Genomic DNA, 44,241 nt, shown 5'->3' with positions numbered 1-44,241 from the left:
CCGCGCGGGGGTCCGGCGGTCGTCCACTCGCCGGTGAGCGCGGTCGCCCGGTCGGTCGGGGTCGAGGTGACCGTCCAGGTGCCGGTGGCCTTGTGGCCGGTGGTCATGGAGCGGGTCCAGGGCGGCAGCGGCGGCAGACTCGGCGGCAGGTGCACCGCTCCCAGCACGGCGGTCGCGGCCAGGCCCGCGGCCGGGGTCCCAGGACCGAGCAGCAGCCCCAGCTCCCTGGCGTCAGCCGGGCGCTCGTCCGGGGTCTTGGCGAGCAGGCCGAGGACGGCCCGGTCGAGGAAATCGGGGAGTTCGGACCGGTGGCTGCGCGGCGGCTCGGGCACGGTGTCCCGGTGGCCGACGAGCACGGCCCAGGCGTCGTCGAGGTCGAACGGCGGTGCCCCGGTGGCGATTTCGTACAGCACACATCCCAGCGAGTAGAGGTCGCTGCGGTGGTCGATCTCACCGCCGCCGATCTGCTCGGGCGACATGTAGTGCGGGGTGCCCATGGCGATGCCGGTGCCGGTGAGCCGGGAGGTGAAACCGATGTCGTGGCCCAGCCGTGCGATGCCGAAGTCGCAGATCTTCACCGTGCCGTCGGTGAGCCGCATGATGTTGGCGGGCTTCAGGTCCCGGTGGACGATGCCCTGCTCATGGGTGTACGCGAGGGCGGACGCGACCTGCCGGGCGATGTCGACGACGTCGGCCACCGGCAGCGGCCGCCGCTCGTTCGCGTCGAGGAGCTGGCTGAGGTTCTGGCCGTCGAGCAGCTCCATGACCAGGTACAGGACGCCCTCGTACTCACCGAAGTCATGGACGACGGTGACCCCGCGGTGCTGGAGCGAGGCCGCGACCCGCGCCTCACGGCGGAAGCGCTCGCGCAGCACCCGGATGAAGGACTGGTCGTGCTGGGGCCCCAGCGGCTTGAGGCATTTGACGGCGACATGACGGCCCAGCGACTCGTCGAGAGCCCGCCACACCTCGCCCATGCCGCCGCGCCCGATCGGTTCGAGCAGCCGGTACCGGCCGTGGATCAGCCTGGTGTCCGCCATCTCGTGCTGTCGCCCCCGTCGCCTCGCTGCGCCCTCCCCGGCCCGTCCAGTATGGCGTCCGGTGTCCGGAGTTTGTACGGTGCCGGACGGCTGCCGGGGCCCAGCCGCGCCATGGCCCCCAGAATATGGCCAGGTGGCAGCTGCCAGCGCAGCCGGTCGGGGATGCAGCGCAGGGCGTTTCCGGTGGCGGTGAGCCGGCGGTTCACGGTCTCCGGGCCCGGCGCCGGTCTCCCGTAGAGCTCATGGGCGTACGGAGGCAGTGCGGCGTACGCGAGGGCGGCCACGTGCCGCCAGATCACCTCGCGCGCCGGAGCGAGCACGGCGGGGACGGGGGGCCTGCGCAGGAAGTCATCGACCTCGCGGGACTCCGCGGTCGCGGCGAGTTCGGGGCGTACGGAGGCGAAGTACGCGGCGAGTGCGGCCCGGTCTGCGGGCACATCGGCCGGGTCGAGCCCGACCAGCCGGGCGCTCTGCCGGTTCTCGTCGATGTAGCGGTCGGCCTGGGCGTCACTGACGGGGACGCCGGAGCGGCGCAGGACGCTCAGATACGAGTCGATCTCGGCGCAGTGCACCCAGAGCAGCAGGGCCGGCTCCCCGACGCCGTACCGCTCCCCGGTCGCGGGGTCGGTGGCGCCGAGGAAACCGTGGATCCGGCGGACACGGGCGCCCGCCTGCTCGGCGGCCCCGGTCGTGCCGTAGGTGAGGGTGCCGACGAAGCTCGCGGTGCGCAGCAGCCGTCCCCAGGCGTCCCGCCGGAAGTCCGAGTTCTGGATGACGCCGCGGACCGCGCGGGGGTGCAGCGCCTGGAGGTACAGGGCGCGGACCCCGGCGATCCACATGACCGGGTCCGCGTGTACCTGCCAGGTCACCGACCCGGGACCGAACAGCCCGGGGTCCGGGTCCGGGCCCGCCGCCCGCGCTCCGTCGCTCATGCTGCTCCGCCGTTCGTCGTCGCCCTGCACTCCCCCACGTACAGGATGCCCAGAACCGTGGCTCATCTCCAGCTGTACCTTCTGTACCTTGTTTCACGGCGCCTCTAGGCTCGCGCGAATGACATCCAACAATACGAACGAGAGCGCGATCGAGCAGTGGGACTCATCCGCCACACGCGAGGTCATGGAGGCGACGGCGAAGGACGGGGACTTCGCCAAAAAGGCACCTGGTGAACCCCACCCTGCTGCGGCTGCTGGGCGACGTCCGCGGCCGGCGGGTGCTGGACGCGGGGTGCGGGAACGGGTACTTCAGCCGCATCCTCGCCGAGCGCGGGGCGCAGGTGGTCGGAGTCGAGCCGACGCACAGCATGTCCGCCTTCGCGCGGGAGAAGGAAGCCGGGCTGAGGCAGGGAATCACCTACGTCCAGGCGGATCTGGCACATCTGCCTGACCTGGGCGGTCCCTTCGACGCGGTGGTGTGCAGCATGGTCCTGATGGCGATTCCCGACTGGAAGCCCGCCATGCGCGCCTGCGTCGACGCGGTGCGCCCGGGAGGCCGGCTGGTCTTCGCCGTGGTCCACCCGGCTTTCGAGCAGTTGTTCAGTACGTGGCGTGAGCACGGCGCGTACCGGGTGGAGCGGTACCTGGAGGAGTACGAGATCGTCAGTCCCGTCGCATCCGATTACCACCGGCCGCTCTCGGCCTACCTCAACGAACTGGCGTCCCTCGGCTGCCGCCTGCGGGAGATCGCCGAGCCGGGGCTCGACCCTGCGGTAGCTGCGGAGACCAGGCGCACCACTCCAGCAATCGACAGTTACCTCCACCTGCCGAACTTCCTGTTCTTCTCGGCGGAGGTGGCCGGTGGGTGACTGCGGGCATGGGTGCGGCCACGGCAACCGAGATATCCGTGCCGGGCATGGCTGCTTCCACTGCTGCTACGCCGACGGCGACTTGAGCGGCGCGATGATCGGCGCGCCGTCCTTGTCGGTCATGAAGTCGCGGTGGACCGGCTTCTTGTCCGTCGGCCCGGAGAGGGGTCGGGCACGCGATGCCGTCGCCGTCCCGGTCGAGTCCGTTCGGGTCGAGTGCATCCGCTCGCAACACCGCTTGCGCTTCGGCCTGGGTCTTGAACGCGTCGCAGGTGACCACGTGCCCCTTGTGCACATAGGGGGCGACGTCGAACGGATGCTTCGGAGGGCTGTTGTCACCGCACGCGGTCAGCGTGATCGCCGCGATCACGCTGACCGCCGCCGCGATGGAGGTACGACGCCCGGGTCGTAACCGGCGGTAAGGGCCCTTGTGGAGGGTGCGTGGCTGGTCCGGCATGGTCCTAGGCCGATCCTGTCCGGAAGACCGCGACGGTTCCGTTGTCCGGATCGACCGCGTACACCTTTCCTGTGGTGTTGTTCGCGGCCAAGGCGCCGAACTTGCGGCCCTTACCGAGCGGCGGTTGACTCAGCAGCGTGCCGCCGTCGGCCACCCCGAGGCCGCCCGGCGCTGCAGAGTCCTGTTGTTGCGCGACGAAGATCCTGTTGAAGTTGCTCAGCAGGGCTAGCTTGCGCCCCAGGCTCCCGTAGGCATTTGACGATTTGCAGACTGGTGCTAGCCCAGTGACCTTCGTACCGACGATTCGGTCGATGCGGCCCCCCTTACCGCCGCAGTTCGCTCCATCTCCACCGTCCAAGTAGGCGTAGACCGACCCTGCCGCCGGGTTGTAGATCACGGAGACGGGGATGTAGGGCGTCCCCCACGGGTCGTCGATCGCTGTTGAACTGTGGTCGCTCGGATTGATGGCGATCGTTGTTGCGACGCCTTGCCGCGTACCCGAGGGATCCCCGGGGTTCGGAACGCACGTCTTGGCAAGGAGGTAGACGAGGTTGCGGACGGGATCGACAGCGGTGACGGTAACAGCGGAGTTTTGGAGGAGGACCTTCCCGGCCTTGTTGCCGCAGCCCGGCTGCGCCGCGAAATCCGCTGCGATCTCGGCCTCATGGGTCTGCGACGAGATGGCGAAGAGGCCGATGTCGGCTGCATCTCCCTTGCCGAAACCCTGCTTCACGAGGTACACCGCGTGGTGCACGGAGTCAAAGGAAAAGGAGGGAGCGACGCCAAGTCCTGGAGCAGGCAGTGGGATCGCCTTCGCCGACGAGCTGCCGGCCGCGATGTAGGCAACCTCCAAGGGGGCTTGGCCGCCACCGCCGACATACACTTCGCCGTTCTCGGGAGAGACGCCCAGCCCAGTGACGGTTGTCGCGAAGCCGCTGACATGGGTCACTTGATCGGCGTTCTTCGTGTCGATGATCGCGACGCCGCCCGCACCCCCGACGTAGACCCTCCCCGTGTCGGAGTCCACCGCGATGGTGGTTGGGCTCGACACAGCGCTGGAAACATCAATCGGTCTACCGATCGCGGCGTCGGTGTTGCCGTCGATCACGGTCACGTCGTTGCTGCCTTCAGCCACGACGTACACGCGATTGTCCTTCTCATCGACAGCGAGGTCGACCGGGGTCGTGCCCGCCTTGATTGCGTCCGCTCCGACCTCCGTCGGTGCGGAAGTGTCATTCAGCGTGAACGACGACTTTTCACCTCGACCGCACTTGTTCTCCGCACCGACCATCACCATGTTGTAGACCGGATCGCCGCGGAGCAGCCCGTCATCTTTCAGATCATCGGCTGTCCCGTAGTGTCCGTGCTTCGCGCAGAAGGTCTCTTCCGCTGTACGCAGGGTGGCCGCGTCCGCGGCGACCGCGCTCTTGTGGCCCTTGTCACCGATGCCCTTGACCGAGAACACCACGATGGCGGCGAGGACGCCAAGGATGACGATGACCACGAGCAACTCGATGAGTGTGAAGCCGTCCTGGCTTCTGGCACGCAGTGAGAACCGGCACTGGTCCGATGTCATGGCAGTCGGGGTTTCCTTCGATCGATGGGGCACGTTCAGTCCGAGCACACGCGCGAGCCGTTGCCGCGTCACCGTGTTCCCCGTCGCACGGGCTGGACATCCTTCGGTCCCGGCAGATCAGGGCAGGCGATGCCCTTTCCGTCACCGTCGAGGTGGTTCGGGTCGGCCGGTGCGAAACGCAGGACGGCCTGCGCGTCCGCTTGGCTGGCGAAGTCCGAACAGTCGTAGGCGTCATTGCCGTAGCGCAGGAAGTAGCGAGCGTCGAAGGCCCGCTTCCGCTGCGGGCAGAGCGCGCTGCGCGTGTCGCCAGAACGGCACGTGAAATGCTGTGCGGCGGCAGAGACCGGTTTGGTGTCGCGCGGTTCGGGCAGTCCACGGCACGCGACGCCGCCTCCGTCATCAAGGTGGTTCGGATCGCTGGGGTTGGCCCGCAGCACCGCCTGGGCATCCGCCTGACTGGCGAAATTGATGCACTCGAAGGCGTTGCCGTGGATGGCGTACAGCTTGGCGTCGAACACCTTGCTGTGCGGGCAGAGCGCGGTGCGCTGGGTGCCCGGCGTGCACCACTCGGGGTCGGACTTCCGCGCTGAGGCGTCCGCATCCGACCCACCGCGCACCAGCACCACGACGACGAGGGCCACCGCGACCACCGCGAGGCCCAACCCACCCCACCTGGTCGTGCGCGAGCGCCAAAGTCTGCTCAACAGTGCCATTGCATGCCTCTGCCCATCGTGCCGCCAGCCCCTCCCATGCGTCCTGCGGCGAGCCGACAGCACGCGGCCGCCGGCCCGCTGCAGGCTGGATAGGTGCATTACATCCAGAGCGGGCAAGGTTGTCAATCATTGACTACTGGGGTGCCGAGTGCGCACCATCTAGGCGTGTGAGGCACCGTCATGCCGGGAAACCACGCGGATGTCCAGGAGTTCTCGGACATCTGCCCACTCCTGCCGGCAAGGTGCCCGTGCGGCAGCCGCCGCCAACCGGATCAACGTAGGAGTAGCAGATGCAACTCAGACCCAGACACCCCCGGAGTGGTCAGAACTCCGGCTTCACCGCGATGCGCCGGGTACGGAACGCGTTCGCGGTGGGTGCCCTCGCGACGGCGCTCATCACCGTCACGGCATCAACAGCGTTCGCCTCGACGGATTCGCAGGTCGGTATCGCGAACAACATGTACCCCGCGGCGAAGGACATGAAGGGTGCGATCGAGTCGGGTGGGTCGTTCACGCCATTCACGGCGAATGGCGCATCGCAGATCGGCGGGTTCTGGAACAAGCCGACGATCGATACGTCGACGATGCGGGGGATCACGTCGGGAAGCCTGCGTCAGCAGCTGAAGGGCGCCGGCCCCTACACCACGTGCGATCCGTCTACGTCGGACAACTGCGTCGATGGGCCTTTGCACATTGACGCGTTCCTGTCGGCGGACGAAACCAATGCGGACGCGGTCATCCCGACATCGGTCGGCGGGACGTGCACGGCGGGCGGGGGCGTCGAGTGCAACGGCCTGGTCTCAAGCAAGCATCCGGTGGCGATCGGGCACCTGGCGATCTACAGCTGCAGCGGCAACTGGGCGGGCGCGACTCACGGTGATGACCCGTCAAACGCCGGGACCCCGCCGCTGGCGGCCGGCGCGGACGCCGATGGCAGCGGTAACGGCAAGGCGCAGTCGCCCCGGTGCGACGCGTCGCCCGTCTCCGGCGGCGCGCCCACGACGATACCGGGGGTGGTGAGCTGGCTCGCGACGAGTGGGCACCGCATCGCCGTCGCCGACCCCGCTTCCGCGCCGTTCGGTGCAGCGTCCAAGCAGGCGCTGATCCAGAACGGGTTCACGTGGACCACCAGCGGGGCGGGCCAGAACGTGTTCACCGGAAGCGCGTGCGACAGCGCGGGTACGGCCTGCAAGGTGCGCCTGGAATCAGGGATCAGCCAGGTACGTGGCGCGGTGACTGCGAACGCCGGCGGGAACACCCAGCTGGGTCTTGTCGCGAAGTCGAATGTCATGCACGTGAGCTGGACGTCGAGTTCGCTGAACGGCACCACGGGCGATGACCCCAACACATGGACCGACGTCGATTCGAGCGCATACTCGGACTACGGGGACATCGAGCAGTACGGCGTCGCCCTGACCGGCGGCAAGTCCGGCGCAGCGGATGCCTGGACCAACCTGTTCACCACCACGTGGGACACCGACAGCACCATCCAGACGACTCTCGCCTCCTACGGCTACTAGGCAGTCCGGAGGGCTGGGCAACGGGCCGCCGTCCCCCCTGCCCAGGAGATCCACTTGCGCACGCCTCGCTCGCGCCGCCATGTCCACCGACACCGGGATCGTGAACGGCACGAGCGGCGCCGGCGCCGGTCCGACCGCTCCCGGGCACGGATTCGATCGCGTCCGGCGGTTGCTCAGGAGACGCTGATGTGCGTCGCGGGCTCGGCGATTGCGAACGCGATCACCGAGCCCGTCTCACCGGTACACGCACCACGGTGACATGGACACCGCGGCCAGGACGGTACGAAACGTGGCGTCAGCCGGTCTTGACCGCCGGCTGCGTCGAGTCGACGTCGACGGCGTCGAGAAACCGGCGCGCGGCACGGACGTGTTCCAGCCGCCAGGCATAGATCGCGCGGACGAGGTAGTCACCGGCGTGCTCCTTGGCGCGGAGCGACTCCTCGATCTCGCCGATGACGGCCCGTTGGCGCTCGACCAGGCGAGCCGGGCTACTGTCGCGACGCTGGAGCAGCAGAAGCTTGCACGTGAGCTCGGCGCGGATGTCGAACAGCTTGACCACCGGTTCGCTGAGCCACCGGCTGACCGCCATCTTCGCCGAGCGGGTGGTGGCGTAGATCATGCGCTGCGGTCCGCGATCGCTTTCCTCGGCGCCGACCGGCGTGATCAGTCCGCGCTCCACCAGCCGCGTGATCGACCGGTAGACCATGGGTCTCGAGATGTACCAGAACTCACCGATTTCCGCGCCCTCCGCGGTGAGGGCTGCGATGGCGAAGCCGTGGCTGGGGCGTTCGGCCATGAGTGCGAGCACGATCCACTCGGCGAGTGGCAGATCAGGTTGTCCCATGGTTACCAGGGTAGGCGGTCACCGGTGGTGTGTGCTGCGGCACCTATGCCGCTCATGGCGCTGTAGTCCCCGAAACACCGTCGCGGGTCCGCCCGTGGCGGCACCCGGCCCGCGACCGACGTCCGGCCCAGGGGGTTATGACCCGTGGCGGACCATTGCGGGCGGCGCACCCATCGCGTACAGGCCGCTCACGCTCTCGTACCAGTGGACGACAGGAGCGCCGACGAGGATCGCGGCGATGGCGCCGGCGGCGAGGAACACACCGAAGGGGAGGCGGGTGTGGCGGGTCGCTCGCCCCGCCACTATGAGCGCGATGCCCACCAGCAACCCGGCGACGCTGCCGGCCAGCAGTGCGAAGACGAGATGCCCCGGGCCGAGCCAGCCCAGCCCGGTGCCGAGCAACCCGGCCAGGCGCACGTCGCCGAATCCGAGCCAGGCCGGCCGCACCCAGTGCAGGGCGAGGAAAACAGCGAATGCGCCCACTCCGCATGCCGCGGTCACGCCGAGCCGATGCCACTGGCCGGTGGCCGCCGCGGCCGCGAGCAGACAGGCGGCGGTGAGCCCGAGGGTCGGGTATATCAGCCGCCGAGGGAGCAGGAACTGTTCGGCGTCGCAGGCAGCCAGGGCCAACAGCCCTGCGGTGAAGACCAGTTGGGCCGGCAGAACTTCCGACCGGCCGAAGCGCAGCGCCTCGGCGATGAACAGGGTCGCGGTGAGCGCTTCCATGAGCGGGTAACGCGCGGGGATGGGTACCGCGCAGGCACGGCAGCGCCGGCCCAGCAAGAGCCAGGACACGAGGGGGATGTTGTCCCGGGCCGCGATCCGTGTGGCACATCGCGGGCAGGCGGAGCGGGGCCGTACGACCGAGCGGCCGGCCGGCACCCGGGAGACAGCGACATTGAGGAATGACCCCACCGCGAGCCCCAACAGACCAATAATCACGACAAATATGGATGACATGCGCGCAATGGTGCCGTACCGCGCGCGCCGGTCGCGACTGGCTTCCGGCGAAGCCATCGGCCGCGGTTCGCCGGCCGGCGCGCGCGATACCACCTGGCGAACTCGGCCGACCTGGGACCGCCGGCCGACGGTGCCGGGTTCAGGACTCCGCTATTTGTAGTTGGCGCAGGCCGCCCCGCTCTTCGGCGTGACGTCGAACTGAGAGTGGTCGGCGTTCAGCGTGACGTCGTACAAGGTGGAAGCGGAAGACAGGAACCCACCCTTCTCCAGATCGTCCATGCTGCCGTATTCGTTGTTGCCATTGGCGAAGAACGCCTCTTCCGCGGTCTGGATCGTGGACTTGTCGGTCTTGCACGCCGAGCCCTGGCCCTTGTCATTGATGCCGCGGACGGAGAAGACGACGACGGCGGCCAGGATGCCGAGGATCACGATGACCACGAGAAGCTCGATCAGCGTGAAGCCGGCTTCCGCGGTCTCGTTCAGTGCACGTATTCGCTGGCGCAACTTGCCTTGCAGGTGAGTGAACATCTTTCTCCATCTACGGCGACCGGTGCGAGCAAAACCGGGTGATAGTAACAGCCTGATTAATCAGCGGCAGACTACTCAGCGAGCATGGGACTCACAAGGGGCAACTGCGCCGGTCGCCGCGAACACGACGGGGATGACAGCGTGTTGGCGTGCAGTAGTATGCCGCTGACTAATCAACGACTGACGTTCCGCCGGTGCGGATGTGCGCACGGCGCCTACCCGGCCGTTGTTCTGGACGTCTGGATGCACGAAAGGGGTGGCCCCTTGGCCAATCGTCGGCTTCTCCGGCGCCGCGCGGAGACGACAAGTCCTGCGGGCGGGGACAGCACCCTGCCCGACGGTGCGCGGGGCCCGGCGCCGTCTCCGGCCCCGGTGGACGAACCGGTCAGGGACGCGACGTCCGGCGCGGCGCAGTCGTCGCCCGCAGGGCAGAAACAGAAACGGCCGCGCCTGGGGGAACTGCTGGTGCGGCGCGGGCTGCTCACTCCGGCACAGGTGGACGAGGCGCTCCTGCAGCAGTCGACGTCGGGCAAGCGAATCGGCGCGCTGCTGGTCGAACTCGGCATGGTCGACGAGCGGTCACTGATCGAGGCACTGTCGGTTCAACTCGACTTCCCGGTAGCCGACTTGCGCCAGAGCGAACCTGATCCGGAGGCGGTCGCCCGGGTGCCGGAGGCGCTGGCCCGCTCGCTGGGCGTCGTCGCGGTGCGGCGGGCCGACGGCACACTGCTGATCGCCGCGGGCGACCCGGCTGACCCGCGTGTGCTCGACGAGATCGGACGCGCTGTCGCGCCGGATCAGGTGCAGTTGGCGATCGCGGCTCCCTCGGACATCCGGCGCTCGATCGACAGCACCTACCGGGCGCTGGCCGGCGTCAGCAGCCTGGTCAAGGCTTTCGAGGCGACCGAGACCGGCCGCCATGCCGGTTCCGGTGCCAGGGTGGTGAGCGAGGACGCACCGGTCGTGCACCTGGTCAACCTCATGCTGACCCAGGGCCTGCGCGACCGGGCCTCGGACATTCACGTCGAACCGCACGCCGACCGGGTCCGGGTCAGGTACCGCATCGACGGCGCGCTGCATGACGTGCTGAGCCTGCCGGAGAACATGGGCCCGTCCCTGGTCAGCCGGATCAAGATCATGGCCAACATGAACATCGTCGACCGGCGGCGCCCGCAGGACGGGCAGATCGCCACCGAGATCGACGGCAGGTCGGTCGACATCCGGGTCGCGACCACCCCCACCATCTGGGGCGAGAAGGCGGTACTGCGGCTGCTCGACAGCAACCGCACACTGCTGCGGCTGGCCGAGCTCGGTATGCCCGCCGCGACGTACGAACGGTTCGCGTCCCTGCTGCGCTCCCCCTACGGCATGGTCGCCTGCGGCGGACCGACCGGCAGCGGCAAGACGACCACCCTGTACGCCACGCTCGGTGAGCTGAACCAGAGCGAGCGCAACATCACCACCATCGAGGACCCGGTGGAGTACGTGGTCCCCTCGGTCAACCAGATCCAGATCAACGACCAGGCGGGCGTCTCGTTCGCGACCGGGCTGCGCTCGATCCTCCGGCAGGACCCCGACGTGATCCTGGTCGGCGAGATCCGGGACGCGGAGACGGCACGGATCGCGGTCGAGTCCGCGCTCACCGGCCACTTCGTCCTGTCGTCCATCCACGCCGCCGACGCCTGCTCCGCGCTGCACCGGTTCGTCGACATGGGCATCGAGCCGTTCCTGATCACCTCCACGGTCGCCGGTGTGGTCAGCCAGCGGCTGGTGCGGCGGATCTGCGACCAGTGCCGCGAGCCCTACCGGCCTGCCGTGGACGAACTGGCCTTCTTCGCGAAGGCCGGCGGCTCGACCGACACCGGTTTCTGGCAGGGCCGGGGCTGCAACTTCTGCTCCCGGACCGGTTACCAGGAGCGGATCGGCGTCTTCGAACTGCTCGTGATGAGCGACACGGTCAAGCGGCTGCTCGTCGAGCAGGCGCCGGTCGACAGCCTGCGCAAGGCCGCCCGCGAGCAGCACATGGACAGCCTGCTGGACGGGGGCGTCCGTCTGGTGGAGGAGGGCGTCACGACCATCGCCGAGATCATGTCCAGCGTGTACGTGGTCTAGGGCCGGCTCGATAAATCCCCCCCAACACTGACGACGCGAATCTCCGACACCCGACGCGAACCTCTGACACCGGAAACCAGGAGGGCACCGGCATGGCCACCTTCAAGTACGTCGCGGTCGGCCCGGACGGGAAGCGGGCCACCGGCGTGCTCACGGGTTCCAGTGTCGACGGCGTCACCGACAGCCTGGCCCGGCAGGGCTACGACGTGGAGTCGGTCAAGGCCGCGAACCGCAACCTGCTGCAGCTCGAACTCACCGCGGCGAAGATCGACCTGGTCGAACTGAGCAACTTCTCCCGCCAGATGGGCGCCTTCATCAAGGCCGGAGTGCCCATCCTGGACGCCCTGGAGATCATCCGCGCCGAGACCAAGGACAAGAAGCTGGGCAAGGTGCTCGTCGACGTCATGGACTCACTGCGATTCGGCGAGAGCTTCGCCGCCTCGATGGCCGTTCACACCGCGGCGCTCCCGCCGTTCTACATATCCGTCCTCCGCTCGGCCGAGGCGACCGGTGAACTCGACGTCGTGATGGCCCAGTTGGCCCGCTACATCGAGCGCGACGTCGAGGGCCGGCGCAGTATCCGCTCCGCCCTGACGTATCCGATCCTGGTGATGGGCCTCGCCGTCGCCGTCGTTCTCGTCCTCGTCATCTTCGTACTCCCCCGTTTCAAGGTGTTCTTCGAGTCGTTCCATGCCGAACTGCCGTTGCCGACCCGGATTCTGCTGGGCTTCACCGACTTCGTCGCGGCCTGGTACCTGGTCATCATCGGCGTGCTCGTCGCGCTCGTGGTGGCAGTGATCGCCGGTCTGCGGACCGAGCGGGGACGGGTACTGCGCGACCGCTTCCTGCTGGCGACGCCGGTGGTCGGCGATGTGGTCCGCTTCATGGTCATCGAACGGTTCTGCCGCATCCTGACCTCGATGATCAAGGCAGGGGTGCCCATCACGGAGGCGCTCAGCCTGGCCGGCGCGGGCGCCAACAACCTGGTGTACGAACGGTCCATCGGGACGGCACAGATGGAGATGCTCGAAGGCGGCGGTATCTCGCGGCCGATCGCCCGCACCAAGCTGTTCCCCGGGGCGGTCACCCAGATGATGCGCGTGGGGGAGGAGACCGGGACCCTCGACGACCAGCTGGAGAACGTGTCGGAGTTCTACGAGAAGGAGCTGCAGCACAAACTCAAGCGGCTGACCAGTCTGTTCGAGCCGATCGTGGTGATCATGATCGGGGCCGTCGTGGGGTTCGTGGCCGTCGCCCTCATCTCGGCGATCTACGGCGTCTACAACCAGGTCGACGTCCAATGACCGGCCCGGCACGCCGGCCGCGGCTCCGACGCGGCGAGGAGGGCGAGACCCTGGTCGAGGTTCTCGTCGCCGTGGTGCTCATGGGTATTGCCTTCGTGACCATCCTCGGGGGCATCGGCACCGCGATCATCAGCTCGGTCACACAGCACAGGGTGACCGGCGCAGACTCGGTGATCCGCAGCGCCGCCGAGAAGGTCGTCAGCGACCCGTACGTGTCCTGCGCCAGTGGTTACGAGACCCCGACGCCGCCGGCCGGGTACACCGTGACCGTCGAGATCGAGTACTGGGACGGGGTGGGCACGTTCGCCCGGACCTGCCCGGCCGTCGATACCGGAGTGCAGAAGGTGACACTCACCGTGCACGCGACCGGCCCACACCCCGTCAGAAACGCGACGCTCGAAGTGGTCAAGCGGGAGTCGATGCTGTCATGACGGCACAACAGCCCACCGCGCGCCCGGAGTCGGGGTTCACTCTGACCGAGTTGCTGGTCACGATCGTCATCGTGGGCATCATCGGGGCGCTGCTGCCCAAGGCCATCATCCTCGGTCTGCGGTTCACAGCGGGCACCGAGAAGCGGGTGGCCGCCACCAGCGCGGTGGGCACGCTCAACCGCTACTTCTACGGCGACGTGCAGAGCGCGGACAACGTCACGACCGGCCCCGCATGCGGCGTCACCGCCGTGATCGTCCACCTGAGCCGGCCCGGGACCGACGTCGTCTACACGTACGACCGGCCGACCGGCGCCCTCAACCGGGTGACGTGCACCGACGGAGGTGTCGTCACGACGTTGCTGGGCCGGTTCGACAACGCCACATCGACCCACCCGGTGGTTCTGAGCTGCGGTGCCGAGACCTCGTGCACCCCGCCCATGGAGGTAACACTGACCGTGCAGAGCGACCCCGCCGCGCCCCCGACGGCCCTCACCGCCGTCCGACGAGCGAGCGCGTCATGACCGGCCGTCCCAATCCGCTGCGCCCGCGCGACGACGAACAGGGCGCGACACTGATCCTCGCGCTGGCCTTCGTCGTCGTCTTCAGCCTGGTCACCGTGTCGGTCCTGTCCTTCGCCGGCACGGGGCTGAAAGCCGCGGGGGTGTACGTAGACCAGGGCAAGCGGGGCTACAGCGCGGACGGTGCCACACAGCTCGCGATCAAGAACTTCTCGCAGGGCAGCCCGTGCGCCGACTACACCGCGCCGCCGCTCAACGGCCGGCAGATGACCGTCCACTGCGACCCTCTCAACGCGTCTCCCGCGACCACGCGTGCGACTCAGCCGCAGGACGCGCTGCGCAGTCTGGGCCGGGCGGCGAAGGACGGCATCAACGCGACCACGCACGGCCTGCGCGTGCAGGGCAGCGTGTTCTCCCACTCGGGCATCACCACCGGCGCCGGCGCCTCGATGGTGGTGTCGGGCGATGTGTCCGCGGCCGGCGACTGCTCCAGTGCCGTGTCACAGACCCAACTGCCCCCGACTCAGGCGCCGTACGTGCACGACTGCGCCAATGACACCCCGTCGGCCCCCGCCGACGAGGTGGTGGGCGCCGACCCGGACTACACCCCGCCCGCCACGGCCGTCCCGGTCCGGCGGACGGTGCCCGCGTGCCCCGCCGCCGGTTCCTGGCTGGTGCGGTTGCGGCCCGGCTACTACGACGACGCCCGCGCTCTCACCCGCCTCACCGGTGGCGATTGCCCCGACATCGTCGTGTGGCTGCAACCGGGTACCTACTACTTCGACTTCACCTTCACCGGCGGCACCGCGGTCTGGACGGTCGACGACCCCTCGGTCAGCGTGGTCGGCGGCACGCGGGCAGGCTGGGATCCTGGGGCCGCCACACGCCCGGCCGTCCCCGACCCCGGCGGCTGCGACAGAACGCGGCCCGAAGGCGTCCAGGCCATGCTGGGCGGCGGCAGCCGTTTCCAGGTCGACCGTGGACACGTAGAACTGTGCGCCCCGGTGACCCCGGACGCGCAGCAGCTGGCGGTGTACGGGGTCAAGCCGCCGAAGGCGTCACATACCCTGAAGCCGACAGCGGTGGTCACGAACACCGGCTTCGCCAACCCGGGCCATGCTCTGACCGGCGGTGAACAGCCGACCCAGCCCGGGTGTTCGCAGCCGACGGGCACCGCGGGCTGCACGGCCGACGCTGTCCTTGACCCGGCGAAACGCCGGTCGGCCTCGATGCGGCTCACCGGCTTCACCCCGCAGGTCCCGCCCGGCTCGGTGATCACCAGCGCGAAGCTGCGCGTAAGGCACGAGGACGACGGTGACCTGACCGCTTCCGGCGCGCTGAAGGTCACCACCGCCGTCGGCACAGACACCTGCCGTACCGACGACCTGCCCCGGCACACCGCGCTCGCCACGGATCCCGCGATCGACCTGCTGGGCGCGTGCGGGCTCACCGATCCGGCGCGGCTCACCGGCCTGACAGTGGACTACGCCGCCACCCTGGACACCGACGGCACCACCGCGACGGAACGCCTGGACGGCATCTGGTTGGAGGTCGCCTACCGCACACCGACCACGTTCAAGCCGACGGCCGTGACCGCATCGACCGGGTTCACCGCTCAGGGCACCGATCCCGGCGACGCCCTGGAGATCGGCGAACAGCCGGCACCGTTGGTGGCCGGCGCCGATCTGACCGCGGCGGCCCCGTCCGCGTCGATCACCCTGGCCGGGTTCGGTCTGCCGCCCGTACCGCCGGGCTCGACGATCGACTCCGCCGTCCTGCGGGTGGCCCATCGGGAGACCGTCGACGCGGCAGCGCCCAGGATCGCCGTCATCCCCGGGGGCGGCGACGGCGGTTGCAGCACGCTGCCGCTCACCGCGCGGGCCGGCCTGGGCGACGACCGCGTCGACCTGAAGGCATGCGGCATCGCCGACCCCGCGCAGCTGACCGGCCTGACCGCGACCTATACCGCCGGGCTGAAGGCGGGCGGCACCGCGGGCGCCGATTCCCTGGACGGCATATGGCTCGAAGTCGTCTACGACCCGCCGCCGCCCCGGCCCGCGACGAGCGCGGAGTCGACGGCGTTCATCCCCGCGGCCGACGCCAGGGCGATCGACGGCGCCGACACGGCCCGCGCCGACCTCGACCCGGCCACCCGGCCGACCGCCACCATCGACCTCCGCGGTTACGACACCCCAGCGGTGGCGCCCGGTTCGGTCCTGGACGGGGCCCTGCTGCACGTCGCGCACCGCGACGATCCCGGGGCGGGCGGCGGACCGGCGCCGAAGGCCGCGGTCACCCTGACCGGACCCGGCCTGCCCCACTCCTGCACCACCTCGCAGAAGCTCGCCACGCACCAGGACGCCCTGGCCACCGACACCCTGGACCTGGTCGCCGCCTGCGGACTGACCGAACCCGACCAGCTGACCGGCCTGGTCGTGACGTACACCGCCGCCCTCGGCGCGGGCAGCACCACCGCCACCGATCAGCTCGACGGCGTCACCCTGGAACTGGCCTACCGGCCCCCGACCCCGGTACGGCCCACCAAGGCGGTGAGCACCGCGACGCCCACCGCCGCCGCGTTCCTCGACCCCAAGAACGCGCAGGCGATCGACACCGCCACCTCGGCCTCGACGCTCGCCACGGCCACCCCGTCGGCGTCGATCCGGCTCGGCGCGTTCACGATGCTGCCCCTGCCTGCGGGGGCGGTGCTCGACAGGGTCATGCTGCGCGTATCGCACCAGGACGACGACACCACCCCGCCGCGGTCCTCGCCGCCGGAGCCACCCACGGCCGCGCTGACCGTCTCCGGCACCGGTACCGCCTGCGACACGGACCACGCCTTGACCGCCCAGGAAGGGGCACTCGGTGTCGACGTGGTCGACCTCGGAGCCTGCGGGGTCACGAAGGACGACCAGTTGTCCGAGCTCGCTGTCGGCTACGCGGCGAAGTTGGGCAAGGGCAGTACCGACGCCACCGACCGGCTCGACGGTGTCGAGCTCGACCTCGTGTTCCGGGCCCCGTCCATCAGGGCCCTGTCCGGCTGCGTCACCGAGGGCAGCCGCTGCGCGGTACTGAAGTCGACCGACGACGCCGACACGGCCACCGCTCACAGCCGCCTGGTGATCAACGGCACCGTCTACGCTCCGACCGCTGCCGTCGACCTGTCGATGAGCCAGGTCAGCTCGCAGGTCGTCACCCGCGGCATCATCGCCCGCACCATCGGTCTCGGCATCAGCCCGGCCGCCGGATACCTCCGCCCGGTGATCGGAATCCCACCGGAGCCGGTGCTGTTCACGACCTATCCGGCCGTGGCCGCGAAACCGGCGTCGGTCACCGCGGTCACCGGGTTCACCACTCCGGCCCCCGGCGCGCCCGTCGACGTCACGGACGCCACCGTCCCCGGGGGTGGCCGGGCCTCCCTCACGCTCGGCGGCTACGCCCAGCCGCCACCGGCCACGACCGGACCGCTCGACCATGTCGTCCTGCAGGTGGCGCACCTCGACGACGGCGACGTGGAGTCAGTGAAGATGTCGGTGGACTTCACCGGCAGCACCTGCACCGGCGTCAACTCACTGGACGTGCCGGTCCGTTCCGGCTCGGACGACCCGGTGACCGACCAGGTCGACCTGGCACCGTGCGGCCTGACCGGAGCCGCCCAGCTGGCCGGGCTGACCGTGACCTACACCGTCACCGCCGGGAGCGGCGGCGCGACCGAGCACCTCGGCGGCACCCGGATCGATCTGCTGTCCGGCCCGCTCGTCCGGGCCGCCGTGTCCTTCGACGGCCACACCAGCACCGTCAAGCAGTGGACGGTCCTGCCATGAGCACACACGCCACCTTGGAGACCACCATGCCCGGGCCGAGTTCCGCGATCATCGACCGTCTGCTCGGTGAGCTGTGGGAGCGGGGCGGCAGCGACCTGCTGCTCACCTCCGGATCGGCGCCGTTCCTCCGCGTCGACGGCGCCCTGCGGCCGGTCGAGGGAGCCGCGCTGACCGAGCCTGAGGTCGACCGCCTGGTGACCGGGGTGCTGGGCGGGGAACTCACGGAGCGGTTCCGCCGGGAGAAGCAGGTCGATTTCGCGTTCAGCTGGGGGGAGAAGGCCAGATTGCGCGGGAACGCTTTCGTACAGCGCGGCGCGTCGGCGCTGGCACTGCGGATCATCCCCTTCGACGTGCCGTCGTCCGAGCAGCTCGGGCTCCCCCCGGTCGTCATCGGGTGGGCGGGCATGCCGCGCGGGTTCGTACTGGTCACCGGGCCGACCGGGTCGGGGAAGTCGACAAGCCTGGCGGCGCTCCTCGACTACGTCAACACGCACAGGTCCGTGCACATCCTCACCATCGAGGACCCGATCGAGTACCTGCACCGGCACAAGCGCTCGGCGGTCAACCAGCGGGAGGTCGGCACCGACACCGACTCGTTCCCCACCGCGCTGCGCTCGGCCCTGCGCGAGGATCCCGACGTCCTGCTCCTCGGCGAGATGCGCGACCCGGAGAGCATCTCCGCGGCCCTGACCATCGCCGAGACCGGGCACCTGGTGTTCGCCACCCTGCACACCAACGACTCGTCGCAGACGCTGGACCGCATCGTCGACGTGTTCCCGGCCGAGCAACAGCCACAGATCCGCCTGCAGTTGGCGCACACCCTGGTCGGCATCCTCAACCAGACGCTCATCCCCCGGATCGGCGGGGGCCGGGTGGCCGCCTTCGAGGTGCTGGTGGGCACGTCGGCGATCCGCAACCTGATCCGTGAGGGCAAGACCCGACAGATCCGCAACATGGTCTCGACCAGCCACCGTGACGGCATGCAGACCCTTGAGACCAGCATCAACGCCCTCGTCGCGGCAGGCACCATCGCCCACGAGGAGGCCGTGCTGCACACGGCCCACCCGGAGGACATCCAACGGCCCCAGGTCCCGGCCGGCCGCGCCTGACGCTCCGTGTCGCCACCTGTGCTGTCTCGTGAGGTTGGTGCCGCGAAGTCATCGAGTGTGAGCTGCTGCGGGCAGTCAACGCACCAAGGGGAGGAAGATCGTGTCGACGATCTCCTCAATGACGTGCTCGGGCACCGGGGCGAAGGTCGAGAGGATCTCGTGGCGCAGCAGGACAAAGGGGAGAGTCTTGATGCGCTCGGTGAGGATTTCCGGCTTGATCTCGCCGCGGTCGACGGCGCGGTCGAAGAGCGCGTCGAGCGCCGGCTTGCGGCCCGACGCGACGGGATCGAACAGGCTGCTGAGGTTCGTTCCGGTTTCCCGGTAGTAGCTGGCCAGGTGCGCGTACATCACGGTGACCAGCTGCACATGAGTGGTGCCGATCTCCCGCATGAGGGTGAGGACGTCCTCCCGCAGACTCCCCTTGTCGGGAACGGCGGGGCGGGACGCCGCCAGGATGTGGACGATGGTTGCCCGGATGAGCTGGTCGCGGTCCGACCAGCGCCGGTAGAGCACGGGAGGGCTGGTGCCCGCGCGCTTGCCGACGGCGTCCATGGTGAATCTGGCGTAGCCGTTGTCGACGAGCTCTTCCCAGGCCGCGTCGAGGAGCGCCTTCTCCAGTGCTGCACCGCGACGGCGCTGAGTCATCGCTCACCCTCTCTGTCGTAGATAGATTTGCCTTTCTTAAGGTACCGGCTTACCTTGAGCAGGATAAGAAAGAGCTCCCTATCCTAAGGTGTTGACAGTGAACCCTTCCCACGACGCCGGTCCCGCCCCTGCCGATACCGGCCGCGTAGACCCCGCCGTGTTGCGCATGGCCATCACCCTCATCGTCGGCGCCCTCGGTGTCGTCTTCGACACCACCATCATCAGCGTCGCCCTGAACGGCCTGGCCAAAGACTTCGACGCCCCGCTGTCAACGATTCAATGGGTCAGCACCGTCTACCTGCTGGCTGTCTTCATCACCATCCCGCTCGCCGGATGGGCCCAGTCCCGGATCGGCGGCCGGCGCCTGTGGATCGTGGCGCTGGGCGGGTTCCTGGTCGGTTCGCTCCTGAGCGCCCTGGCCTGGAGCGCTGCGAGCCTGATCGTCTTCCGTCTCGTCCAGGGCCTCGCAGGCGGCATCATGATGCCGCTGATGTACACCCTGCTCATGCAGGCCGCCAAGGGCCGCAACATCGGCAAGGTCATGGCCATCATCACCGTGCCCACGGCGCTCGGTCCGATCCTCGGCCCGGTCCTGGGAGGTCTCATCCTCCACCTGGCCAACTGGCGATGGCTGTTCTTCATCAACATCCCCTTCTGCCTCGTTGGCATGTGGCTCGCCCGGCGCAACCTGCCCGACGACCGACCCGCACCCGACAGGCCCGGCGCCCGCCTGGACATTGTCGGCCTGCTCCTGCTGTGCCCGGGTTCCGCAGCCCTCGTCTACGGCCTCTCCCAGGTCGGCGACAGCACGGCCTTCGTCAGCGCCCAGGTCCTCATCCCGCTGCTCGCCGGGCTTGCTCTGATCGGAGGCTTCATCGCCTGGGCGCTCCTCCGGGACACCGGCTCGCTGGTCGACGTACGGATGTTCCGACACCGCTCAGTGGCCTCGTCCTCCACCCTGCTCTTCCTCGGCGGCATCTCCCTGTTCGGGTCGATGATGCTGCTGCCCCTGTACTTCCAGCAGGTCCACGGCGCAAGCCCACTCGGCGCCGGACTGCTGCTCATCCCCCAGGGAGTCGGCGCCCTCGTCGCCCGCGGCCTGGCAGGCAAGTACATGGACCGCGTCGGCCCTCGCACGGTGGCCCTCGTGGCCTTCGGCTTTGTCGCCGCATCCACCGTGCCGTTCGCCTTCGTCACCGCCGATACCAGCGAAATCCTGCTCATGGCCGCGCTGTTCATCCGCGGCATCGCCTTGGGCGCTGCCATGATCGCACCCATGGGCGCCGCCTTCGTAGGGCTGAAGCATGAGGAGATCCCTGACGCCAGCATCATCACCCGCGTCGCTCAGCAGATCGGCGGCGCGGTGGGCGTCGCCATCCTCATCGTCGTCCTCCAGCAGAACATCGGCGACGCCCACACCCCCAGCGCCCTGGCCAACGGCTTCGACCACGCATTCTGGTGGTGCGTGGCCCTCACCGCCGCCGCTGTCCCTCTCTGCCTGCGCCTGCCCAGCCTCCCTGAACCGGCGGCCTCCGCCGACAGCAACACAAAGAAGATCGACAAGCCGACGGATTTCACCGCAGCGTGAGGACGGTCGTCGCACCACCCGCTGATGTCGGAAGGGCGTCGCCGATTGTGCGAGCGCGTGGACGGCGGGTGTGCGATCGCACACCCCTCGGCGGAAGCCGGGATCTCCCGCCGCTCCCTGGCCACCTGGTACGCCAGCCGCCGGAACCACTCATGAACGTCTCGCAGCAGCCCGCCTTCGACGACTTCGCGTAACCAACGTCCCGAGACAGCACAGCTAACGCCGCACCCGCGGCATCCCCAGTCCGATCCAGGAGATGATCTCCCGCTGGATCTCGTTGTTGCCGCCGCCGAAGGTGAAGATGACCGCCGAGCGGTAGCCGCGCTCCAGTTCGCCGTGGAGCACCGCGCCCGCCGAGCCCTCCTTGAGGGGTCCGGCCGAGCCGATGACCTCCATCAGCCAGGCGTACGCGTCCCGGCGGGCCTCCGAGCCGTACACCTTGACCGCTGAGGCGTCCTGCGGGGTGAGCGTGCCGTTCTGTACGGCGTTGACCATCTGCCAGTTCAGCAGCTTCATCGCGTCGAGCCTGGCGTGGGTGCGGGCGAGCCGGCCGCGTACCCAGCCGAGGTCGATGACCCGGCGGCCTCCGTCGATCTCGGTCTCCGCGGCCCACCGCTGGACGTTGTGCAGGGCCCGGATGGCCATGGTGCCGTGGGCGGCCAGGGTGACGCGCTCGTGGTTGAGCTGGTTGGTGATCAGCCGCCAGCCCTTGTTCTCGTCACCGACCCGGCGGGATGCGGGGACCCGGACGTTCTCGTAGTAGCTGGCCGTGGTGTCGTGCGAGGCCAGGGTGTTGATGAGGGTGCAGGAGTAGCCGGGGTCGTCGGTCGGCACCAGCAGCATGGTGATGCCCTTGTGCGCGGGGGCCGCCGGATCGGTGCGGACGGCGAGCCACACCCAGTCGGCGGTGTCGCCGTTGGTCGTCCAGATCTTCTGGCCGTTCACCGTGTAGTGGCCGGTGGTCTCGTCGCCGTCACGTACGGCGCGGGTCTTGAGCGCGGCGAGGTCGGTCCCGGCGTCCGGCTCGCTGTAGCCGATCGCGAAGTCGATCTCGCCCTTGAGGATCTTCGGCAGGAAGTACGACTTCTGCTCGTCGGTGCCGAACTGCATGATCGTCGGGCCGACCGTGTTGAGTGCCATCAGCGGCAGTGGCACACCCGCCTGGGCCGCCTCGTCGAAGAAGATGAACTGCTCCATCGGGGAGAGCCCGCGCCCGCCGTACTCCTTCGGCCAGCCGACACCCAGCCAGCCGTCGCCGCCCAGACGGCGGACGGTCTCCCGGTAGAAGCGCTTCTGGGCCGCCGGGTCCGCGTACCGCGCATAGGCGTTGTCCGGTACCAGGTCGGCGAAGTAGGCGCGCAGCTCGGTACGCAACTGCTGCTGTTCGGGGGTGTATTCGAGGTGCACGGCCCCTCCTCGGTGCGGCGTCGGATCGAGGGGCACAGTAGAACGTGTTTCATTCTTTTGGAATGGCCATGACCGCCCCGTCTTCGCCGCGCCTCTGCCGGGAGCCGGCTGTGCCCCGCATGGGGGCGGCTGTGCCGGGCAGCCGATGCGACAGCGGGCTTCCGCCGTTGCACCCTGGACCCAGGGTGCGGCGCGGGCCGCCCCTGACCGAGGCATCATCCGGACGAGGCAAGGAATGATTGTGAACGCGGTTCCCACCATCAGCCTGAACAACGGCGTCCAGATCCCCCAGCTGGGCTTCGGTGTGTTCCAGATCGAGCCGGCCGACACCAGGGCGGCGACGCTGGCCGCCCTGGAGACCGGATACCGGCACATCGACACGGCCGAGATGTACGGCAACGAGAAGGAGGTCGGCGAGGCGGTACGGGACTCCGGTCTTGCCCGTGAGGACGTCTTCGTCACCAGCAAGCTGAACAACGGCTTTCACGCCCATGACGACGCGCTCAAGGCATTCGACCGTACGCTCGCCGAGCTGCGCTTCGACTATCTCGACCTGTTCCTGATCCACTGGCCGCTGCCCGGTGTCGGCGACTTCGTCGAGACGTGGCGGGCCATGGAGGAGATCTACCGCTCGGGCCGCGCGAAGGCGATCGGGGTCTCCAACTTCCAGCCGCACCATGTGCGCCGGCTCCTGCAGGAGACCGAGATCGTGCCGGCCGTCAACCAGATCGAGGTCCACCCCTATCTGGCGCAGGACGAGGTCCGGGCGTTCGGCGCCGGTCACCGGATCGCGACCGAGGCGTGGTCGCCGATCGCCCAGGGCAAGGTCCTGGACGACCCGACGATCACCGGTATCGCGCGGCGGGTCGGCCGTACCCCGGCCCAGGTCACGCTGCGCTGGCACATTCAGCGCAACGACATCGTGTTCCCGAAGTCCGTCACGCGCTCGCGCGTCGAGGAGAACTTCGCGCTCTTCGACTTCGAGCTCACCGAGGCGGACATGGCCGCCATCACCGGCCTGGACCGCGGTGAGCGCACCGGCCCCGACCCGGACACCTTCAACTACGTCCCGTGACGCCGTGGACCGGCCGTGGTGCGGGGCTCCTGGGGCCACCGGCGGGCGCGGGCCGGGGACCGGGTCGTCCCGCGCCCGCCGGGCCCTCGGTGACCGCCGGTCCCGGTCTTGCCGGTCCCGCCGGTCCCGGACTTACCGGTCCCCCTGCAGCCATCAGAGCCGCCTGGCCCCCGGCAGCAGCCACGGCCGGGGGCTACGGCGCCGGGAGCTACGGCACTGGCGGCTACGGCACCGGGGTCAGGACGACCTTCCCCGAGACCGTTCCCGACTCGGCCAGCCGCAGCGCCTCGGCCGCACGGTCCAGCGGGATCCGGGCCGCGACCGGTGCGGTGAGCGACCCGTCGGCGAGCAGTTCCAGCACCTGGATCAGGTCGGTCCGGGTCCGCGCCCGGAACGCCTCCACGCTCCGCCTGCCCGCCCAGAGGTTGTAGAAGGTGGCGCGGCGGCGGTTGGGCAGCAGATTCCACAGGGCCAGCCGCCCGAACAGCAGGAGCACCGGCAGCCGGGCGGATCCCGGCGTGTCACGGGTGGCCGCGGTGCCGTACGACACGAGGGCGCCGCCCGGCGCGAGCAGCCGGAACGAGTCGACAATGCCGGCGCCGCCGACATGGTCGAAGACGGCGTCCACACCCTGCGGGGCGGCGGCCCGCAGCCGGTCGGCCAGACCGGGCGCCCGGTAGTCGACGGGCACGACACCCAGGGCGCGCAGGGCCTCGTGGTGGCGGGGCGAGGCCGTGCCGATCACCCGGACTCCGGCGAGCAGCGCCAGCTGTACGAGCGTGGATCCCACACCGCCGTTCGCGCCGTGCACCAGCACGGTCTGCCCGGCCCGCACCCGGGCGGTGCGGTGCAGCATCTGCCAGGCGGTGACGCCGTTGACGACAAGGGTCTCGGCCTCGGCCGGGTCGATGCCGTCGGGCACCGGAATCAGATCAGCGGCGGTGACCGGCAGACGGTCCGCCCAGCCCCCGGTCTTGAGCAGCGCGGCGAACCGGCCGCCCACCAGTCCGCCGTCCACGCCGGGCCCGGTCTCCACGACCGTGCCCACCACGTCGTAGCCGGGCACGAAGGGGTACGGCGGCTGGTCGTAGTACTTGCCCCGGCGCATCTGCTGCTCGGCGAACGAGACACCGGTGGCTTCCATCTCCAGCAGCACCTCACCGGGCCCGGGGACGGGCACCGGCCGGGTCCGCACTTCCAGGCCCTCCGGCTCCACGATGCCCGGCAGGACGACCTCTGTGACCGTGGCGTCCTTCGGGGAGCGGGTTTTATCGGTGTTCGTCATCGCGCCACCGCCTTCCGTTATTGCTTCAGCTTTTCGTTATAACCTCTTACTTCAGAGTGAAGCTGTTACGATCGATTGTCAAGCGCGGCATGAAAGGACCCCGTATGAGCGAAGAGAGCACGCCTCCCCGCACGCCCCCCACGCCGGTCGACCGACGCGCACGCCTGCGGGAACAGACCAGACGGGAAGCCAAGGACATCGCCCTGGAACAGCTGGCCAGGACGGGACCTGCCGGGATCTCGGTCAACGCGATCGCCAAAACGATGGGCATGACAGGTCCGGCGCTCTACCGCTACTTCGCCAGCCGCGACGAACTCCTCACGGCGCTCATCGCCGACGCGTACACCGACCTCGCCGAGGCACTGACCCGGGCCGGCAACGAGCCAGGAGGCGCCGCGGCGCCCACGGACGGGGGCACCCCGGATGACACCGCGGCCGACAGCACGGCGGGCGGTTCCGGGCAGGCCCGGGGAGCGCGGCTGCGCAGGTTCGCGTACGCCTGGCGGGCCTGGGCGAAGGAGCATCCTGACCGCTATCTGCTGATCTACGGGACCCCGGTACCGGGCTACACCGCGCCGGAGGAGACCCGCGTCATCGCGAACGGGATGCTGCGGAGCGCGGTGGCCGCCTGCGAGGAACTCGGCCCGGCGGACACGGCGGAGGAGCGGGCGCTGCGGGCCTGGACCCGGATGCACGGCCTGGTCGGCCTGGAGGTCGCGGGCCACTTCGACGGCATGGACTTCGACGTGGACCGGCTCTTCTCGGCGGAGGTGGAGAGCCTCATCCGGTGAGCAGCGACCGGTCAACTCACCTGGCAGGGAGCCCCGTTCGCAATAACGCTCCCCCGGGCCCAGTGCCCCGGGCCGGGCCCCGGCTCCTGGCGCAGGCCCTCGCTGAGCACCATCACCGCCGACGCGACCACCGCTCTCGGAGGCATCGCCCTCGCCTCGGCGGGACCCGAACGGCGCGAGCAGGCCGAACACCTGCTCGGCCTCGCCCTGGACGGGTCCCTGGACGGACTGAAAGCCACTTCATGAGCGGGCCGCCTCCGGCAGGCGGCGCGCGTCGTCAGGGCCGGGCTGCCTGCCCGCCAGGTCCGTCCGCACGTGCTCGGGTCGCGTGCCGGCGCGACCCGAGCACGGCGGCCACGAAGGACGCGACCAGCGGTCGGCGGTCCTGCTCGTTCCAGGCGAGCACCAGGCGACTGGGCGGCGCGTCGGCCACCGGGACACGGACCAGGCCGGGCGGGGCCGGTTCCACCAGCGAGCGCGGCAGCACCCCGATCATCCGGCGCACCGTGATCATCTGGAACAGCTGGACCACATCGGCGACCTCGGGGCCCGTGCCGTCGCCCCCGGGGACCCCTTTCCACCGCGGCAGCGTCTCGCCCGCCAGATCGGACATGCTCACCGTGGCGCGCCCGGCCAGCCGGTGCCCGGACGGGACGATGGCCACCCGGTCCTCGGCGAGCAGCGTCTCGTGGTCCAGGCCCTCCAGATCGTCGAACGGCGCATAGAGCAGCCCGACGTCGGCCCGGCCGTCGCGCAGGAAGTCGGTGCGGTCGGCGGCGCCGCTGAACAGGATGTCCACCCGGCGGGCGTCGGGCTGTTGGGCGTACTCGGCCAGGATCCCGGACAGCAAGCCGGCGTCGCCGCCCGGCTTGAGCACGAGCCGCAGACGGGTCTGGGTGTCGCCGGCGCGCCGCGCACTCCGGACGGCGGCGCTCACCGCGTTGAGCGCATGCCGCCCGTGTTCCCGCAACGCCGCCCCGGCGGAGGTGAGTTCGACATGGCGGCTGGAGCGGATGAACAGCTGGACGCCGAGCCTGGTCTCGATCCGCCGGATCGCCTTGGACAGCGCCGGCTGAGCGATCGAGAGCCGGGCGGCGGCCCGGCCGAAGTGCAGCTCGTCGGCGAGAGCGATGAAGTACTCCAGCTCCCGGGTCTCCAGTTCAACCATGCCTCCAGGTTATCGCTGAAGAACGAACGGGTCTTGGACGCCGGTGGCGTACGCCGTCAAGGATGGACGCATGATCAAACACACCATGATTGTTGCCTTCGACCAGCCGCTGCCCGACACCGAGCTCGACCAATACCTCGCAGACATCGAACGGGCCATGCTCGAATCCGGTCTCGTCCAGTCGTTCGCGGCCCGGCGCCATCTCCCCGTCCCGGGCGAAGAGGCCATTCCGGCGCTGATCGCGACCGCGATCGTGCAGGTCTCACTCCCCGACGCCGAAGCGCTGGCGGAGGCGTTCGCCTCGCCCGGCCTGCACGAGGTCATCGGCCGCTGGCAGTCGCGGCACCCGTACCGGGTCGCCTGGGCGAACCACGAGGCGCTGGTATGAGCGCCGGTTCCCGGAAAGCGGGGCTGGTCACCGGGGCCGGCAGCGGGATCGGCCGCGCGACGGCGCTGGAGTTCGCCCGCGGCGGCGCCGCGGTCGCCGTGCTCGACATCGACGAGCGTGCTGCGGCCGAGACCACCGAAATGATCAGACAGGCCGGCGGGGAAGCGCTGACCGCCGCCGTCGACATCGCCGACGAGGACTCCGTGCGGGCAGCCGTCGAGCGTACGGTCGCGGCGTACGGCGGTCTCGACTTCGCCGTGAACAACGCCGGTATGGCCTCGCACCACCGGCAGCTCGACCGGCTGCCCCTGGACGAGTTCGAGCGCGTGGTGCACGTCAATCTGGCCGGGACCTTCCTGTGCATGAAGTACGAGCTGCCGCTGCTCGGCGGCGGTGGCGCGATCGTCAACATCGCCTCCAACGGCGGGCTGTACGCGATCCCGCACGCCCCCGCCTATGTGGCCGCCAAACACGGGGTCGTGGGGCTCACCAAGGCCGCCGCGGTGGACTACGCGCCGGAGAACATCCGGGTCAACGCCGTCTGCCCGGGACCGACCGGCACCGCCGGGTTCGACAGAGTAGCGGCCGGGACCGACATGGTCGCGCGGCAGACGGCGATCACCCCGCTCGGCCGACTGGCCGCGCCGGAGGAGGTGGCGGCAGCGGCGGTCTGGCTCTGCTCGGACGCCGCGTCCTACGTCACCGGGATCGCGATGTCGGTCGACGGCGGGCGGCGGGCCTGAGACACGTCACACCGGGACCTCCGCAGCGCGTGAACGGGTGAACGGGTGAACGCGCCTCGGCTGAACGTGTCCGACGCGGTGACGCCCCGGGCGTGCGGTGAGGTGAAGTCGGTCCTGACCCCAGCGAAAGGAATCGGTGAGATGCACGCCAGCGAGGGAGACCGCCTTGTGGTCCACGGCCGGACCGTGGGCGCGAACGACCACGTGGTGGAGATCGTTGAGGTGCTGGGCGCCAACGGCACACCGCCTTACCGCGTGCGGGCGGAGAACGGACACGAGACGATCATGTCTCCGGGTCCGGACTCCGTCGTGGAGCACCGAAGCACCGGCGAAGAGGGCTGAGCCGGTCCTGACGCCCCCTTCGGACGGACCGTTGCAAGCCCGTCATCGGCCTGAGGCCGGTGCGGAAGAGGCGCGTCCGTGCGGCGGCCCCGGTGTGGCGGCCTTGGTACGGGGGCCTCGGTCTGGCGGCCTCGGTGTGAACACAGCAGTTTCGAGCCGCTGTTGCTCATACGGGGGTCGGCCAGGCCCCACCGGCACGACCAGGCCCGTGAGCGCCGCCCGCTCAGCTCAGGCTCCGGCCCCGGGCTCGAACTCGCACCAGACGGCCTTGCCGTCACCGCGCGGCTCGACCCCCCACCGGGCCGACACCGCGTCGATCATCATCAGGCCGCGCCCCGAGGTGGCCGCCTCACCGGGGGTACGCCGCCGCGGCCAGGCGCTGGACCTGTCCTTGACCCAGAGCCGGATCCGCCGCACGGGCTCCGGCAGCACCTCAAGTGTCAGTACGGCGCCGCCCTCCGTGTGGAGCAGCACATTCACCAGGAGCTCCCCCGCGGCAAGTTCGACGTCGTCCACCAGCTCTTCGAGCCCCCACGCCTCCAGCGCGCCGCGCAGCACGGCGCGGGCCTCGGCGAGCCCTTCCGGGTCCGCCTGGTGAATGTACTGATGGATACGGGGTGCCTGCGGGGTGCCCGGGTCGGGCGCCCGGCGCAGCACCAGCAGTGCCACGTCGTCACTGGTGCCCCAGCGCTCCCAGAGCCGGGCCGCCAGGTCGTCCGCGAGCGCCTCCGCCTCCTCGGGTCCCTGGCGCACCGCGTCGGCGAGCGCGTCCATCCCCACCCCGATGTCCGTGCCGGGCTCCTCGACCAGGCCGTCGGTGCAGAGCAGCAGGGTCTCGCCGGGCACCAGGTCGAGCCGGGTCTCGGGGTACTCCTCCTGCCCGAACTCCGTGCCCAGGCCCAGCGGGAGACCGCCGCGTACGTTCGGCCAGCCGACCCGCCCGTCGGTGTGCCGGATCAGCGGTCCCAGATGCCCGGCGCGGACCGCCCTGATCGCACCCGACGCCAGATCGACCTGGGCGTATGTGCAGGTGGCGAAGCGGTCGGTGTCCAGTTCGGCGAGGAAGCGGGAGGCGCGCGCCAGCACCGTGCCCGGGGTATGGCCCTCCCCCGCGTACGCACGCAGCGCGATCCGGAGCTGGCCCATGATGGCCGACGCGTGTGTGTCATGACCCTGAACGTCGCCGACCACGATGCCCACCCGGCCGCGCGGCAGCGCCACGACGTCGTACCAGTCGCCGCCGACCTCCCTGCCGCTCCACGCCGAGTGGTACCGCACGGCGATCTCCGCTGACGGGAATTCGGGGATGCGCCGCGGCAGCATGGCGGACTGGAGCCCGGTGGCGAACTCCCTCTCCTGGTCGAAGAGGACAGCGCGCTGCAGGGACTGGGCGACGATGCCCGCAAGCCCCAGACAGAGGTTGCGGTCCTCCGACGAGAAGCGGCTGCGGCCCCGGTAGAAGAGCGCCAGACATCCGATGGAGCGGGCCTGCGCGATCAGCGGCAGGAAGGCCGCCGCGTCGAGCCCCATCCGCTGGACGTACGGGCGCAGTCGCGGGAACTCCTCCGACAGGTCCTCCAGCGAGGTGACGAACCGCGGCTGCTGGGAAAGCACCGCGTCGGCCAGCGGCAGCGAGTCGTCCAGCCGATGGCGCCTGAGGTCGTCCAGGACATGCATCGAGTCCCCGGCGAGCGCGACCAGCTCCAGTGCGCCGCCCGCGACCAGACCGAGGACGAGCCCGTCCGCGTCGAAGCGTTCAAGGCCGTCCTCGCCGGTCAGCACCGCGGTCACATCGTCCACGGTGACCGCCCTGGACAGCGCATCGGTGGTCCCCTGGACCATGGTGGTCAGCCGCCGCCGGCCGGCCTCGGCGGGGTTGACGGTGGCGAATTCGGTGAGATCGGTCGTCGCGTTGCGGACGATTCCGATGACGCGGTACGGGACGTCCCGTTCGTCGCGCAGGATCCGGCCGCGGGTATGGGTCCACTGCCGGATCCCGTTGCGGCGGCGCAGCTGGAAGTACACCCCGTACGAGGAACGGCCGCTCCGGACGGCCTGTGTCAGCGCCACGTCGAGCCGGTGGCCCTCCTCGGGCGGGATACGGCTGCCCAGGGACTCGGGACGGCCGTCGAACTCGTCGGGGCGCAGATCGAACACCGCGAGACCGGGCTCGTCGAACTCCAGCTTCCCGCCGCGCAGGTCCCAGTCGAAACTGCCCATACGGTTGAGGGCCAGCCGCTCGCCCGGCCCGATCAGGGGTAGATCTCGTCCTGCCATACGGTCGCTCCGGAGGAGGGCTGAGGTGCCCAAAGCTTAACTTTTCGCAGGGTGCCCCGCATCAGGGCTGCTGCCGGCCCCCGCCCCGCCGCGCTACCGGCGTTCCAGCGATCCCCGGACGAAGGCCGCCTGCCCCACGTGCTGCATGTCGTCGCCGATGACGCTGATCAGCCGGACACCGAGCGTGACCGGCGGTGACCACGCCTCGTCCACCACCCGGTCGAGCGCGGCGTCGTCGAGCCCCCGGACGAAGTCCACGGTCCGCTCGTGGACCGCGTCGTAGTAGCCGGTCAGCAGAGCGGCGTCGGCCCGCACCTGGGCGACCTGCCCGGCGCTCTGGCCGTAGCCGGTCTCCGTGTCCGTGAAGGGCAGCTCGAAGCGGTCGGCCCAGCCCTGGTCCAGCCACACCTGCTCCTGGCCGGACGCGTCGGCCACGTGGTCGTCCTGCACCCGGGCCAGATGCCAGACCAGCCAGGCGATCGAGTTCGCCCCGCTGTCCAGCTGCGCGCCGAGGTCCTCGGCCGAAAGGCCGTCGACCGCCTCATGGACGGACTCCTGGACCCGGCCGAACGCGTCTGCCAGCACATCTGCGGTGTTCATCGGCTGCTCCTCGGCCGTACGAGTGGGACCGCTCCGGTCGGCCGTCTCCGGAACGGTTTGCCTGGCTGCCTGACCCGACTGCCTGACCTGCTTCCCTGTCCACCTTCGCCGGTCACCGGTCCCGGCAGAGTGTTCGACACGCGCTCCGTCGCACAAGCCCTGTCCGGGCCTCTTCACCTCCCGTTCACCGAACGGGCTGCCCGTGTCATGTCCCCTACCTCCCCGGCGACTTATGATCGCGTCGCCCCTACGTGACGGATGACGAACGGCCGGCGCACAGGGGCTGTCCACCGCCCCCGCCGGAAGGCCCGTTCCATGCTCTTCGGAAGACCACCCCGTTCCCGCAGCAGAACCCGCGCGTCGGCCGCGGCAGTGGGAGTCGTCACCGCGCTGACTGCCGCTCTGCTCGCTCCGTCGGCCGAGGCCGCGCCCCTGGTGCAGCAGCCGACCGCGTACGTCGACCCGCTGATCGGCTCGTCCAACGGCGGCAACACCTACCCCGGGGCCACCGCTCCGTACGGAATGATCGGCTGGTCCCCGACCAGCACCAATGGCGACCAGACCAACACGGCGGCCGCCAACGGCTACGACTACAACACGACCCGCATGCGGGGGCTGAGCCTCACCCATGTCAATGGCGCCGGATGCGCCCCTGGTGCTGCGGGCGACGTACCGATCATGCCGTTCGTCGGCGATGTCACGTCGTCACCGTCCGCCGACACCAAGGACGCGGTCTACGCCGCCGGCTTCAAGCACGAGAACGAGAGCGCCACCCCGGGCCGCTACCGGGTGGGCCTCGACTCCGGCGCATCGGCGGATCTCGCCGTCAGCCCGCGGGCCGGAGTGGCCGACTTCGCCTTCCCGGCCGGGAAGCCCGCCAGTCTGCTCTTCCGCGTCTCCAACTCGCTCAACGGCAGCGAGGACGCCCACGTCGACATCGACACCGCCCACCACAAGGTGACCGGCTGGGTACTCACCGGCGCCTTCTGCGGCCGCCGCGCCAACGGAGGCACCAACAACCGCAAGAGCTACTACAAGCTGTACTTCAGCGCCTCCTTCGACCGGGCCTTCTCCTCGCACGGGACCTGGAAGGACGGGACGCTCTCCCCGGGCTCCGTCTCCGGCTCGGGCGGCGAGGGCTACGCGACCGGAGCGGACCGCGCGGGACGTGGTTCGGGCGGCTATGTCGGCTTCGACACCTCGTCCGACAACGATGTCAGAATGCGTCTGGGGATCTCGTACGTCAGTCTCGGCGGCGCGGAGACCAATCTGCGCCAGGAGATCGCGCCCCGGGCGAGCGTCGCCGATGTCGCACGCGGCACCAGCCGGTCCTGGGACCGCGAGCTGCGAGCGGTACGGATCGGCGGCGGCAGCACCGCCCAGCGCACCACCTTCTACACCGCGCTCTACCACTCGCTGATGGAGCCGAACCTGATCAGCGACACCGACGGCCGTTACCCCGGCATGGACGGGGTCCCGCACCGGATCGAGCGGGGGCAGCGGGCGCAGTACAGCAACTTCTCCGGCTGGGACCAGTACCGCGCGCAGATACAGCTGCTGGCCGCCCTGAAGCCGGAGGTGGCAGGTGACTTCGCGCAGTCGCTGTACAACTTCTCCCGCCAGAACGACGGTGTGTGGGACCGCTGGGTGCACATCAGCGGCGCCACCCATGTGATGACCGGTGACCCCACGGCGGCGACACTGGCGACCTTCTACGCCATGGGCGTGCGGAACTTCGACTACCGGGGCGCCTTCGACTCCCTGGTGCGCCAGGCCACCGTGCCCCGGCCTGACGACCTGTCGGACGCCGGGTGCCCCGGTCAGTGCACGGGCCAGCGCCCCAACCTCGCCCAGTACCTGGTCTCGCACTACGCGCCGCAGGACGTCTGCCACTGCTGGGGCGGCGCCGCCGAGACCCTGGAGGACGCGGTCGCCGACTCGGCCCTGGCGAAGTGGGCGAAGCTGCTCGGCCGGACCGACGAGGCGGCCGAGTTCACCGCACGCGGTGCCTGGTGGCGCAATGTCTTCAACCCGCAGGCCACCGAGGGCGCCGGCTACATCCAGGCACGGAACGCGGACGGGTCCTGGGTGACGCCGTTCGACCCGGGCAGCGACCTCGGCTTCGCCCAGGGCACCAGTGCGACCTACAGCTGGATGGTGCCGCAGGACGTCCAGGGGCTGGCCGCCGCGATGGGCGGGCGTACGGCAGCGGCCGGCCGGCTCGACGGCTTCTTCCACACCGCGGACGGCGCCTGGTCGGTCAAGGGCGGCGACGCCCTGCGCTACGACCCGACCAACGAGCCGGGCATCCACGCCCCGTGGCTCTACAACGCGCTCGGGCAGCCCTGGAAGACACAGGCCACCGTCCGGCAGATCCTGAACACCGTGTACGGCACGGGACCTTCCGGACTGCCGGGCAACGACGACCTGGGCACCATGTCCGCCTGGTACGTGTTCTCCGCGCTCGGCCTGTATCCGCAGACACCGGGCAGCGCGTCGATGCTGGTCGGCGCACCGCTGTTCCCGAAGGCGGTCGTGAGCCGCGCGGGCCGCGGCGACATCACCCTCAGCGCCCCGGCGGCGGACGCGTCGCATCCGTACATCAGCGGGCTTTCCGTCAACGGCCGCAGCAGTGACCGCTCCTGGACCGACGCCCGGCTGATCACCTCGGGCGGCAGCCTGGCCTACCGGCTGTCGGACCGGCCCGACACGACCTGGGCGACCGCACCCGGCGGCCTTCCGCACTGACCACCGGGCGGGCCGTCAGAACCCGGGGGCCGAGGCCGCGGCAGCCTCGGCCCCCGGTCACCGGTGTTCTGCGCGCCCGCCGGCCGCCGGGGAGTGCGCCTCGCCGGCCGCCGGGGGGGGCCGCGCCACCGGACCAAGTCCAACGGGTCAGGCCGGCCTGCCCAGCGACCAGCCGGACACATCGGCGAGCCGGCCGCGCCACAGCGGAAGCGTCACCGTGTTCACCGCACCGGCCACCAGCGTCGCGTCGCGCAGATGGATCCAGCGGGGCAGCTGGTGCGCGTCCTCGTCGCCGTGGAGTTCACTGAGCGCCTGGTCGACGGTCTCGGGGAACCCGGCCACCACATCGGCGCCGGACCCGCCCAGCTCCCGCAGACTCTTCGACCAGTCGGCCTTCCACGCCTCGTGGGCGATGAGGTCGCCGTACAGCACACCGCCCGGAACGTTCAGCGTGACCGGCAGGCTCGCCCGCAGCTGCTCGCCGAGCAGCCGGACGAGCAACTGGAGCTGCAGATCAGGGACGGGCTCCGTGACGGTCGGTACGGGGTCGCGCTGCTCCGGGGAGCTGTTCATCCACATGTCCTCTCGTGAAGCGGCCGGGCCGCCGCGGGTGGGTCTTCGCCACCACACGGATGGTGCCATCCGGGGGCCGCGCCGCCGCCCAGCGGGGCCACCCGCACCACTGCCACCTGCCCCGCCGGCGGCGGTCCAGCGCCTGCCCGGCGGAAATTCCGCTCAGCTCTCCCCGTCGCCCTCGTCCACCGCGCTCCGGGCGACCTGCTGGAGTGTTCTTCCGGTACGGACCGAGCGCGCCCGGCGGGGGTCCGTGGTGCCACCGCTGTCCCGGGGCGCCGTCCGGGGCCCGCCGGTCCCGTCCCGCGCCGTGCCGGTCTTCTCCCTCGCCTTGATGAGCAGCCATGCCTCGGGGTCGGTGCTGTCGCCGCCGCCGTGGAAACGCGTCAGCGCGTACTCACCCTGCAGCTTGGCGCCGTCCAGCCAGAAGGTCGCGTGGCCGCGTTCGATGGACTCCCCGAACGGGACGGTGTGTCCCCGGCGGTCGTGGCTGAGCGGCCGGTACGTGCCCTCGTCCCAGACGATCACCGTGCCACCGCCGTACTCGCCCTTCGGGATGACCCCTTCGAACTCCCGGTACTCCAGCGGGTGGTCCTCGGTCGGTACGGCGAGCCGCTTGTCCTTCGGCTCCGTCGACGGCCCCTTCGGCACGGCCCAGGACTTGAGTACGCCGTCCACCTCCAGCCTGAAGTCGAAGTGCATCCGGCGCGCGTCGTGGATCTGCACGACAAAGCAGGGTGCGTCACCCTCTCCGGCCGCCCCGCCGCGGGGCTCCGACGTCGTCCCGAAATCCCGCTTGCCGCGGTACTTTCCCAGCGGTTCGTCGCCGCTCATGTGCGGTGCCTTCCTCGCGTTCATACGGCGGGCGCGCTCGGTGGCCCGGCCGGCCGGCCGGTGGGCTTCGTCCGCTGGGAGAGCGGGCGCGCGATGTCCTCGAGGGACTTGCCCTCGGCGTCCACCGCGAACAGCACGGCCACCACCCCGGCGGCGACCATCAGCGCGGCGCCGATACAGAAGGCCACGACGGCGTCCGAGACCACACCGCTCGACGTCAGACCGGAGAAGATGAGCGGCCCCGAGATACCTCCGGCCGCGGTACCGAGCGCGTAGAACAGGGCGATCGCCATGGCCCGGGTCTCCATCGGAAAGATCTCGCTCACCGTCAGGTACGCCGAACTGGCCCCGGCCGAGGCGAAGAACAGCACCACGCACCAGCACACCGTCATCGTCGTCGCGTTGAGCCATCCCTGGTCGAAGAGCCAGGCGGTGACGAAGAGCAGCAGCCCCGAGAGGATGTACGTACCCGAGATCATCTTCTTGCGCCCGACGGTGTCGAAGAGCCTGCCGAGCAGCAGCGGGCCGAGGAAGTTTCCGAACGCGATGACCGCGAAGAAGTACCCCGTCGTACCGCTGGACACCCCGAAGAACTTCACCAGGATGGAACTGAACCCGAAGGTGATGGCGTTGTAGAGGAACGCCTGGCCGATGAAGAGCGAGAAGCCGAGCGTCGCGCGCTTGGGGTACGCGCGGAAGAGCGTGCGGCCGATCTCGACGAAACTGATGCTTCTGCGCTGCTCGATGGTGATGGCCCGGCCCGCTTTCGGCAGCGGGGCGCCGGTCTCCTCCTCGATCTCCTTCTCGGCTCCCTCGACGATCGCGTTGGCCCCGTCGGACTGCCCGTGGATGAACATCCAGCGCGGGCTCTCCGGCACATGCCGCCGTACGAGGAGGATGACCAGGCCGAGCACGACGCCGAGTGCGAACGTGAGGCGCCAGCCGATGTTCTCGGGGAAGATCCCGGTGTCCAGGGCCAGGACCGAGAGGAGGGCGCCGCCCATCGCGCCGAGCCAGTAACTGCCGTTGATGATCAGGTCGACCCGGCCGCGGTACTTGCTCGGGATCAGTTCGTCGATGGCGGAGTTGATGGCCGCGTACTCGCCGCCGATTCCGAAGCCGGTGAGGAACCTGAAGAGGAAGAACCACCAGGCCGAGAAGGAGAGCGCGGTCATCGCGGTCGACGCCAGATAGACCGCGAGGGTGATGAGGAAGAGCTTCTTGCGGCCGAACCGGTCGGTGAGCCACCCGAAGACCAGCGCGCCCGAGCAGGCACCGGCCACGTAGAGAGCGGCTCCGAGCCCGGTGACCTGGGAGTCGCTGATGGGCAGTCCACTGCCGCTCTCCGAGAGGCGGCTGGCGATATTGCCCACCACGGTGACTTCGAGACCGTCGAGAATCCAGACCGTACCGAGGCCGACCACGATCATCCAGTGCCAGCGCGACCAGGGCAGCCGGTCCAGCCGGGCGGGCACCTCCGTGGTGATGGTGCCGATGGCGGGGCCTCCGGCGCTGCTCATCAGATTCCTCCTGCGTACGGCGGCTCCGGCGGCAGCCGGGAAACATCGCTGCCCAGGAGATCATCCATACAAACAGGGGCGCCTGCCCGCGGAATACGCCCGTACGGCCCATCGTGCGCCGGAGCGCGCTCCGGCGTGGCGCCGTTCCGCCCGGCGGCGGCCTCCGGGCCGGCGGCCGTTCCAGGGGCGAACACTCCGTGAAGATCCGGAAACGGCAGTGCCCGCCTCCGGCACAGGCCGGAGGCGGGCACACCCGCCGGGTCAGGCCGGGACGATGTTCTCCGCCTGCGGGCCCTTCTGGCCCTGCGTGATGTCGAAGTTCACCTTCTGGCCCTCCTGCAGCTCGCGGAAGCCCTGAGCGTTGATGTTGGAGTAGTGGGCGAAGACGTCCGGGCCCCCACCATCCTGCTCAATGAAGCCGAAACCCTTTTCCGCGTTGAACCACTTAACGGTGCCACTGGCCATGATTGCCCTCCAAGGGGACTCGAAGTCGGCTCCCGCACTTCGCGGGGGCCGGAGGTGATCGCCCTGGTCCTCGGAGACGCCGAACAGCAGACCCGCCCGTGCATGTACGCACGGGCGAGAGGTACTTCGGAACCACGACAGCTGGGTGAGACGCTACACGGCCGAACGCGCGGCGACCCCGTCGGCTCATCCGTTGAGCCCCTCCTGGCGCACATCCGGCCGTTTCATTGCGTTCGATATGACGATCAATGTCCTACTCGCCCCCGCCTCGGGGCACCCGAAAGTGCGTATCGAGATCAGAACAGAAGAAATTCGCGCTCCGTCGCGTCGCGCTCCGTCACGCGCCCGCAGAACCCCCATTCATTGGCATGGACCTGATCACATACTTTCGGCTACGCTCCGCTGCGGCACACTCTGAGAGCGCTCCCAACGGGGCGCGCCCGGACGCCTGCTGTTCCATCCCCACGATGCTGGAACAACAGAAGGGCCAGACCTTGAGACGCAGCACGCTCACCCGCACCGCACTGTCCGCATTTCTCGTGCTCGGGACCTGGGCGACAGCCGGACTCGTCCCGGCATCCGCCGCCGACTCCCCCTCCCCCTCGTCCGAATCCTCCGCACGCGCCGCACAGCCGGCATCCGACGGTCTGCTTTCGGCCATGCGCAAGGACCTCGGCCTGACAGCGAGCCAGGCCCGGGCGCGTCTGGCCTCCGAACGGACCGCCACAGCACTCCAGGGCACGGCGCGCCGCGCGGCCGGCTCCTCCTTCGGCGGCGACTGGTACGACGCGAAGAGCGGAAAACTGACGGTCGCCCTGACCGGCAGCGCCAAGTCCGGAGCGGTCCGGGCGACCGGCGCGGCCGTCACTCTGGTCAAGCACAGCGCCCGTGAACTCGACGCGGCCAAGAAGCGGCTGGACAAGGGCGGCGCACCGGCCGGTGTCAGCAGCTGGCACGTGGACCCGAAGGCCAACCGGGTCGTGGTGGACGTCGTCGCCTCAGCAAAGGATGACAACGATGTCCAGGCGTTCGTCGCACGGGCCGGGCAGACCGGTGCCGTCACGGTGAACCAGGTTCCGGCGGCGGCCAGGACCCTGTCGGCCGGCACGGTGGGCGGCGACCCGTACTACACGGGCAACGTCCGCTGCTCCATCGGCTTCTCCGTCAACGGCGGCTTCGTCACCGCGGGACACTGCGGGCAGCCGGGAGCCGCCGTCAGCGGCTGGGACGGCTCGGCCGTGGGCACCTTCCAGGGTTCTTCGTTCCCGGGCAACGACTACGCCTGGGTCAGCGTCGGCAACGGATGGTGGACGGTCCCGGTGGTCCTCGGCTGGGGCACGGTCTCCGACCAGCTGGTCCGCGGCTCGGCGGCGGCTCCGGTGGGCGCGTCCATCTGCCGCTCGGGCTCCACCTCGCACTGGCACTGCGGGAACGTCCTGGCCACCAACGAGACCGTGAACTACAGCGAGGGCGCGGTCAACGAGCTGACCAAGACGAACGTCTGCGCCGAGCCGGGCGACTCCGGCGGTTCCTTCATCAGCGGCGACCAGGCGCAGGGGGTGACGTCCGGCGGCTGGGGCGACTGCACCGGCGGCGGGGAGACCTGGTTCCAGCCCATCAACGAGATCCTGAACCAGTACGGCCTGACGCTGACCACGGCCTGAGGACGGCGGTACCACCCGCACCCGGCTGGGTCCGGGGCCTGCCGCGGCGGACGCGCACTCGTCCGCCGCGGCAGGCACGCCCCCGGGAACGACACGGCACCGTACCGGCCCGCGCACCTGCGGGGGCTGCGGAATCCGCGCTCCGGAAATAAGATGCAGTTAACGGTCTCCGGACCCCCCACGGGCCGTGATCGTCGGAGAGGAGAGGCCCGACAGGCCGGTACACGGTCTGCCCCGCGACCACGGGCCCCCGGTCGCGGCCCGGGAACAAACGCACCGCGGAGCCGCTCATGAACCGGCGTCGTCCTCCTCGTTCCGCAAGCGCCGACGAGCTCCTCACCACGCTCCACGAGCTCACCGCCCAGGCCCGGCGGGAGGTTGAGCTGCACCAGGCGCGGGTGGAACTGGCCGAGGCGCTGCAGCGCAACATGCTCCCGGCCCACCTCCCCGACCTGCCGGGGCTGCGTACCGCGGCCCGCTACACCCCGGCCCGCAGTGGGCTGGACATCGGCGGCGACTGGTACGACGGGTTCCCGCTCCCGGACGGTTCGCTCGGGTTCGCCATCGGCGACGTCCAGGGGCACGATGTCGAGGCCGCCGCCTTCATGGGCCAGATCCGGATCGGTATGCGGGCCATCGCCACCACCGCTTCGGACCCCGGCGAGATCATCGGCCGGACCAACAACCTGCTGCTCTCGGTGAACTCCACGCTCTTCGCGACCTGCACCGTCCTGCGCTTCGACCCGGTCACCTGGGAGATCGACAGCGCCCGCGCCGGACATGTGCCGGCCGTCTGGGCCCTGGCGGACGGCCGGACGGGCATCATCGATGACGCGGGGGGCCTGCCGCTCGGCATCGCGGAGAAGCAGCGTTATCCGGTCACCCGGCGGCGGCTGACGGGGCAGGGCGCCTTCATACTGATCACCGACGGTGTGATCGAGGGGCCGTCGTTCTCGATCGAGAAGGGCCTGGAGGCTGTCATGCGCCGGGCGAGTGTCCTGGCCGGCAGCGGCGCCGGGGAACTGGCCGACGAGATCATCAAAGCCGCCGTCCTCACCGGCCATGAGGACGACGCCGCCGTTCTCGTGCTGTGCCACGACAGCGCACCCGGCAGGACGTGAGCGGGACTCGCGTGTCTTGGCCGCCGGGGGCTCGGGGCACGGTGTCTGATGGACGCCGTGATCCGCAGCGAGACAGCCCGAGAGGCGACGGCAACCGCCCTGCGTATTCTCGCTGTCGCGGTCGCGTACTACGTGTCCGGCCGGATCGGGCTGCTGCGGCAGGTGACCGTCCACGGTGCCGTGGTCACACCCCTGTGGCCGCCGACGGGTGTCGCGGTGGGCTGCCTGCTGTACTGGGGGCTCCGGGTCTGGCCAGGTATCGCCATCGGGGCCCTGCTCGCCGTGGCATGGACCGCCCAGTCACTCGACCTCGGCGACATCGGCATCATCGCGGGCAACACGCTCGCCCCTGTCTGCGCTTTCCTGATGCTCCGCGGGGCGGACTTCCGGATGGATCTGTCCCGGTTGCGGGACGGCACCGCGCTGGTCTTCCTCGGAGCACTCGGTGCCATGCTCGTCAGCGCGACAACGGGGGCGAGCATACTGCTCCTTGAGGACAAACTCCCCAAGAGCGGCTACTGGCCGGTGTGGTTCGCCTGGTGGGCCGGGGACGCGGTGGGGGTCCTGATGGTGACCCCGTTGCTGCTTCTCCTGCGCAGGCTCCGGCTGCCCCGCCGTACCGACAGATGGGTGGAGGCCGGCGCGCTGGTGATCGCCGCCGCGATCGTGGTCCCGGTGGCGACCGGGAGCCACTACGCCCTGCTCTTCCTGGTCTTTCCGCTGCTGATCTGGGCGGCGCTCCGGTTCGAGCTCGCGGGCAGCGCGCCCTGCGCGCTTCTGGTGGCCGTGCTCGCGGTCATCGCGGCGACCGGCCGGGCGGGTTCCTTCAGCAGTCTCACGCTGTTCGAAGCCATGATCAACCTGACGGCGCTCAACGGGTCGGTGGCGCTGACCGCGCTGCTGCTCGCCGCGATCGTCACCGAACACAAGAACGTGCGCCGCCGTATCGAGCGCGCCTGCGAGGAGCTGGCCGATGTGGTCGAGCAGCTCCTGCCGGGCGAGAAGCGGCGCGGCTGGCCCTCGTCGGACACCCGCCGGCGCGACAGCGGCTGAGGGGGCAGGGCCCCTGCCGCCGGCGCGCCGGACGGCCGGCTCACTGTCCGATGGCCGCGGCCCACTTCTCGGTGCTGACGACGTCCGCCTGGCGGGGGAACACCTTCTCCGTCAGGACCCGGTGCACCTCCGCGTCGCCGTCGACGCAGCAGTCGTCCAGGACGGTGAGGCCGAAGTCCAGGTCGGCGGCCTGCCTCAGGGTCGAGAGCACCACACCGCTGGTGGCGATTCCGGTGAGGACGAGGCTGTCCGTCCCGCCGGCCCTGAGCACCATGTCGAGGTCGCTCCCGGCGAACGCGCTGACCCGCTTCTTGGTGACCACGATGTCGCCTTCCTGGGGCGCCACATCGGGGTGAATCCGGGCATTCGGGTCGCCCTCGGCGAATCCCGCGCCCGCACCCGCGCCCGCGAGAGCGCTGAACGACTTGTTGCGCGGGCTGACCTCGGGGTGTCCGGTACGGAAGCCGACCACCACGTAGATGACCGGTATACCGGCCCCACGCGCCGCACTGATCGCCCGGCCCACCCGCGCCAGATACCCGGGGTCGTTGCCGATGCGCTCGACGATGCCCTGCTGGACGTCCATCACGAGAAGGGCGCTTTTCGTCATCTCTTCTTACCTTTCAGCGTGTTGCCGGGTTTCGGGGAGGCGGCGGAGCCGCCGGCCGGCCCGGCCTTGGAGGGGCGGCCGCGCAGCAGCGAGGCCAGTGCGGCGACCAGAGCCATCACGGTGGCGACACCGAAGACGGTGACGAGTCCGTGGTGGAACGGGCCGGAGACGAGTCCGGGGAAGAACTCCTTGCCGGTCAGGGCCAGGACGTTGTGCGCGGGGAGCTTGTCCAGCACACCGCTGGGCTGGAGGAGGTGGCTGATGGGGTTCTTGCCGAGGAAGGTGGCGAACAGCGTACTCACCGGGGGCAGTTCCGCGACCTGCTGCGCCGTTCCGCTGGGCACCCCCTGCCCCTGCAGACCGCTGCGCAGCGCGTGCGGCAGCGTCCCCGCGAGTCCGGAGATCATCAGGGAGAACGAGAGGCCGATCGACAGTGCGGTGCCCGAGTTCTGGAACGTCGAGCGCATTCCGGAGGCGACTCCACGCTGCTCCGGCGGCACACTGCCCATGATCGCCGAGGTGTTCGGGGCGGAGAACATCCCCTGGCCGAGACCGCTGAGCAGCAGCAGGGCCGCGAATTCGGGGTACGAGAAGTTCACCGGCAGGAGCAGCAGCCCGATGAACCCGCAGGCCACGAGAAGGAGCCCGGTGGTGGAGAACAGCCGCGCTCCGTAACGGTCGGACAGGAAGCCGGACACCGGCCCCGCGATGAGGAATCCGATGGTCAGCGGCAGCATGAAGATGCCTGCCCACAACGGGGTGCTCTCGAAGTCGTATCCGCGCAGCGGAAGCCAGATGCCCTGCAGCCAGATGATGAGCATGAACTGGAGCCCGCCGCGGGCGATGGCGGTGAGCAGGGCCGCGAGGTTCCCCGCGGCGAAGGCACGGACCCGGAACAGGCCGAGCCGGAACATCGGTTCGGCGACGCGGGTCTCGATGAGGCAGAAGGCCACGAGCAGCAGCAGTCCGCCGCCGAGCCCGCCCAGCACCATGGGGTTGGTCCAGCCGGTCGGGTGGCCGCCGTAGGGCTGGATCCCGTAGGTGATGGCGGCGAGCAGGATGCCGGCCCCGGCCGTGAAGGTGATGTTGCCCGCCCAGTCGATTCGGCCCGCCGTGCGGGAGCCGGTCTCCCGCAGGCTGCGGTACGACCAGATCGTGCCGAAGACGCCGATCGGCACGCTGACCCAGAACACCGCGCGCCAGTCGATGGTGGCCAGCAGACCACCCGCGAGCAGACCGAGGAACTGCCCGGCCAGGGCGGTGATCTGGTTGATGCCGAGCGCCATACCGCGCTGCCTGGCGGGGAACGCGTCGGTGAGGATGGCCGCCGAGTTCGCGGTCAGCATCGAGCCGCCGAAGGCCTGCACGACACGGAACCCGATCAGCCACAGCGCGCCGGGACCGCCCTTCAGCGGATCGAGCGAGAGGGCGAGGGACGCACACGCGAAGATCGCGAAACCCATGTTGTACATCCGGACCCGGCCGAACATGTCGCCGAGCCTGCCGAGCGCGACCACCAGCACAGCTGAGACCAGCAGATAGCCGAGGATCATCCAGAGCAGATAGCCGATGTTCCCGGGGGCGAGCGGATCGAGTCCGATGCCCCGGAAGATGGCGGGCAGGGAGATGATCACGATCGAGGCGTCCATGGTCGCGATCAGCACACCGAGCGTGGTGTTGGAGAGCGCGATCCATTTGTAGCGGTCGCTCACTTCGGCGTTCCCGCTCCGGGTCGCCGGCATTACAGCCGCTCCGCGAGCCGGTCGAGCAGCGGCACGACCGCGAGCAGCCGTTGCCGTTCGGCGGGCGTGAACTCCTCGTCGAGGACCTCGGTGAGCCGCTGCACGGATTCCGAACGGCGGTCGATCAGCACCTTGCGGCCGGCTTCGGTCACCTCTATCACCGCGCGCCGGCCGTCGCTTGAGTCCGGTCTGCGGGTCACCAGGCCGCGCTCCTCCAGCGCGGCCAGCGTGGATGCCATGGCCTGTGGACGCACCCGCTCCAGTTCGGCGAGCGAGCCGGGGGAATCCGCTCCGTCCCGGCTCAGCCGGGAGATCACGGACACCTCGGAGAGCGTCACGTCACCGACCCGGTGTGCCTGCCTGAGCCGGCGGGCTATCCGGGCCACCGCCAGCCGTATGGACGCCGCCGCGCCGGCGGCGTCCGCCGGTTCCGCGCTCTCACCCGTCGTGTCGGTCACGCCATCGCCCCCGCTGTCGTCCGGTCCGCTGCCGGTGTCCGGCTCTCCACTCCTGCCAAGTACTAACAATAGGCTTATCAATCCATCATAACCACTGGGCGTGCTCCCCCGTCCCGTCACCGGGGACAGCCGTTCGGCGCAACACGGCGCCGACCGGCCATCCACCCGCTCACCTGGTGCTTTGCACGCGGGAATCGGTGCGGCCGCCCGTCGCCGCAGGCCCTCGGGCCCCCTGCCGCCCTAGCCTTCGAAGCACCAGGCCGCGCCGCGGACGCCGTCCGCGCGATGCCTGCCGCTGCTTTCCGGTCCGGGGTTCACCATGAAGGAAGCTGCCATGGACGACGGCCCGCCCACACCAGGCCCGGCCACCGGAACGCGCCGGCCGACGGGTGGCCACGACCGGGTGC

39 protein-coding genes are annotated in these 44,241 nt (G+C 70.0%); 18 read left to right on the top strand and 21 right to left on the bottom strand.

Annotated elements, in window-relative coordinates; genetic code table 11:
• Both G3I19_RS10145 and G3I19_RS10140 read right to left on the bottom strand, forming a co-directional pair.
• On the bottom strand, positions 1-1,040 hold a 1,040-nt coding region (locus G3I19_RS10145; RefSeq protein WP_164262313.1), incomplete at its 3' end, for a serine/threonine-protein kinase.
• Positions 1,022-1,972 (bottom strand): oxygenase MpaB family protein, encoded by a 951-nt coding sequence (locus tag G3I19_RS10140; protein WP_164262311.1) that lies wholly within the window; start codon positions 1,970-1,972, stop codon positions 1,022-1,024. The genes G3I19_RS10140 and G3I19_RS10145, both read right to left, overlap by 19 nt.
• A 230-nt stretch (positions 1,973-2,202) precedes the next feature.
• Between G3I19_RS10140 and G3I19_RS10135 the strand changes: the two genes are divergently transcribed.
• A complete protein-coding gene (locus G3I19_RS10135) occupies positions 2,203-2,841 on the top strand; it encodes a class I SAM-dependent methyltransferase (protein ID WP_343235045.1) in 639 nt (212 codons plus the stop codon).
• 66 nt (positions 2,842-2,907) lie between these two features.
• On the opposite strand, the gene G3I19_RS10130 is transcribed toward G3I19_RS10135, so the two are convergent.
• The 3 genes from G3I19_RS10130 to G3I19_RS10115 form a co-directional block, all read right to left on the bottom strand.
• Positions 2,908-3,063 carry a hypothetical protein gene (locus G3I19_RS10130; RefSeq protein ID WP_164262244.1) on the bottom strand — a complete coding sequence of 52 codons (156 nt, stop codon included), beginning with the start codon at positions 3,061-3,063 and terminating at the stop codon, positions 2,908-2,910.
• 239 nt (positions 3,064-3,302) lie between these two features.
• Positions 3,303-4,874, bottom strand: a complete 1,572-nt coding sequence (locus G3I19_RS38060) for a prepilin-type N-terminal cleavage/methylation domain-containing protein (protein ID WP_164262308.1) — start codon at positions 4,872-4,874, stop codon at positions 3,303-3,305.
• 68 nt (positions 4,875-4,942) lie between these two features.
• Positions 4,943-5,536, bottom strand: a complete 594-nt coding sequence (locus G3I19_RS10115) for an excalibur calcium-binding domain-containing protein (RefSeq protein WP_164262306.1) — start codon at positions 5,534-5,536, stop codon at positions 4,943-4,945.
• 341 nt (positions 5,537-5,877) lie between these two features.
• Between G3I19_RS10115 and G3I19_RS10110 the strand changes: the two genes are divergently transcribed.
• Positions 5,878-7,107 (top strand): hypothetical protein, encoded by a 1,230-nt coding sequence (locus tag G3I19_RS10110; protein WP_203599397.1) that lies wholly within the window; start codon positions 5,878-5,880, stop codon positions 7,105-7,107.
• 295 nt (positions 7,108-7,402) lie between these two features.
• On the opposite strand, the gene G3I19_RS10105 is transcribed toward G3I19_RS10110, so the two are convergent.
• From G3I19_RS10105 to G3I19_RS10095, 3 genes are all read right to left on the bottom strand, one after another.
• On the bottom strand, positions 7,403-7,951 hold the full coding sequence (locus tag G3I19_RS10105) for a PadR family transcriptional regulator (RefSeq protein WP_203599396.1): 549 nt from the start codon (positions 7,949-7,951) through the stop codon (positions 7,403-7,405).
• 135 nt (positions 7,952-8,086) lie between these two features.
• Positions 8,087-8,911 (bottom strand): A24 family peptidase, encoded by an 825-nt coding sequence (locus G3I19_RS10100; RefSeq protein WP_164262304.1) that lies wholly within the window; start codon positions 8,909-8,911, stop codon positions 8,087-8,089.
• Positions 8,912-9,061: 150 nt separating this feature from the next.
• A complete protein-coding gene (locus G3I19_RS10095) occupies positions 9,062-9,439 on the bottom strand; it encodes a prepilin-type N-terminal cleavage/methylation domain-containing protein (protein WP_164262302.1) in 378 nt (125 codons plus the stop codon).
• Positions 9,440-9,703: 264 nt separating this feature from the next.
• On the opposite strand from G3I19_RS10095, the gene G3I19_RS10090 reads away from it, so the two are divergent.
• The 6 genes from G3I19_RS10090 to G3I19_RS10065 all read left to right on the top strand — a co-directional run bounded on the left by G3I19_RS10090 (position 9,704) and on the right by G3I19_RS10065 (position 18,737).
• Positions 9,704-11,551 (top strand): GspE/PulE family protein, encoded by a 1,848-nt coding sequence (locus tag G3I19_RS10090; RefSeq protein ID WP_239074122.1) that lies wholly within the window; start codon positions 9,704-9,706, stop codon positions 11,549-11,551.
• Between the two features lie 92 nt (positions 11,552-11,643).
• Positions 11,644-12,855 carry a type II secretion system F family protein gene (locus G3I19_RS10085; RefSeq protein ID WP_164262300.1) on the top strand — a complete coding sequence of 404 codons (1,212 nt, stop codon included), beginning with the start codon at positions 11,644-11,646 and terminating at the stop codon, positions 12,853-12,855.
• Positions 12,852-13,286, top strand: coding sequence for a type II secretion system protein (locus tag G3I19_RS10080; RefSeq protein WP_164262298.1), 435 nt, complete (start codon positions 12,852-12,854; stop codon positions 13,284-13,286). Before G3I19_RS10085 ends, G3I19_RS10080 begins: the two co-directional genes overlap by 4 nt.
• Positions 13,283-13,807 carry a type II secretion system protein gene (locus G3I19_RS10075; protein WP_164262295.1) on the top strand — a complete coding sequence of 175 codons (525 nt, stop codon included), beginning with the start codon at positions 13,283-13,285 and terminating at the stop codon, positions 13,805-13,807. Before G3I19_RS10080 ends, G3I19_RS10075 begins: the two co-directional genes overlap by 4 nt.
• Complete coding sequence (locus tag G3I19_RS10070) at positions 13,804-17,628, top strand: hypothetical protein (protein ID WP_164262293.1); 3,825 nt, start codon at positions 13,804-13,806, stop codon at positions 17,626-17,628. The genes G3I19_RS10075 and G3I19_RS10070 overlap by 4 nt, the downstream gene beginning before the upstream one ends.
• Positions 17,625-18,737 (top strand): type IV pilus twitching motility protein PilT, encoded by a 1,113-nt coding sequence (locus G3I19_RS10065; protein ID WP_239074121.1) that lies wholly within the window; start codon positions 17,625-17,627, stop codon positions 18,735-18,737. The genes G3I19_RS10070 and G3I19_RS10065 overlap by 4 nt, the downstream gene beginning before the upstream one ends.
• Before the next feature lie 75 nt (positions 18,738-18,812).
• On the opposite strand, the gene G3I19_RS10060 is transcribed toward G3I19_RS10065, so the two are convergent.
• Positions 18,813-19,382, bottom strand: a complete 570-nt coding sequence (locus G3I19_RS10060; protein ID WP_164262291.1) for a TetR/AcrR family transcriptional regulator — start codon at positions 19,380-19,382, stop codon at positions 18,813-18,815.
• 166 nt (positions 19,383-19,548) lie between these two features.
• On the opposite strand from G3I19_RS10060, the gene G3I19_RS10055 reads away from it, so the two are divergent.
• Positions 19,549-20,970: an MDR family MFS transporter gene (locus G3I19_RS10055; protein ID WP_164262289.1), complete on the top strand. Its 1,422-nt coding sequence runs from the start codon at positions 19,549-19,551 to the stop codon at positions 20,968-20,970.
• Between the two features lie 216 nt (positions 20,971-21,186).
• Here the strand turns inward: G3I19_RS10055 and G3I19_RS10050 are convergent, their stop codons facing one another.
• Positions 21,187-22,377, bottom strand: coding sequence for an acyl-CoA dehydrogenase family protein (locus G3I19_RS10050; RefSeq protein ID WP_164262287.1), 1,191 nt, complete (start codon positions 22,375-22,377; stop codon positions 21,187-21,189).
• Positions 22,378-22,618: 241 nt separating this feature from the next.
• Here G3I19_RS10050 and G3I19_RS10045 point away from each other — a divergent pair, with 241 nt between their 5' ends.
• Positions 22,619-23,452 carry an aldo/keto reductase gene (locus G3I19_RS10045; RefSeq protein WP_164262285.1) on the top strand — a complete coding sequence of 278 codons (834 nt, stop codon included), beginning with the start codon at positions 22,619-22,621 and terminating at the stop codon, positions 23,450-23,452.
• Between the two features lie 223 nt (positions 23,453-23,675).
• Here the strand turns inward: G3I19_RS10045 and G3I19_RS10040 are convergent, their stop codons facing one another.
• On the bottom strand, positions 23,676-24,737 hold the full coding sequence (locus G3I19_RS10040; protein ID WP_164262283.1) for a medium chain dehydrogenase/reductase family protein: 1,062 nt from the start codon (positions 24,735-24,737) through the stop codon (positions 23,676-23,678).
• Positions 24,738-24,841: 104 nt separating this feature from the next.
• Here G3I19_RS10040 and G3I19_RS10035 point away from each other — a divergent pair, with 104 nt between their 5' ends.
• Positions 24,842-25,528 (top strand): TetR/AcrR family transcriptional regulator, encoded by a 687-nt coding sequence (locus G3I19_RS10035; RefSeq protein WP_164262281.1) that lies wholly within the window; start codon positions 24,842-24,844, stop codon positions 25,526-25,528.
• Positions 25,529-25,805: 277 nt separating this feature from the next.
• Here G3I19_RS10035 and G3I19_RS10030 read toward each other — a convergent pair whose 3' ends face one another.
• Complete coding sequence (locus G3I19_RS10030) at positions 25,806-26,696, bottom strand: LysR family transcriptional regulator (RefSeq protein WP_164262279.1); 891 nt, start codon at positions 26,694-26,696, stop codon at positions 25,806-25,808.
• 70 nt (positions 26,697-26,766) lie between these two features.
• On the opposite strand from G3I19_RS10030, the gene G3I19_RS10025 reads away from it, so the two are divergent.
• The 3 genes from G3I19_RS10025 to G3I19_RS10015 all read left to right on the top strand — a co-directional run bounded on the left by G3I19_RS10025 (position 26,767) and on the right by G3I19_RS10015 (position 28,169).
• Complete coding sequence (locus G3I19_RS10025; protein WP_164262277.1) at positions 26,767-27,084, top strand: hypothetical protein; 318 nt, start codon at positions 26,767-26,769, stop codon at positions 27,082-27,084.
• Entirely contained in the window at positions 27,081-27,827 is a 747-nt protein-coding gene (locus G3I19_RS10020; RefSeq protein ID WP_164262275.1) for an SDR family oxidoreductase, read from the top strand. Before G3I19_RS10025 ends, G3I19_RS10020 begins: the two co-directional genes overlap by 4 nt.
• 141 nt (positions 27,828-27,968) lie before the next feature.
• The gene (locus G3I19_RS10015) at positions 27,969-28,169 is read left to right on the top strand and encodes a DUF1918 domain-containing protein (protein ID WP_164262273.1); all 201 of its coding nucleotides are present in this window, start codon (positions 27,969-27,971) and stop codon (positions 28,167-28,169) included.
• A gap of 228 nt (positions 28,170-28,397) precedes the next feature.
• Here the strand turns inward: G3I19_RS10015 and G3I19_RS10010 are convergent, their stop codons facing one another.
• Positions 28,398-30,446, bottom strand: coding sequence for a SpoIIE family protein phosphatase (locus G3I19_RS10010; protein ID WP_164262271.1), 2,049 nt, complete (start codon positions 30,444-30,446; stop codon positions 28,398-28,400).
• 93 nt (positions 30,447-30,539) lie between these two features.
• Positions 30,540-31,046, bottom strand: coding sequence for a DUF664 domain-containing protein (locus tag G3I19_RS10005; protein ID WP_164262269.1), 507 nt, complete (start codon positions 31,044-31,046; stop codon positions 30,540-30,542).
• 315 nt (positions 31,047-31,361) lie between these two features.
• On the opposite strand from G3I19_RS10005, the gene G3I19_RS10000 reads away from it, so the two are divergent.
• The gene (locus G3I19_RS10000; RefSeq protein ID WP_164262266.1) at positions 31,362-33,794 is read left to right on the top strand and encodes a GH92 family glycosyl hydrolase; all 2,433 of its coding nucleotides are present in this window, start codon (positions 31,362-31,364) and stop codon (positions 33,792-33,794) included.
• Between the two features lie 147 nt (positions 33,795-33,941).
• Here G3I19_RS10000 and G3I19_RS09995 read toward each other — a convergent pair whose 3' ends face one another.
• The 4 genes from G3I19_RS09995 to G3I19_RS09980 form a co-directional block, all read right to left on the bottom strand.
• Positions 33,942-34,367, bottom strand: coding sequence for a hypothetical protein (locus G3I19_RS09995; protein WP_164262264.1), 426 nt, complete (start codon positions 34,365-34,367; stop codon positions 33,942-33,944).
• A 162-nt stretch (positions 34,368-34,529) separates the two neighbouring features.
• Complete coding sequence (locus G3I19_RS09990; RefSeq protein WP_164262262.1) at positions 34,530-35,201, bottom strand: DNA polymerase ligase N-terminal domain-containing protein; 672 nt, start codon at positions 35,199-35,201, stop codon at positions 34,530-34,532.
• Between the two features lie 20 nt (positions 35,202-35,221).
• On the bottom strand, positions 35,222-36,721 hold the full coding sequence (locus G3I19_RS09985; protein ID WP_164262260.1) for an MFS transporter: 1,500 nt from the start codon (positions 36,719-36,721) through the stop codon (positions 35,222-35,224).
• Positions 36,722-36,982: 261 nt separating this feature from the next.
• Positions 36,983-37,186 carry a cold-shock protein gene (locus G3I19_RS09980; protein ID WP_164262258.1) on the bottom strand — a complete coding sequence of 68 codons (204 nt, stop codon included), beginning with the start codon at positions 37,184-37,186 and terminating at the stop codon, positions 36,983-36,985.
• 467 nt (positions 37,187-37,653) lie between these two features.
• On the opposite strand from G3I19_RS09980, the gene G3I19_RS09975 reads away from it, so the two are divergent.
• The 3 genes from G3I19_RS09975 (at position 37,654) to G3I19_RS09965 (ending at position 41,024) form a co-directional block, all read left to right on the top strand.
• Positions 37,654-38,850: a S1 family peptidase gene (locus G3I19_RS09975; RefSeq protein ID WP_164262257.1), complete on the top strand. Its 1,197-nt coding sequence runs from the start codon at positions 37,654-37,656 to the stop codon at positions 38,848-38,850.
• 290 nt (positions 38,851-39,140) lie between these two features.
• On the top strand, positions 39,141-39,971 hold the full coding sequence (locus tag G3I19_RS09970; protein ID WP_164262254.1) for a PP2C family protein-serine/threonine phosphatase: 831 nt from the start codon (positions 39,141-39,143) through the stop codon (positions 39,969-39,971).
• A 48-nt stretch (positions 39,972-40,019) separates the two neighbouring features.
• The gene (locus tag G3I19_RS09965) at positions 40,020-41,024 is read left to right on the top strand and encodes an MASE1 domain-containing protein (RefSeq protein WP_164262252.1); all 1,005 of its coding nucleotides are present in this window, start codon (positions 40,020-40,022) and stop codon (positions 41,022-41,024) included.
• A gap of 40 nt (positions 41,025-41,064) precedes the next feature.
• Here G3I19_RS09965 and G3I19_RS09960 read toward each other — a convergent pair whose 3' ends face one another.
• From G3I19_RS09960 to G3I19_RS09950, 3 genes are read right to left on the bottom strand one after another with little or no spacing between them, the layout of a single operon-like run.
• A complete protein-coding gene (locus tag G3I19_RS09960; protein ID WP_164262250.1) occupies positions 41,065-41,634 on the bottom strand; it encodes an isochorismatase family cysteine hydrolase in 570 nt (189 codons plus the stop codon).
• Positions 41,631-43,376, bottom strand: a complete 1,746-nt coding sequence (locus G3I19_RS09955) for an MFS transporter (RefSeq protein WP_164262248.1) — start codon at positions 43,374-43,376, stop codon at positions 41,631-41,633. Before G3I19_RS09955 ends, G3I19_RS09960 begins: the two co-directional genes overlap by 4 nt.
• Entirely contained in the window at positions 43,376-43,834 is a 459-nt protein-coding gene (locus tag G3I19_RS09950; RefSeq protein WP_164262246.1) for a MarR family transcriptional regulator, read from the bottom strand. The genes G3I19_RS09955 and G3I19_RS09950 overlap by 1 nt, the downstream gene beginning before the upstream one ends.
• Positions 43,835-44,241: the final 407 nt, after the last annotated feature.

The sequence above is a fragment of the Streptomyces sp. SID10853 genome (assembly GCF_010548145.1).
Lineage (GTDB): Bacteria > Actinomycetota > Actinomycetes > Streptomycetales > Streptomycetaceae > Streptomyces.
The sequence above is the reverse complement of the archived record's forward strand: the minus strand, read 5'-3'. Positions and strand labels throughout refer to the sequence as shown.

Excerpts from the sequence above, each read along its gene's own strand:
- G3I19_RS10140 (WP_164262311.1), bottom strand. The coding sequence starts at position 1,972 with ATGAGCGACGGAGCGCGGGCGGCGGGCCCGGACCCGGACCCCGGGCTG.
- G3I19_RS10130 (WP_164262244.1), bottom strand. The coding sequence starts at position 3,063 with ATGCACTCGACCCGAACGGACTCGACCGGGACGGCGACGGCATCGCGT.
- G3I19_RS38060 (WP_164262308.1), bottom strand. The coding sequence starts at position 4,874 with ATGACATCGGACCAGTGCCGGTTCTCACTGCGTGCCAGAAGCCAGGAC.
- G3I19_RS10110 (WP_203599397.1), top strand. The coding sequence starts at position 5,878 with ATGCAACTCAGACCCAGACACCCCCGGAGTGGTCAGAACTCCGGCTTC.
- G3I19_RS10105 (WP_203599396.1), bottom strand. The coding sequence starts at position 7,951 with ATGGGACAACCTGATCTGCCACTCGCCGAGTGGATCGTGCTCGCACTC.
- G3I19_RS10100 (WP_164262304.1), bottom strand. The coding sequence starts at position 8,911 with ATGTCATCCATATTTGTCGTGATTATTGGTCTGTTGGGGCTCGCGGTG.
- G3I19_RS10095 (WP_164262302.1), bottom strand. The coding sequence starts at position 9,439 with ATGTTCACTCACCTGCAAGGCAAGTTGCGCCAGCGAATACGTGCACTG.
- G3I19_RS10085 (WP_164262300.1), top strand. The coding sequence starts at position 11,644 with ATGGCCACCTTCAAGTACGTCGCGGTCGGCCCGGACGGGAAGCGGGCC.
- G3I19_RS10080 (WP_164262298.1), top strand. The coding sequence starts at position 12,852 with ATGACCGGCCCGGCACGCCGGCCGCGGCTCCGACGCGGCGAGGAGGGC.
- G3I19_RS10075 (WP_164262295.1), top strand. The coding sequence starts at position 13,283 with ATGACGGCACAACAGCCCACCGCGCGCCCGGAGTCGGGGTTCACTCTG.
- G3I19_RS10070 (WP_164262293.1), top strand. The coding sequence starts at position 13,804 with ATGACCGGCCGTCCCAATCCGCTGCGCCCGCGCGACGACGAACAGGGC.
- G3I19_RS10065 (WP_239074121.1), top strand. The coding sequence starts at position 17,625 with ATGAGCACACACGCCACCTTGGAGACCACCATGCCCGGGCCGAGTTCC.
- G3I19_RS10060 (WP_164262291.1), bottom strand. The coding sequence starts at position 19,382 with ATGACTCAGCGCCGTCGCGGTGCAGCACTGGAGAAGGCGCTCCTCGAC.
- G3I19_RS10055 (WP_164262289.1), top strand. The coding sequence starts at position 19,549 with ATGGCCATCACCCTCATCGTCGGCGCCCTCGGTGTCGTCTTCGACACC.
- G3I19_RS10040 (WP_164262283.1), bottom strand. The coding sequence starts at position 24,737 with ATGACGAACACCGATAAAACCCGCTCCCCGAAGGACGCCACGGTCACA.
- G3I19_RS10035 (WP_164262281.1), top strand. The coding sequence starts at position 24,842 with ATGAGCGAAGAGAGCACGCCTCCCCGCACGCCCCCCACGCCGGTCGAC.
- G3I19_RS10030 (WP_164262279.1), bottom strand. The coding sequence starts at position 26,696 with ATGGTTGAACTGGAGACCCGGGAGCTGGAGTACTTCATCGCTCTCGCC.
- G3I19_RS10025 (WP_164262277.1), top strand. The coding sequence starts at position 26,767 with ATGATCAAACACACCATGATTGTTGCCTTCGACCAGCCGCTGCCCGAC.
- G3I19_RS10020 (WP_164262275.1), top strand. The coding sequence starts at position 27,081 with ATGAGCGCCGGTTCCCGGAAAGCGGGGCTGGTCACCGGGGCCGGCAGC.
- G3I19_RS10015 (WP_164262273.1), top strand. The coding sequence starts at position 27,969 with ATGCACGCCAGCGAGGGAGACCGCCTTGTGGTCCACGGCCGGACCGTG.
- G3I19_RS10010 (WP_164262271.1), bottom strand. The coding sequence starts at position 30,446 with ATGGCAGGACGAGATCTACCCCTGATCGGGCCGGGCGAGCGGCTGGCC.
- G3I19_RS10005 (WP_164262269.1), bottom strand. The coding sequence starts at position 31,046 with ATGAACACCGCAGATGTGCTGGCAGACGCGTTCGGCCGGGTCCAGGAG.
- G3I19_RS10000 (WP_164262266.1), top strand. The coding sequence starts at position 31,362 with ATGCTCTTCGGAAGACCACCCCGTTCCCGCAGCAGAACCCGCGCGTCG.
- G3I19_RS09995 (WP_164262264.1), bottom strand. The coding sequence starts at position 34,367 with ATGAACAGCTCCCCGGAGCAGCGCGACCCCGTACCGACCGTCACGGAG.
- G3I19_RS09990 (WP_164262262.1), bottom strand. The coding sequence starts at position 35,201 with ATGAGCGGCGACGAACCGCTGGGAAAGTACCGCGGCAAGCGGGATTTC.
- G3I19_RS09985 (WP_164262260.1), bottom strand. The coding sequence starts at position 36,721 with ATGAGCAGCGCCGGAGGCCCCGCCATCGGCACCATCACCACGGAGGTG.
- G3I19_RS09980 (WP_164262258.1), bottom strand. The coding sequence starts at position 37,186 with ATGGCCAGTGGCACCGTTAAGTGGTTCAACGCGGAAAAGGGTTTCGGC.
- G3I19_RS09975 (WP_164262257.1), top strand. The coding sequence starts at position 37,654 with ATGCTGGAACAACAGAAGGGCCAGACCTTGAGACGCAGCACGCTCACC.
- G3I19_RS09970 (WP_164262254.1), top strand. The coding sequence starts at position 39,141 with ATGAACCGGCGTCGTCCTCCTCGTTCCGCAAGCGCCGACGAGCTCCTC.
- G3I19_RS09965 (WP_164262252.1), top strand. The coding sequence starts at position 40,020 with ATGGACGCCGTGATCCGCAGCGAGACAGCCCGAGAGGCGACGGCAACC.
- G3I19_RS09960 (WP_164262250.1), bottom strand. The coding sequence starts at position 41,634 with ATGACGAAAAGCGCCCTTCTCGTGATGGACGTCCAGCAGGGCATCGTC.
- G3I19_RS09955 (WP_164262248.1), bottom strand. The coding sequence starts at position 43,376 with ATGCCGGCGACCCGGAGCGGGAACGCCGAAGTGAGCGACCGCTACAAA.